Source organism: Ectopseudomonas composti (assembly GCF_900115475.1).
GTDB classification, from domain to species: domain Bacteria; phylum Pseudomonadota; class Gammaproteobacteria; order Pseudomonadales; family Pseudomonadaceae; genus Aquipseudomonas; species Aquipseudomonas composti.
In genome coordinates, this window is record NZ_FOWP01000001.1 from 399,616 (window position 1) to 457,286 (window position 57,671).

A 57,671-nucleotide genomic window follows, 5' to 3' on the forward strand; every position below is an offset into this window, starting at 1 on the left:
ACGGAGCCACCGAGAATGCCGACCTCGAAGTCGAGATCGGCGGCGATGCGGGCGGACATGGGATCGAAGACCGAAGCCGTGTGATAGCAGCGGTCGGAAGCCAGCAGGGCACGAAAGGCACTGCGTAGCTCATGGTGGGATGCACGTTGCAGGATGGGCATGGGGCGTATTCCAAAGTCGGTTGAATCGCTTCTTTCTCTTTTTAGTAATGGCGTAGACGTGACGAATGCTAGCGCAAGGCACTTGCTGCCAGCTTTCAAACGGATCGCCGTGCTCGATAACCAGCAATTTATCGGCCAGCCAGCTCCGCCGGCAGCGCCGGGAAGAATCCGCCGCCCGTCAGCAGGCCGTATGCCATCCAGCCGGCGACCGCCAGATAGAACAGACGCGGCGCCCAACTCGCCAGCATCTGTTGGCTCGCGGCCAGCTGCTGCGCTTGCAGCCGGGCGAAACGCAGCAGTGCTTCGCCTGGGCGGCCGGTCGCTTCACCGGTATTGAGTACGCCGATGAGCATGGCCTTGCCATGAAAGCTCAGCCCATCGAACGCCCGCACAAGTGATTGTCCGGCGGCGACGCGCGGCGCCAGGTTGGCGAAATCCCGCCGCAACCGCGCATTACTCACGGCATTGCAGGCGCGCGGCAAGGCGTCGAGCACCGGCATCCCGGCCTCCAGCAACAGCCCGAGGCTGTCGCAGAAATTACGTATATCCGCCCGCCGCTGCAGGCTGCCCAGTACCGGCAGCGCCAGCAGCAGATCGTCGAGTGGCCCTGGCTGGTCGGTCCGACGCTGCTGCCAACGCCGCCACAGCGCCCGGACGCCGAACAGCAGTAGCGACAGCCAGAACACCGGCAGCAGCACGGCGGCCAGGTAACCTGCGCCACTCAGGCTGCCAGCGACTAGGGCAGGCAAGGGTTTGACCGCCAGCGCCAGCAGCAACACACCGGCCGGCAGCAATAGCCGTGACCTCAGCTCTGCCGCGTGACGCGCCTGTTCCTCGTAACGCTGCGCCAGTTGCTGGTAAATGTGCACCAGTGCACCGGCCTCCTGCGCGGCGCGCACCAAGCCACTTTCCAGTGGCGTGAACACGCCACTCAACTGGCCGGAACTCGCCAGATCGCGCCCGCCATCGACCATCTGCCGCAAGCGCTTAACAGCGGCCTGATGGCGCGTGCCGAGGTCGAGACTGGCCAGTGCCCGGTCGATGGGCACACCGGTCCGCTCCATCGCACCAAGGTGAGCGAACAAGCCGGCACGACTGCGCAGATCGAGGGTGAGGTTACGACGCGACATGATCGGACTCGGTGGATTGCAGCACTCAGGTTAACCAGTCGCCACGCGAGGCGCTACGGCTCCACCGGTGGCATCGGCGCATGCGGCAACCAGCGCCTGAGAATGGCCGCGAGGCTGCCGTCCTCGTGCATCTGCTGCAACGCGCGCTGCCAGCGCACCACACGCACCACCGAAGTCTGTGGGGAGAAGGCGATGTAGTAGGCCGAACGCATGAATGGAACGTGCGCCCTGACATCCTGCGGCTTGAGGTCGACTGCGGCCAACTCACCGGCCAGGGTCAGGTCTTCGGTGGCGATCAGATTGACCCGACCGTGCTTGAGCATGGTCATCATCTGCTTGGAGCTGGGTACGCCATAGAGGTTGCTGAAGCCCTTCGCGCTGAGGGTCTCGTAGGTGTACCACTGCTTGGGCAATGCCAGAGGCCCGCTGGCCGCGGCCTGCTCCAACGTGTCGATGACGAGCTCACGGGACTTGAGCGAGTAGAAGCTGGTGGTGCCGACCACGATGGGCCCGACCCACTGGAATCGGTTCTCACGCTCGGGGGTACGCACAGTGAAAAACAGTGCGATATCTTCCTCCTGCTGAGCCAGGTGCAGCGCTCGTGTCCAGGGCATCAGCTCGATCTGTCCACTATCGCCGGTGCGCGCCTGCAGGGCCCTGACCACCTCGACGGAAAGGCCGCGGGGCTCGCCATCGCGCATGAAACTCATCGGTGGCGCATCCTCGGTGAGCAGACGCAGCTGTGCCTGCGCCGGCACACACAGCGCCACCAGCAAGAAACAGAACCATCGAATAACGCGCTTACCCATCACCGCCCCTCCCGCTTGCAGCCTAGCAAGCCGAGGAGCACCGTGCAGCCGCTTCACTCGCTGCGCAGCAAATCGGCCAACGCCCGCTCATCGGCCGACGGAAACCAATGGCGGTAGATCCGCTCCAGGCCACCATCGTCACGCATCTGCTGCAGCGCCTGCTGCCAACGTGCGACCAGCGCTGTATCGGTCGTCAGGGAAAAGGCGATGTAGGAATCATTGGGCATCAAGTCGAACTGTTCCTGCAGCTGCCCGGCGTTCATACCCTGTTCGGCGAGCATACCGTCGAGGGTCAGGTTGTTGGCCAGCAGCAGCTTGACCCGGCCATGGCGAAACATGCGCAGCATGTCCTGCGGCGTCGGCACGCCATACAGATTATCCAGGCCCTGCTCGGTCAGCAGCTCATAGCTATACCACTGCTTGGGAATCGCCAGGGTGCCAAGACGCCGCACGTCGTCGAGGCTGGCGACGCGCAGACCTGCATCCTTGAAGGTGTAGAAACGCGTATAGCCGCGAGCGATCGGACCAACCCACTGGAACTCGGCTTCGCGCTGCGCCGTGCGCACGGTGGAAAACAGTGCCGTGTTGGCCTCGTGCCGAACCTGATGATAGCCGCGCGTCCAGGGCACCAGCTCGATACGCGCCGACTCTCCGGTGCGACGGATCAGCTCTTCGACCACCGCCACGGCCATGCCACTCGGCTTGCCGTTCTCGAGATAGCTGAACGGCCGATAATGCTCGGTATACAGCCGCAAATCGGCCGCCATCCCGTCGACACAGAAACAGCAGAACAGCATCAGCGCTGCAACCAGGGACTTCAAGTTCATTGCACGCCACCATCTAGAACGCGCCCTACAGCGAATTCAGGGCGGCCAGGCCGGGAATCATAAACGCCTGCGCCACCCATCACCAAGGCTGCTGCGGCACGGTCGTGTCGGCCAACTCCTTGGCAGTCAGCACCCGTGGTTCGAGCAACAGTTGCAAACGAGAAATGGCACGTTCGCCACTCAAGGCCCGATGTACCAGGCGCACCGCATGATCGCCCATGGCCTGTGGCTGCTGAAGCAACAAGGCATGAATCTGCCCGTCGCGCACGGCGTCGAACAGCAGCTCGCCGCCATCGAAGCCGACGAAGTCCAACGTCCCGGCCTTGCCCAGTTGGCGCAACGCGGCCAGCGTGGCTCGGGTACTGCTGCCATTGGGGCTGAACAGACCATCGAGCCTGGGCAACTGCTGCTTCAAAGCCTCAACGATGCGCTGGCGGTCATCGCCCAGGTAGGTATCGAACACCACCTGCAGGCCCAAAGCCTGCACCGCCAGCAGAAAGCCACGCTCACGCTCCTCGGTCGATTGCAGCCCCGGCCGCAAGCGCAATACCCCGACTCGACCACCCCGCCCCAGACGCTCGGCCAGTTGCTGCCCGGCCAACTGGCCGGCGAGAAAGTTGTCGGTCGCCACCAACGCATAAGCCCCCTCGCCCGCAACCGCGCGGTCAACGTAGACGGTGGGAATACCTTCGGCGCGCAACGCGGCGATTCGCACATCGATGGCATCGCCAGCCGGGGCGACGATCAACGCCTTGCAGCCGTGGGCAACCGCCCGGTCGATCAGCTGCAGCTGCACCTCGACGCTGCCTTCCTGGGCCGGACCACGGGTATAGAGCTCCACCTGCAGATCCTTGGCCGTGCGCCTCGCCCCGGCCTCCAGTTCAGTCCAGAAGGACGACGTACCGGCCGGCACCAGGCCAATGCAGTCACGCGCCCAGGCCGTGCCTGACGAAAGCGCGACGACACTCAGCAACAGGCAAACGCCAGGGATTATTCTTGACATATTCGACTCCCAGCCCCTGCCATCACTTTAGCATCGCCCTCCGCTACCGCGACTCCTGTCGGCAAGCTGTCGCCTCATACTTTTTCACATTCAAAACCGACAGTCGGGCTAGCTCTGACGCGCCGGGCAGGCGATCATCGGGTTTCCTACGCAGACTCCAGCTACCATGACCGCCACTACTGACAGCCGTAACCCGACGCACAAGCCCCGCCCGCTGATCGACCTGGCCATCAGCATCCTGATTCCCTCGTTCATCCTGATGAAGCTCAGTGGCGAGCACCGCCTCGGTGCCGATGGCGCGCTGATCCTGGCCCTGGCGTTCCCGCTGGGCTGGGGCGCGTTCGAACTGATCAAGTACCGCAAATTCAACTTCATCGCCCTGCTTGGCCTGATCAGCGTCGCGCTGACCGGCGGCATCGGCCTGCTCAAGCTCGATACCCAGTGGCTGGCGGTCAAGGAAGCGCTGATCCCCGGCCTGATCGGCATTGCCGTGCTGGTGTCAACGCGCACCCGCTACCCGTTGATCCGCACGCTGCTGTTCAACAAGACGGTGCTCAACGTCGACAAGATCCATGATCGTCTGCAGCAAGGCGGCCACGTCGAACACTTCGAAACGCGACTGATGCGCGCGACCTACTGGCTCAGCGGCACCTTCTTCTTTTCCTCGTTCATGAACTACGTGCTGGCCAAGTGGATCGTGGTCAGCCCGGCGGGCACCGAGGCCTTCAATGACGAACTCGGCCGCATGACTCTGCTCAGCTACCCGATGATCGCCATTCCCTCGATGATCATGCTGATGACCATTTTCTACTACCTGTGGAAAACCATTCACGGCCTGACCGGGCTGAGCCTGGAAGAGATCATGGCCAACACCGGCCAGGAATCGCAGCCCTGATCAGCGCCGACCTTCGGGTCGGCCGTGCTCAACATGCTTGGTCTTTCCGCCTATCCGGCCCTGTTTCTCTCCGCCTTCGGCGCGGCGACGCTGTTGCCGCTGCAGTCCGAAGCGGTGCTGGTCGCCCTGCTGCTGACAGGCCAGTATCCACTCTGGGCCTTGCTGCTGGTGGCCACGCTGGGCAATGTGCTGGGTTCGTGGGTCAACTGGTTGCTGGGGCGCTCCATTGAGCACTACCGAGAACGCCGCTGGTTTCCCGTCACGCCGGTTCGGCTGCAGCAGGCGCAAGCCTGGTATGCGCGCTACGGACGCTGGTCGTTGCTGCTGAGCTGGATGCCGGTGATTGGCGACCCACTGACTCTGATTGCCGGCGTGATGCGCGAGCGTCTGTGGATATTCCTGCTCATCGTCACCCTGGCCAAGGCCGGCCGCTACGCGGTGCTGGCAGCGCTGACCCTGGCGTGGATATGAACGTCACAGGACAATCGCTGACACAACTACGAGAAGGTGCCGATGTGCTTGGCAGTTGAGTACAGACTGCGCCTCCCTGATACTTCGCAGCGCGCCGCGCGGGCACGATCCGCCACCGGCCGCTGCACGATGGCCGGATGGCCGATGAACAGCTGCCTCCAAGAGAGGCATGCGGTCCCGTTACCTCGGGGCCTAGCGAGCGAGGAATAGCGGTGTCTGTCGTAGAAGCCAAACCAAAACTGAAGCGCAGCGACCTGATCTGGACGCTGATCGGACTCAGTGCCGTGGTGCTGTCTGGCTTCCTGCTGTACCGCGAGCTGCGCAACATCTCCTTCGAAGAGATCAAGGGCAGCCTCGAAGCCATCACCCACATGAACTGGATGCTCGCCGCAACAGCCACGCTCGGCGCCTATTGGGCACTGGCCTGGTATGACCGCATTGCTGTCGCCCACCTGGGCAAACGGATCCCCTGGCGCTTCATCACCCTGTGCTCGTTCACCACCTACGCCCTGGCCCACAACATCGGCGCATCAGTGTTCTCAGGTGCTGTGGTGCGTTACCGGGCCTATCGCAGCAAGGGCCTGACGCCCCAGGAAATTGGCGTTCTCATCGTTTTCTGCTCTTTTACCTTCGCCCTTGGCACCCTGCTTGCCAGCGGCTGCGTGCTGATCGCCCAACCCGACCTGATCCATCGCGTCGCCAATGTCACTCCTCTGGTCTCGGTAGTCATCGGTAGCGTCCTGCTGTGCCTGGTCGGCCTCTACGTGTTGGGCTCCTGGCGCCAGTTCAAACCCTGGACGCTGGGCAAGCTGCACGTGGAATATCCACGCCTGCCCATCGTCAGCCGCCAACTACTGGCTGGCCCACTGGAACTGCTCTGCGCCGCGGCGATCATCTATTTCGCCCTACCGGCCGACAATCATCCCGGCTACCTGGTGGTGCTCGGCGTATTCCTCGCGTCCTTCTCCCTGGCCTTGCTGTCCCACGCGCCAGGTGGCCTGGGCGTGCTGGAAGTGACCTTCCTCGCCGCACTACCGGAGATCCCGGCTGCCGATGTGCTGGCGGCGCTTATCGTGTTCCGGGCGTTCTATCTGCTGCTGCCGTTCGCGCTGTCGCTGCTGGTGGTGCTGGGCTTCGAATGGACGCAGTGGAAGCACAAACGCGACGAGAACCTCGACTTGCCGTCCTGACGGCTCGCCGCCACCGCAACACTGGCATAGAATACGCGGCCATTTTTTCCGGCCCTGCGTTCCATGTCCTTCTCTACGCCTGCCCGCGCCTGCGGCATCGACTTCGGCACCTCGAACTCCACCGTCGGCTGGCTTCGCCCCGGCCAGGACAGCCTGCTGCCCCTGGAGGACGGCAAGATCACCCTGCCCTCGGTGATTTTCTTCAATACCGAGGAACGCCGTCCGGTCTACGGCCGTCTGGCCCTGCACGAGTACCTGGAAGGCTATGAAGGCCGCCTGATGCGCTCGCTGAAAAGCCTGCTCGGCTCCAAGCTGCTGAAGAGCGAAACCGCCGTGCTGGGAAGTGCCCTGCCATTCAAGGACCTGCTCGGTTTCTTCATCGGCGAATTGAAGAAGCGTGCCGAAGCCCAGGCCGAGCGCCCTTTCGAGGAAGTGGTACTGGGCCGCCCGGTGTTCTTCGTCGACGACGACCCGGTTGCCGATCAGGAGGCGCAGAACACCCTGGTCGCCGTGGCGCACAAGCTCGGGTTCAAGGACGTGTCGTTCCAGTACGAACCCATCGCCGCCGCCTTCGACTACGAGTCGAGCCTGGGCCGTGAGGAACTGGTGCTGATCGTCGACATCGGCGGTGGTACCTCGGACTTCTCCCTGGTACGCCTGGCACCCGAGCGTCACCACCTGGCCGAACGCCAGGGCGATATTCTCGCTACCGGCGGCGTGCACATCGGCGGCACCGACTTCGACAAACAGCTGTCGCTGGCCGGGGTGATGCCGCTGTTCGGCTACGGCTGCCGGATGAAGAGCGACGCCTTCATGCCCACCAGCTACCACCTCAACCTGGCCACCTGGCACACCATCAACGCGCTGTATGCGCAGAAGACCCAGCTGGCCCTGCAGAACATGCGCTACGACATCGTCGACGCCACTGGCATCGACCGCCTGTTCGGCCTGATCGAACAACGCGCCGGACACTGGCTGGCGATGCAGGTGGAAGAAAGCAAGATCGCCCTGAGTGATCAGGATGCGCGCCCCATCGACCTGTCACGCGTCGAACCGGGCCTGGTCGCTGAGCTGACCCGCACCTTGCTCGAAAATGCCATCGAGCCGCTGCTCGAACGCATTCGCGCCAGCCTCACACAATTGCTCGCCGATGCCGGCGTCGCTGCAGATCAGGTCGATACGCTGTTCTTCACCGGTGGTTCCAGTGGCGTACCGGCGCTGCGCCAGAGCGTGGCGGCCATGCTGCCCAACGCCCGCAGTGTGGAAGGCAACACCTTCGGCAGCATCGGTAGCGGCCTGGCCATCGAAGCCAAGAAGCGTTACGGCTAACGGTCTGCTGCGCGTCGGCCCTGCTGCGTTAAAAACAGGCTCGAAATGCTCATGTACAAAAGTACACTCCGCTTTCTCGCCTGTTTTTTCCTTGCAGGACTCTAGCTCGCAAGACCTCTACATACGCAGGCTTTGCTTACAGCTCACTTTTTAACTTTGAGGAACCGCACGATGAAAGCCCAGCTGGAAGAACTGATCGCCAAGATAAGCTCCGGCTGCCTGGCCGAGGACGAGATCGCCCGTATCGCTGACGAAGCCGCACAGGCCTATGCCGATCCGGCCGCTTTCCTCGCCGCCAACCCGGACGTCAACTACGACGACGAATTCCCCATTCCCCTCGGCGAGTGGGTGGTGGTCGGCAGCCTGCCGGACACCGTGCTGTTCCAGGCCGACAGCTTTGAGGAGCTGTTCCAGCGCATCACCGAATCCTTCGGCCCGCAGGTGCAGTTCGTGCTCAAGCCCAAGCAACTGGCCAAGACCGAACCGCTCAAGGCGCTCAACCGCATCCAGGTTCAGCTCTCGGCGCTGTCAGCGGAAACCGGCGGCTACGTGCTGCTGGACTTCAGCGAACCGCTGGACGACGAACTGCAGGCAGTGCTGGTGTACGCCAGCGATTTGCCGCGGGTGATGGAGCTGGCGGTGGAAGTCGGCATCTATGCCGCGCCAGCGCTGGAGGCCTTGCAGGCGGAGCAGGATCAGGCATGAGTGGCACGCGCCTGCCGCCCCTGACGCCCGAGCTGCAGGTCAGTGATCTGCTGGCCAGTCTGGCGTTCTACCAGCAGGTGCTGGGTTTCAGCCTGCTCTATCAGCGCCCCGAAGATGGCTTTGTCGCCATCGCGCTAGGCGAAGCAGCGTTGATGCTGGAGCAGATAGAGCAGAACCAGCAACCCGACGATCCCTGGACTGTCCTGCCACTGGACCGTCCGCTGGGACGCGGTATCAATCTGCAGATCGACGTGGCCGATCTGCAGCCGCTGTATCAGGCACTGCTCGCACATGACGTGCCGCTGCGACTGCCGCCGGAGACCGTGGACTATCGCACTGGCGACAGCGCAGTCAGGGTGCGCCAGCTGATGGTTCAGGACCCGGATGGTTACCTGCTGCGTTTCAGCCAGATCCTTGAACGCTGACGCACGCCATGGCTCAGCCCCGTAGCCCGGATGAAATCCGAGGCAACGTAGGCCAACCACTCCCGGATTACATCCGGGCTACAAGGCCCCACTCAGTGCTTTCTCGAACAACGCGCTGTACTGCGCAGCCGTGTAAGCAATGGGGTTGGTGCCGGCCGATGGGTCGACCTCGGCCATACGCCCGACCTGCTCGATACGTGCATCGTCGATACCGATCTCGCTCAGGCTGTGGGCGATGCCTACCTCGCTGCGTAGCGCCAACACCCACTCCAGCACCGCATCGAAACCTCCGCCCGGCAAGGCTAGATAGCGCGCCATCTTCTCCATCTGCGGCTCGATCACGGCGCGATTGGCAACCAGTACATAAGGCATCAACACCGCGTTGAGCAGGCCGTGATGGGCGTCGTAAAGCGCGCCCAGCGGATGTGCCAGCGCATGCATCGCACCGAGGCCACGCTGGAAGGCGGTGGCGCCCATGCTCGAAGCCACCAGCATCTGTAGCCGCGCCTCGACGTCATTGCCTTGCGCCACAGCACGCGGCAGATACTGCTGCACCATCCGCATGCCCTCCAGGGCGATGCCTTCGGCCATGGGGTGGAACAGCGGCGAGCAGTAGGCTTCGAGGCTGTGCGACAGGGCGTCCATGCCAGTAGCAGCAGTGATTTTCGCCGGCAGGCCGACAGTCAGTTCAGGGTCGAGAATCACCAGCGCAGGCAGCATGCGCGCATGGAAGATGATGCGTTTGATATGCGCCGCATCATCAGTGATAACCGACGCGCGCCCCACTTCCGAGCCGGTGCCGGCGGTGGTCGGCACCGCCACCACCGGCGCCATGCCGGCGACATTGACCCGGCTGGCGTTATCACCAACGTCCTCGAAATCCCACAGTGGCCGATCCTGACCGACCATCAGGGCGATGGCCTTGCCGGCATCCAGCGCCGAGCCGCCGCCGAAGGCAATCACGCCGTCATGGTCACCGGCCTTGAACGCGGCAACCCCGTCCATCACGTTGCTGCCGGTGGGGTTGCCCTTGATCGCCGAGAACAACCCGGCTTTCAGGCCGGCATCACGGCACTGGCGCAGCGCAGCGTCGATCATTGGCAACGCCGCCAGGCCGGGGTCGGTGCACAGCAGCGGTGCGCGCATGCCGAGCTGACGACAGGCCTCGGCCAGCTCGGCAATACGGCCGACACCGACGCGCATCGAGGTCGGGTAGTTCCAGTTCATGCGGTACTGATCGAGAATCATGGCGCGCCTCACAGCTGAGTCTTGAAGTGGAAGGATTTCGGCCGGGTCAATTGCTCGTAGCCAACCCGCGACAGGGTGCAGCCGCGCCCGGAGTGCTTGACCCCGGTCCAGGCCAGGCCGGGGTCGAGATAGTCGCAGCGGTTGAGAAACACCGTGCCGGCCTCGACCCGGTCGGCCAGGGCCATAGCGGCGTCGACGTCGCAACTGAAGATCGCCGCGGTCAGGCCGAACTCGCTGTCGTTCATCAGCGCCAGCGCTTCCTCGTCGCTGGCGACCTTCTGAATGCCCACCACCGGGCCGAAGGATTCTTCGGTCATCACGCGCATTTCATGGCTGACGTTGGTCAACACCTGTGGCGCCAGGTAGGGCGTACCCGGCGCATCGAGGGGGAACTCGGCCGGGTCGATATGCGCCTTGGCGCCCTGCGCAACCGCCTCGGCGACCTGGGCGCGGACGAAGTCGGCGGCGTCGCTGCGCACCAGCGGCCCCAGGGTAGTCTGCGGATCATCCGAACGCCCCAGCTTGTACTGGCGCACCAGCGCCACCGCGCGCTCGACGAACTCATCGAACAATGACGCGTGCACGTAGATGCGCTCGATACCGCAGCACGATTGCCCGGAGTTGAAAAAGGCGCCGTCGATGGCAGTTTCCACCGCGTGCTGCAGATCGGCGTCGGCGCGGACGTAGGCCGGGTCCTTGCCACCCAGTTCGAGCCCAACACTGATGAAGCGCCCGGCAGCAGCGCGCTCGACCATGGCTCCGCCCGGCACCGAACCGGTGAAGGCCACATGGTCGATGCTCGGCGAACGAATCAATGCTTCAGTCTCGCCATGGTTCAGGTGCAGGTACTGGAACACACCTTCGGGCAGGCCTGCCTCGACGAAGGCCTCGACCATGCGTTCGGCGCACAGCGGCGTCTGCGCCGAGTGCTTGAGCAGCACCACGTTGCCTGCCAGCAGCGCCGGCATCACCGCGTTGACGGCGGTCAGGTAGGGGTAGTTCCAGGGCGCGATGATCAACGCCAGTCCCAGCGGTTCGCGACGAATGAAACGGGTGAAGCCGGCCTTGTCCGGCAGACGGATATCGGCCAGCGAGCCCTCGGCGATATCCGCCATGTAGCTGGCGCGCTCGACGAAGCCACGAATTTCGCCAGCGGCGTAACGAATCGGCCTGCCCATCATCCAGCACAGCTCTTCGGCCAGCTGCGCCTCACGCGCGGCGAAGATTTCGATGGCACGCCGGCCGATGGCGATACGCTCGCGCAGCGGCGTCTGCTTCCAGGCCTGCTGCGCCAGCTCGGCCTTGGCCAGCGCCACCAGAACCTCGGGATTTGACGCCAGATGACGCTCGACGTAGACCGAGCCGTCGATGGGGGAAATGCATTGCAGCTTGCTCATAAGGTGCTCCGTAAGAGGAATCGCGACCCACTCGGTGGATCGCGTACCGCGCTCGGCCCCCTCTCCCCTCCGGGGAGTGGGTTGGGGAGAGGGGAGCGCTCAGATGATTTCGAAGTAGCGGTCCAGCTCCCAGTCGCTGACATGGCGCCGGTACTCACGCTCTTCCCATTCACGACTGGCGGCGAAGTGCTCGACGAAGGCATCGCCGAACAGCTCGCGGGCGGCCTGCGAGCCCTTCAGGCGCTGCGCGGCGTCCCACAGCGTACGCGGCAGGGCCAGTTCCTCGGGATGCTTGACCGCATAGGCGTTGCCGCTGACCGGCGCGGTTGGCTCCCACTCCTGCATCACGCCGTACAAGCCCGAACCGATGGCTACCGAGAGCGCCAGGAACGGGTTGCCGTCGGCAGCGCCAAGGCGATACTCCTGGCGCTGCGACTTGTCGCTGCCAGGAATCACCCGCAGCGCTGCGGTGCGGTTCTCCACGCCCCAGGTGGCGTCGGTCGGCGCCCAGAAGCCGGGAATAAGGCGGCGATAACTGTTCAGGGTCGGTGCCACCATGCACAGAAATTCCGGCATCAGGCGCTGCTGCCCGGCGAGAAAATGCCGCTGCAGCTTGCTCATGTTGTGTGCCTGACTGGAGTCGTAGAACGCGGACTTGTCCGTCTTGCGATCACGCAGCGACACGTGGATGTGGCCGCTCTGCCCCGGATACTTGCCGGACCACTTGGCCATGAAAGTGGCCATCAGGCCGTTGCGCTGGGCCAGTACTTTCATGAAAGTCTTGAACAGCGCGCCTTTGTCCGCCGCGGCTTCGGCATGGTCGTAGGCGATGGCCGCTTCGAGTACGCCGGGGCCGGTCTCGGTGTGCAGGCCCTCGATGGGAAAGTCCATCGCCTCGCCCATTTCGAGAATCTTGTGATAGAGCTCGGCATGCACCGAGTTGCGGATCATCGAATAGCCGAACCAGTCAGGGGTGAACGGCTTGAGGTCGCGAAAGCCCTTGGCCCGCGCCGATTCCGGCGTCTCGTCAAACATGAAGAATTCGTACTCCAGCGCCGCATAAGGCTCGAAGCCCATGTCCTGACAACGCTGGATCACCCTGCGCAGCGTGCCGCGCGGGCACACTGCCTCGGCCTGCAGGTCGAATTCAGCGAGAAACAGCAGCATGCCATTCTCGAAGGGAATCTCGCGGCAGGTGTGCGGCAGGATGCGCACCGGCGCGTCCGGGTAGCCGCTGTGCCAGCCGGTGTACTGGGCGTTGTCGTAGAGCTGGTCCTTGACGTCCCAGCCGAGTACCACATCGCAGAAGGCGAAGCCGTGCTCGAGGGCGGAGAAGAACTTGCTGCGGCTCATGTACTTGCCGCGCATCACTCCGTCGTTATCGAACAGGCCGACCTTCACGTGGCTCAGGCCACGCTCCTCGACGATGCGCCGTGCGTCGCCCAGGGTCTTTACATCCCGTGGTTTGAACATGCTAACCCCTGTGTCTTGTTGTTATGGCCAACGGGTTCAGCGAAGGGCTGGGCATCCATGACCGGCCAGGCAAGGCCGACGACGCACGAGCGCAGCACGACGCTTGTGACAGCGTCCGTTTCAGGCTCATAGAGTGTGGTACAGGATTGCCGGGATGGCAGGGCGGCGCAGGGAAAAATCTGGATGGCGCAATATCGCGCGGGATAAAGCCGCGCCCGTACCGCTCGATACGGGCGCCTTGGCTCAACTGGCCTCAACCGCGATAAGGCGCCCCGGCCTTGGCCATCAGTGCGTTGTACTTCTTGAAGATGTCCACCACCTTGGCGCAGCGCGGGCTGGTCTTGGCGATCTCGTCCCAGAATTTCTGCGCCTCGGCTTCTACCGTGGCCCATTCTTCAGCGGGGATGGAGGTCAGCTCCAGCTTGCCGCCTTCGACGCGAAGTTGCGCCTCACCGCCCCAGTACCAGTGCTGGCGGTAGTAGTTGGAGCTGTCCATGCACAGTTTGAACAGGGTCTTCAGGTGCTCCGGCACCTCCGCCCATTTGTCCGAGTTGGCGAAGTAGGAGCCGCACCAGGCGCCGGAGATGTTGTTGGTCAGGAAGTACTTGGTGACGTTGGCCCAACCAACGGTGTAGTCCTCGGTGATGCCGGACCAGGCGATGCCGTCCAGCTCGCCGGTCTGGATCGCCACTTCGACGTCCTCCCAGGGCAGGGTTACCGGAATCACGCCAAAGCGCGAGAGGAACTTGCCGGCCGTGGGGAAGGTGAAGATGCGCTTGCCCTTGAGATCATCGAGTTTCCGAATCGGCTGCACGGTGGCGAAGTGGCAAGGGTCCCAGGCGCCTGCACCGAGCCAGGTCACGCCTTTGACCTCGCCGTAGGCCTCGGCCCAGATCTCGTTGAGCCCGTACTGCTCGAACAGCACCGGCACATCCAGGCTGTAGCGAGTGGCAAAGGGGAAGTAACCGCCGAATACCGAGACATCCACCGGCGCAGCGATGGAGTCATCATCGCTCTGCACCGCATCGATGGTACCGCGCTGCATCGCACGAAACAGCTCGCCAGTGGGCACAAGCTGGTCGGCGAAGTACAGCTGAATCTCCATCTGGCCGTTAGCCGCCTTGTTGAAGGCATCGATCGAGGGTTTGATCACATGTTCGGCCAGCGCCGCGCCGGCGTAGGTCTGCAATCGCCAGGTGATCTTTTTCGGCTCGGCGGCGTAGATATGCGCCGAGCCAAGGGCTGCGGTGCCGACCGCGGCGGTTTTCAGGAAATCGCGTCTCGTACTCATGCTGGTCTCTCCATAATATCGATGCAGATGCAATACAACCGCTCAATGCCGTCTCAACCGACGGCCTTACCAGTGACCGGACGAACCGGCTCGACTGCTGGCGCGCATACGCGCCGATTTCCGTTGATCAGCCGCCGTAATGCAGTTGCGGCAACCACAGCGCCAGCTGCGGGAAGACCATGACCAGGGTCAGCGCCAGGACCATGATAAAGACGAAAGGTATGACCGAGACGTAGATGTCACGAAGGGTCACTTCGGGCGGCGCCATCGCGCGCATGAGGAACAGGTTGTAGCCGAACGGCGGAGTCATGTAGGCGATCTGGCAGGTGATGGTGTAGAGCACGCCGTACCAGATGAGGTCGAAGCCCAGGGCGCCGACCAGCGGGATGTAGAGCGGCGCGACGATCACCAGCATGGCGGTGTCGTCGAGGAACATGCCCATCACGATGAACGAGATCTGCATCAGGATGAGGATCTGCCAAGGCCCCAGGTGCAGGCTGTCGACGAAGAAGCCTTCGATGGCCCTGACCGCACCGAGCCCGTCGAACACCGCACCGAAGCACAACGCGGCGAGAATGATCCACATGAACATGCAGCTGATGGCGAGCGTCTTGCGCAGCGTCTCTTCCATCACCTTGCCGCTCAGGCGCCGCTTGAACAGCGCTGCCAGGGTTGCTGCCGCCGCGCCGACCGCCGAGCTTTCCACCAGGCTGGTGTAACCCATCAGAAACAGTCCGGTCATCGACAGGAAGATGAACACCGGCACCAGCCCGGCGCTGAGCAGGCGCAGCTTCTCCTGCCGGCTGATCTGCTCGCGCTCGGCCTGTGGCAGGGCCGGGCCGAGCTGCGGTTGCAGGCGGCAGCGAATGGCGATGTAGAGCATGAACATACCGGCCATCATCAAGCCCGGAACCGCCCCGGCCAGCCACAACTGGCCCACCGGTTGGCGCGCGATCATGCCGTAGAGCACCAGCACCACGCTGGGCGGAATCAGAATGCCCAGCGAGCTGCCGGCCTGGATCACTCCGGTGATCATGATCTTGTCATAGCCTCGCCGCAGCAACTCGGGCAAGGCAATACTGGCGCCAATGGCCATGCCGGCGACGCTCAGGCCGTTCATCGCCGAGATCGCCACCATGAGGAAGATGGTGCCGATGGCCAGGCCACCCGGCAGCGGTCCCATCCAGACATGGAACATCTTGTAGAGGTCTTCGGCGATGCCCGACTCGGAGAGCATGTAACCCATGAACACGAACATCGGCAGGGTCAGCAGCGGGTACCACTTCATCAGTTTCATGGCCGCGCTGAAGGCCATTTCCGAACCGCCATCGCCCCACAGCAACAGGGCAGCCGCCGCGGCGACGAAGCCGATGGCGCCGAACACCCGTTTCCCGGTCAACAGCAGCAACATCATCGAGGAGAACATCAGCAACGCGATCAGCTCGTAGCTCATCAGAGCGTCTCCCCACGGGCGGCGTACAGGTCCCTGAAGAACGCGGCAACCGCCTGCAGCAACATCATGACGATGCCCAGGCACATGACGATCTTGATTGGCGCCATGTAGGGCGACCAGGCCGAGTAGCTGGTCTCCTTGTATTCGATGGCGTACTGGGTGGAGGAAATGCCGCCCACCAACAGCATCACCAGATAGAAGATCAGCATGAACACAGTGATCGCATCGACCACCGCTCGGGTGCGTGGCGACCAGTTGCTGTAGGCCAGGTCCATGCGCACATGGGCGTCGAGCTGCATGGAGTAGGCGCCGCCGAGCAGGAAGTAGGCGACCATCAGGAACTGGGCGCTTTCCAGGGTCCATAGCGAGGGTGTGAAGAAGGTCTTGCTGATGGAGGAGTACAGCAAGACCGCCAGCATGGCGAAGATCAGGTACATGGCGAAACGCCCAACCCTCAGGTTGAATGCATCCACGACCCGCACGAAAGCTCTAATGCCGTTGCGCATGCAGTTTCCTGCTGTTTTGTTTGTTATCCCGTCAGCCTAGACGAAGATTCGCCAAAGCCAACTGCCCCGCCGAGCCACGGCAGGAGGCGCGCCAGCCGCTAACGGCAAGCGCTTTCATCGAACAAAATCAAAGGTTTGAAAAGTGCCGGGCTAGAGCCTCAGCGCGCCAGGAAACCAGCAAGCACCGCAACGGTGCGCTGCGGGTCCTCTTCCTGAGGCACATGACCAAGGTCATCGAATAGCACCAACTGGCTGCCCTCGATATCACGGGCGAAGCGCTCGGCATTGTCTGGAGGAATCAGCCGATCCCGCCCGCCCCAGATGATCAGCGTGGGTAATTCGAGCTCGCCGATGCGCTGGTGCAGCTCGCCACTGGGCGCCTGAACGAAGCGCTGGCGCAAGGCCTGACGATTGCCGGCACGCAAGGTCAGTTGGTAGTAGCGCTCGACCAATTCGTCGTCGACCTTGTCTGGATTGCCATAAACGTTGCGCACACTCGACTCGATCATGCTTCGTGGCAATAGCCGGCTCATCAATGGTGCCAGGGCCGGAATGCCCGCCAGACGAAAGCCTATGGGTACCGACTCGGCATTGCGCGGATAGCCGGCAGCATCCACCAGCACCAACCGTGCACAGCGCTCGGGATATGCCAAGGCAAAGCGCCAGGCCAACTGGCCGCCAAAACTGTTGCCAACCAGCACCACTCGGTTGACCTGCAGATGATCGAGTAGAGCCAGGAGGAAATGCGTGTAGTGCTCGACACGGTAATCGTTATCGGGAAACGGCCCGGTCAGGCCGAAGCCAGGCAGGTCCAGGCTGATCACACGACGCTGCTTGGCCAGCTCTTCCACCCAACCTTCCCAGGTATGCAGGCTGGCGGAGGTGCCGTGCAGCAGCAGAATGGGTTCGGGGTCATCGCGCCGACCCTGGTCACGCAGATGTATCGACAGGCCATCGATGTCAATGAACTCGGAAGGCGACGGCGCCCAGCGCGCCTTGAGATCATCGAGGGAACGATCCGGTGCCCAACTGAGTATGACGAAGACAGTGATGGCGAAAGCGAGGACCAGCAACACACCGGACAACACACGGGCGAGTCGTTTCATCAATGCAGTCCTGAACTGAGCGCAAAGGTGAATGCTAGTCAGGTTCAGTGAAGGTGCCTATCGCACGGAAGAAGGAATCACCCAAAGCGCGCTCAGAATCCCACCAGTAACATCCACAGCGGCAGGGAAAAGGCAGCCAGCAGCGTGGACAGGGAAATCGCCGCACTGACGCTACGGCTGTCTTCGGCACTACGCGCGAAGGCCATCACGTTGACTCCGCTAGGGCAGGCCGCGAGCAGCACCAACACACTGCGCGCGGTCTCGTTGAGACCAGGTAGCTGGCCGCTGAGCCACCACACCAGCGCAGGGAAAAGCACCAGCTTGGCCAATGCCACGCCCCAGGCCTCGCCAGTAGGACGCAGGCGATAGCGCGACAGGCTGGCGCCGAGCACGATCAGCGCGCAAGGCAGTGCAGCCTGACCCAGCCAGGTGATTGCCCGCCACAGGCTTTCCGGCACCGGCAGCCCAGACAGGTTGAGCAAGGCGCCCAGCCCCAGTCCGATGATCATCGGGTTGGCCAGGTTCTTCAGCAGCGCGCGACCGTCGACACGTTCCTGGCTACCGAAGGCAGCATAGAAACTGTGCAGGGAAAACAACGTAAGGCTGTGGAAAACCAGGATGGCGAACACGTAGAGCAGGCCATCATTGCCCATCAGGCTGGCGATCAGCGGAATGCCGACCAGCACGTTGTTGGAGAACGCCGCCACCAACCCCAGCGGCGTCGCCGTACCACGCCGCCAATGCGCCAGCGCGTTGACCACGACGAACACCAGCAGCACCGGCAGGTAATAGGCCAATAGCAGCATCGGCGACAGGCCCTCAGCCAGCGATGCCTTGGCGATGCCGGCGAACAACAGCGTCGGCATGAACAGCTTGAAGGTGATATTGGCCAGACCGGCTGCCGACTCATTGGTGAGCCACTGGCGCCAGCCGAGCAGATAGCCGAGAACGATCAGAGCGAAGATCGGCAAAATTGCCTGTGCCGCGAGCATTGCTGAGCCTGCCTCCGGGGAACTGCTGAAGAGCACGGATCGAGCTCGACCCGTGAGGGTCGCCAAGCATACGCGTGCTCGACAGCCCACGCGATGCCTCGCGGAACATTCGCCGCCGCGCTGAACACCCCGCCAGAAGCACCGAGATAGAGCATGCCGTTCAAGTATTGAGGGAATCGATGTTCACTATCAGGCCAGTCAAGTTCTTATCTGCGCTCATGTCCTCAAGAATTCATCCCGTAGCCACTTATTACTCCCTACGGAGACATCGACATGAAAACCCAACTGACCCTCGCCGCCCTGACCCTTAGTCTGATCACCACCAGCGTACTCGCCGCTTCGAGCAGCGCCCCTTTCCCTCTGGTGGGTGAAGCTAAGGACAACCAAACACAACAGCAAGCTATCGCACCGCTGGCCGAGAACGGCTCCGAACGCACCCCAGGTGCTCGTCGCATCCAACTGGTAGAAGGCGGATACGAACGCACTCCGGGCAGCCAGCGCATTCAACTGGCTGAAGACGGTTCCGACCGTACTCCAGGCGCCCAGCGCATTCAACTGGCCGAAGACGGTTCCGACCGCACTCCGGGCAGCCAGCGTATCCAACTGGTAGAAGGCGGATACGAGCGCACTCCGGGTGCTCAGCGCGTACAGCTTGCTGAAGGCGGTTCCGATCGTCTGATCGAGCAACGTGGACGCACTGCCTAAGCGTGATTGCAACCCCCCAAAGCCCGGCGCACGCCGGGCTTTTTCATGCCCGCGAGGTGCTCAATCGAGCGCATTCCTGCAGGTCTCGACTCATACCCTCCCAACAACCGGCAAACGGTAGATCCAGATACGCCGCAACACAGTGGAGAACTGCCCCCACAGGCTGCCGCAGTTGTAGTGCTGGCCGTACCGCCGGGCGATCAGGCGCACCTCGCGTGCCAGCTCCGCATAGCGCCGTGCTGGTAGATCCGGGAACAGGTGATGTTCGATCTGATGGCTGAGGTTACCGGTGAGGATGTGCAGCACCGGTCCACCGGACAGGTTGCTCGAACCGCGCAGCTGACGCAGGTACCAGTGCCCGCGCGTTTCTCCCTCCAGTACCTCGGGCGCAAAAACCGCCGCCTTTTCGGTGAAATGACCGCAGAAGATCACCAGAAAGGTCCACAGATTACGCAGCAGGTTGGCCACCACATTGCCGGTCAACACGGCCAACGCGTTGGCTCCGAGCAACAACGCCAGCACAGGGAACACCAGATAATCCTTGCCCCATTGCTGCACCAGCTTGGCGCCGAACTGCCGTGCCAGTGGTCGTACTTCCTCCTTGCTGATGCGGCCTTTCACCAGCTTGTCCAGACGCAAATGCTGGATGGCCACGGCGTACTGGAACAGCAGCGCCTGGATCGTCACCCACAGCGGCTGCCAACGATAGAAGGGTTTCCAACGCTGCTCCGGGAACAGGCGCACCACACCGTAGCCAACATCATCATCCATGCCCAGCACGTTGGTGTAGGTGTGATGCACATGGTTATGCGTATGCCGCCAGAAATCGGCAGGGCCGGCGATATCCCACTCATATTGCCGACCGGCAAATTCCGGATCGTTCATCCAGTCATACTGGCCGTGCATCACGTTGTGGCCCAGCTCCATGTTCTCGAGGATCTTGCCCAGGCCCAACAGCAAGGTGCCCAGCAGCCAGGTCGGCGGGAACCAGCCAAGCATCAACAGCGCACGACCACTCCAGCAGCACAGGCGCACAACAGCGCGCACACGACGGATATAACGCGCGTCGGCCTCACCCAGGTCGGCCAGGGTTCGCTGACGCAGGGCATCCAGCTCCTGGCCGAAGGCCTCCAGCTCGGTGGGGTCCAGTTCTCGATCAAGGCGCGCAGTCACAGGTCGATCTCCACATCCCCATGCGGAGCGCTGACGCATAAACGAATCGGCTGCCCAGGTTCGGCAAATAACGCTCCGCTGCGCAGATCACGCACCGTGCCAGCCAGCAGCAGGCAGGTACAGCTGGTGCAGATGCCCTGACGACAACCATGAGCCGGGCGCAAACCACTGGCTTCGGCCTGTTCCAGCAGGCTGGCGTTGCCGTTGCCCATCACCTGCTGGTGGCTGCGGACGAAGCTCAGACGCACCTGCGTTGCCTGCTCCTGTGTCAGTACCGGTAGTGGGCTGAAGCTTTCCGCTTGCAGACTGGCCCCACGCCCGGCGTCGCGCCACCAGCCGCACGCCTTGTCGACGAAGCCGCGCGGGCCGCATACCAGCAGGTGATCGCCCGGCAGCGCCGCCAGGTGGTTGGCAGAAAGGCGGCCGCTGGGCTCGCCACTGAAGGCCCAATGAACCTGGAAGTTGGCGTAGCACGCTGCCAATGCCTGCAGCTCTTCGGCAAAAGCCTGCTGCCCCTGGCGACGTACCTGATGCAGCAGCGTCACCGGCGCAGCGAAGCCACGCGCCAGTGCATCACGCAGCAGACCGAGCAAGGGCGTGATGCCGCTGCCAGCCGCCAGCAACAGCACGGCGTCGTGCCTTTTCGGCCAGACGAACTCGCCATATGCCTGGCCCAGCTCGATCACCTGACCGACCTCAAGATGATCGAGCAGCAGGTTGGAGAGACGCCCTCCCGGCTGGCGCTTTATCGCAACTTCGATGTGCCCATCGGCCGTCACGGACGTGAGGCTGTAGCTGCGTCCATGGCGCACACCGTCCTGCTCTAGATACAGCTGAACATGCTGTCCGGCCCGCCAGGCACGCGCATTGCCATTGCAGCGCAGCTGCAGCGCCAGCATGTCTTCGGCGACCCAGCGGCGCGCCTCGACCTGAGCGAACACGCGATTTAGGCGTAGTGTCGGATGCAGCAAGCGCAGGCACAGATCGACATCCGACTCGCGCAGCCAGCCAGACGCACAGAGCCGGCGCAGCGGCTGCAGGCATCCGGCGGTCTGCCGCGCCAGTGATAGGGAAAACACAGCCATCGGAACATTCCAGTGAACAGTTGTTCACAAGGCTGACAGAAGCCCTGCATTCCAGTCAACAGTCGTTCACTGAGATAAGCCAGTGCGGTTCGACGCTGACGCCGTGCATTTGCTAGAGTGCGGCATCACTCGATGACCCGACCTCGCATGACGCCACGCGCCGAACAGAAGCAGCAGACCCGCCAATCCCTGATGGACGCCGCCCTCACGCTGATGGAAAGCGGACGCGGCTTTGGCAGCCTGAGCCTGCGAGAAGTGACGCGCGTCGCCGGTATCGTGCCCACCGGGTTCTATCGCCACTTCGCCGACATGGACGAACTGGGCCTGGCACTGGTGGCGGAAGTCGGCGAAACCTTCCGTGCGGCGATTCGTCAGGTACGCCGCCACGAGTTCGAAATGCGCGGCATGATCGACGCCTCGGTGCGCATCTTTCTCGCCGAAGTGGCCGCCAACCACGCTCAGTTTCTGTTCCTCGCCCGCGAGCAGTACGGTGGTTCACGGCCGGTACGCCAGGCCATCGCCGCGCTGCGCGAGCGCATCACCAGCGACCTGGCAGCCGACCTCAAGCTGATGAACCGCATGCCGCACCTCGACGATGCAGCGCTGGATGTGGTGTCGGATCTGGTGGTCAAAACGGTATTCGCCACCCTACCCGAACTGATCGACCCTCCCGCGGAGACGCTGCCTGCACACCTCACGGCAGAGGCCAAGATCATTCAGCAGTTGCGTTTCATCATGGTCGGCGGCAAGCACTGGCAGGGCCTGGGCAAGCCCGCCGAGTAGCGCGCACCACAATTGTGCCAAGCCATCAAAAACGCACCAAATAAATCCTGACTGTCTCGCCAAGTTATCCACAGAGCGCAGAAATGCGCTGCGCTGCGGCACTCTTCTGCCTTGGCAAGCCACTTGCACTATTTCCGGGCACATTGCCCCGGAATAGACACACATGCTGGTTATCCACTCCCGAATCGCGCCGCAGAGCGCTTTCGATGCCGAACTGGAACTGACCTTTGAGGCGCGCAGTAAAAGCCGCCTGCGCTGCTTCACCACCACCGGTGAAGAAGTCGGCCTGTTCCTCGAGCGCGGCCAACCGGCCCTGGCTGATGGCGAATGCCTGCAAGCCAAGGACAGCCGCGTCGTGCGCGTGCGCGCCAAACCCGAGCCGCTACTGCACGTCACCTGCGCCAGCCCCTTCGAGCTGATGCGCGCTGCCTACCACCTGGGCAACCGCCACGTGGCCCTGCAACTGGGCGAAGGCTGGCTGCGCCTGCCTGACGACTACGTGCTCAAGGCCATGCTCGAACAGCTCGGCGCCACGGTCGAATCCGTCGAAGCGCCCTATCAGCCGGAGCAAGGCGCCTACGGCGGTGGTCATCACCACTCCCACCACGGCGACGAAGAGTTCAACTACGGCCCGCGCCTGCACCAGTTCGGTGTGCGCAAGTGAGCCGCGCCCTGTCGGCTGCGCGCACCGAGGGCTTGGCATGAAACCGGCCTGGGCGCTGCTGCGCCTGGCCAGCCCACAGCTGCCCATTGGCGGCTACAGCTACTCGCAAGGCCTGGAATGGGCCATCGACAGCGGCCTGATCAAGGATGCCGAAAACGCCGAACGCTGGCTGGCCGATCAACTCGCGCTCAACCTCGCTCGCTTCGAAGCGCCGCTGCTGCTCGCGCATTGCCGTGCGGCGGACGAATGCGACTGGCCGCGTCTGCAGCAACTGGCCGAACAGCACCGCGCCAGCCGTGAAACCAGCGAACTGGCCCTGGAAAGTCGGCAGATGGGCTATTCACTGCGGCAACTGCTCGAAGGCCTGCCCGAGCTGGACGATGCCGCGCGTGAAGCACTTGCAGCCCAGGACGAACCGGGCCTGGCACTGGCCTGGGCGCTGGCCGCCCGCGCCTGGCAGATCACCCCGGACGACGCCCTCGCAGCCTGGCTCTGGGGCTGGCTGGAAAACCAGCTCGCCGTACTGATGAAGGTCCTGCCGCTGGGCCAGCAGGCCGCCCAACGCCTGACCAGTCGCCTGTTGCCGCAGCTCGACGCGGCCCAGCGCCAGGCCGCCGCCCTCTCCCCCGAACACTGGGGCAGCGCCGCTTTCGGCCTGGCCCTAACGAGCATGGCGCACGAGCGCCAGTACTCACGTCTCTTCCGCTCCTGACGAGGATTCCAGAAATGAACAGCCAACCTCTGCGTGTCGGCATCGGCGGCCCGGTCGGTTCCGGCAAGACCGCCCTGACCCTGGCCCTGTGCCGCGCCCTGCGCGAGCGCTACAACATCGCCGTGGTCACCAACGACATCTACACCCAGGAAGACGCCCAGTTCCTGGTGCGCAACGAGGCGCTGGAGCCCGAGCGCATCATCGGCGTGGAAACCGGCGGCTGCCCGCACACCGCCATCCGCGAAGACGCCTCGATCAACCTGGAGGCGGTGGAGCAGCTCAATCGCCGCTTCCCCGGCCTGGACCTGATCATCGTCGAGTCCGGTGGCGACAACCTGTCCGCCACCTTCAGCCCCGAACTGTCCGACCTGACCCTCTACGTGATCGACGTCTCGGCCGGCGACAAGCTGCCACGCAAGGGCGGCCCCGGCATCTGCAAATCCGACCTGCTGGTGATCAACAAGGTCGACCTGGCACCCATGGTCGGCGCCTCACTGGAAGTCATGCAGCGCGACACCCTGAAGATGCGTGGCGACAAGCCCTTCGTCTTCAGCAACCAGAAAGTCGGCCAGGGTCTCGACGAGATCATCGCCTTCATCGAACGCCAGGGCATGCTCACCGCGGCCTGATTCCACTCAAGGAGAACCTCATGAATCTGCGTAAAACCCTCTACGCCATCGCCCTGTTCTGCACCCCGGCGCTGGCCTTTGCTCACCCCGGCCACGGCGACTCCGGGCTCATGGCCGGCCTGGCTCACCCGGTGTTCGGCCTGGATCACCTGCTGGCGATGTTCGCTGTCGGTCTGTGGGCGGCGCAGCAAAGCGGCGCGGCACGCTGGGCGCTGCCGCTGACCTTCGTCGGCACCATGCTGATCGGCGGCCTGCTGGGTTTTGCCGGTGTGGAAATTCCTTTGATGGAAACCGGCATCGCCGGCTCGGTTCTGGCCTTCGGCCTGCTGGTGGCCGTGGCTGCGCGTCTGCCGATGGCTTTATCCATGGCATTGACCGCCGTTTTCGCCCTGACCCATGGCGTCGCCCACGGCCTGGAGCTGCCGGATCTGGCCAGCCCCTTCGGTTATGCCTTCGGCTTCATCGTCGCCACCGCTGCGCTGCACGCCATCGGCTTCGCCCTGGTGCGCTTCCTGCCACAAGCAGCGGCGCCGCTGGTGCGTATCGCCGGCGCAGCCTCGGCAGCGACTGGTGTCTGGCTGCTGGCCAGCTGAAGATTCGCAGCCCATCGCTGCCACCGTGGTACGCGCAGCGCACCCTACCCCCCGTAGGGTGCGCCATGCGCACCGGTGCAGATTCGTCCATCGCGGCTCCCGCGGTGCACACGGTGCACACGGTGCACCCTACCGGTTCCACTGCGGTACTTGCCAAGGCCGCCGTGCTGGGGCACAAAGTCCCGAACCGGTTTCGAGACCCTGCCCATGCTGCGCCTCACTCGATTTCTGATCGCCCCACTGCTGCTGATCGGCGTCGTCGTGCTGGTACTGGCGCTGATCAGTCAGCCGGCAAGCCCACCTGCGGTGCTCGCCGATCTTGGCCAACGCCCGCTGGTCATCGCTCATCGCGGCGGTATGGGTCTGTGGCCGGAAAATACCCTGTTCGCCTTCGAGCGCGCTGCCGCACTCGGTGTCGACATGCTGGAGATGGATCTGCATCTGAGCCAGGACGCCAAACTGGTGCTGATCCACGATGAAACCCTGGAGCGCACCAGCAATGGCCAAGGGCCTGTCGCGCACTACAACCTCGCCGAGTTGCAGGCACTGGATGCCGGCTACAAGTGGACGGCCGATGGCGGCCAGAGCTATCCCTATCGCGGTCAGGGCACGCGTATCGCTGCGCTGGAAGAGGTGTTCGAGCGCTTTCCGCTGATCCCCAAGGCGCTCGAAATCAAGGTGCCCGATGTCGGCATGGAGGCCGTGCTCTGCGAGATGCTGGCGACCTACGACCAACTCGACCGCGTCATAGTCGCCAGCTTTCATGAACGCAGCCTGCAGCGTTTTCGCCAACTCTGCCCGGAGGTCGCGACTGCGGGCGGGCCTGTCTCGGTGCGCCTGCTGTTGGCCCTGAACTGGCTGGGGCTGAGCGACCTGCTGTCGCCCTCCTACCCCGTGCTGCAGATTCCGCAGCAACACGGCGGCCTGAACCTGGCGACACCTCGGCTGGTTCGCAATGCCCAGGCACGCGGCCTGCAGGTGCATCTGTGGACGATCAACGAACAACCGAACATGCGTCTGCTGCTGGAGATGGGCGTCAACGGCCTGATCACCGACTACCCGGATCGCGCCCTGCAGTTGCTGGGACGCTCCACGCAACTGAGCGCGCTGCCCAGCGAATAGGCCGACACCGCAGGCTGGTAGCCCTGCTGCCATTGGCAGAGACGAGATCTACCACCAGCTTATCCACAATATGATCAACAGCTTCCGGGGATAATTAACCCTGCTGCGCTCCTGAGCCTAAAAAACACTGGACAAACCCGCCACTGCTTCACCCCAAAATTGTATCGAACAGCCTTGATCAAAAATCCAGCAAAGCGCTGGAGCCCTCTCTATTCATGGCCTACAGCAATAGGTACATAAGTTACCCACAACATCACCCACAGCTGCCGTGGACAAATGCACGATGCCTCCGCAGTTTCGCCAAAAGCTGTCAACCCTCTGTGTACAAAGGAAAAAACCCACTGCTCAAATCTTCACCAGGACACTGAAAACGGCGTATCTAAAGCGCCGCAGCCAGCCACCACCAGCTTATCCACAACTATTCCCACAAGCTGCGTGGAAAACTTTATTTTCGCTGCCTGGCATGCCACCTGCTTGGGCGAGTAACCTTCGTTTCCCTGCCCAGTAAGGACGCTTCATGTTCAGCTTCTTCCTCGCCGCCATGCTGCTCGGCTTCGTGTTCAACGCCGCCCCGGGGGCCGTGTTCAGCGAGACCCTGCGCCGCGGCCTGCGTGACGGCTACAAACCTGCTCTACTGGTACAGATCGGCTCGCTGGTGGGCGATGCCACCTGGGCCGCACTCGGCCTCACCGGTCTGGCCCTGTTGCTCGACAGCGCGCAGATTCGCTATCCGCTGACGCTAGCCAGCGCCCTCTATCTGGCCTGGCTCGGCTATCAGTCGCTGCGCGACGCGCATCGCCCACCACAACCCAGCGACGATACCCAGGTGGCCGCTGGCGGAGCCTTTGCAGCCGGAGCCGCTCTATCGCTGACCAACCCGCAGAACATCGTCTACTGGGCCGCCATGGGTGGCGCGATGGCCGCCATTGGTGTCGCTCAACCGACACCCATGCACCTGGCGGTGTTCTTCGCCGGCTTCATGGTCTCGTCGATCCTCTGGTGCTTCATCTGCGCCGGCCTGGTGGACTGGTTTCGCCGCGCCGCTTCGCTGCTCTGGCACCGCCTGACCTACGCCGCTTGCGGCGTGGTGCTGCTAGGCCTGGCCGGCATGAGCGCGATGGAACTGGTCTGATCGCACCGCGACTATCGCCATCATCGAAACAATCTAACGGCGCGGCGCCAGCAACGGGACTAGCCTGAACCACATGTCCCTGCGTCAGGAAGCCGCGCCATGTACCTCAATGACCTGCTCAAGCAACTGCTCGCCAGCTACGCCTGTGCCACCTGCGGCATTGATACGCGGCACTGACACTTGGTGGCAGCGCAGCGGCTGGTTACCCTTGGCACATTCAGCCAAGGAATCCGTCCATGTCCCTGCGTAGCGTCTGTGTCTTCTGTGGTGCCAGCCCTGGTGCCAGTCCCATTTACCGTGAAGCCGCCGAAGCGCTTGGCCAGCACCTGGCCGAGCGCGGTATTCGTCTGATCTACGGTGGTGGCGCCGTCGGCCTGATGGGCGTGGTCGCCGATGCGGCGCTCAATGCCGGTGGCGAGGTGATCGGCATCATTCCGCAAAGCCTGGAGCGCGCCGAGATCGGCCACCGCGGCCTGACCTGCCTGGAAGTGGTGGACGGCATGCACGCGCGCAAGGCGCGCATGGCCGAACTGGCCGACGCCTTCATCGCCCTGCCCGGTGGCCTCGGGACTCTGGAAGAGCTGTTCGAGGTATGGACCTGGGGCCAACTCGGCTACCACGCCAAACCGCTGGGCCTGCTGGAAGTGAACGGGTTCTACAGCAAGCTTGGCGGTTTTCTCGATCACCTGGTCGCCGAACGCTTCGTCCGCCCGCAACACCGCGAGATGCTGCAGATCGCAGGCAGTCCCCGGAAACTGCTCGACGCCCTGAGCGAATGGCGCCCCAGCGCAGCGCCGAAGTGGGTGGATCGCTCACCCGTCTGAGCCTATACGCAGGCATGTAAGAACCTGTTCACGATCTCGCGAGCTAGAGCCATACAAGGCAAAAACAGGCGAGGACCGGTCGGAGTCGCGCTCGACTTTACGGGTTGTAAATGAGCATTCCGAGCCTGTTTTTAACGCAGTAGGGCCAACGCGCAGCAGATCGTGAACAGGTTCTAACACAATGCTACGCTCTGCGGCCTCTCCCCCACGGAAGCCGCAACATGGCCGCAAGCAATCTACTCGCCCTGATCGACGACATCAGCACCGTACTCGACGACGTCGCCACCATGACCAAGATCGCCGCGCGCAAGACCGCAGGCGTGCTGGGTGACGACCTCGCGCTCAACGCCCAGCAGGTCACTGGCGTGCGCGCCGACCGCGAGCTGCCAGTGGTCTGGGCGGTGGCCAAGGGTTCGCTGCTCAACAAGGCGATTCTGGTACCCGCCGCCCTGCTGATCAGCGCCGTGGCACCCTGGCTGGTGGTGCCGCTGCTGATGCTCGGTGGCCTGTTCCTCTGCTATGAAGGCGCCGAGAAACTCATCCACAAGCTGCTGCACCGCCACGCGGAAGACGACAAGCAGGCTCGCCTGGAGGCCATCGCCGACCCCGAGATCGACCTGGTGGCGTTCGAACGCGACAAAATTCGTGGCGCGGTGCGCACCGACTTCATTCTTTCGGCGGAAATCATCGCCATCACTTTGGGTACCGTCGCCGCTGCCAGCTTTCTCAATCAGGTGCTGGTACTCAGCGGCATCGCCCTGGTGATGACAGCCGGCGTTTACGGGCTGGTCGCCGGCATCGTCAAGCTGGACGACGCCGGCCTCTACCTCAGTCAGCGCGCCAGTGCGTTCGCCCAGGCCTGTGGTCGCGGCATCCTGCGCCTGGCGCCCTGGTTGATGAAGACCCTGTCAGTGGTCGGTACCGCGGCGATGTTCATGGTCGGTGGCGGCATTCTCAGCCACGGCCTACCGCCGGTGGAATCGGCCGTGCATCACGCCGCCGAGTGGGTAGCGCGCGATGCAGGGCACCTGCTGTCATTGCTTATTCCTACGCTGCTCAATGCGCTGTTCGGCATTCTTGCCGGCCTGCTGACGCTGCCACTGGTCAGCCTGTTCGGGCGCCTCTGGCAGGCCGTTCGCCCCGCCAAAACCGAGTAGACGATCAAAACGCATACAAGCCTCCAAGGCCCTTGCTCCACGCTGCCTGCAAGGGTTTCCCCAAAGCTTATCCACAGCTTGCTCCACGCTTTTCGTGGATAAGCGCGCAACCACCGGTGCGCGCGCCGGAGCCGCCAGGAGAAACCAAGCAAGCCACTGGTTTTATTGATTTTTCTCGAGCTGACCAGGCGTATTTCAGCTACTTGGCGAAAAGCTGAACAATCCCCTGGAGAGCCCGAAAAGAAAGGATTACAGCAGTCAGTCCAGAATTTGTGTACAGAGTTACCCACAGATTCCGTGTACAACTGCTGCAGCCATTCAACCCGCCAACGGCAGCACTGTGACCTCAACTTCCGGGTCGTGGCTGCCGCCACCCAGAATCACCCCGCGCAGCGGCGACACGTCGGAGAAATCCCGCCCCCAGGCCAGGGTGATGTGCTCCAACGCCGGGCGCACGTTATTGGTCGGGTCGAAGTCCACCCAGCCATGACGCGGGCAATACAGCGATACCCAGGCGTGCGAAGCATCCGCGCCGATCAATCGTGGCTGGCCGGGCGGTGGCTGGGTCAACAGGTAGCCGCTGACGTAACGCGCCGCCAGGCCACGCGAACGCAGGCAGGCGAGCATCAGATGGGCGAAGTCCTGGCAGACCCCACGTTTTTCCTCCAGCACCTGCAGCAGCGGCGTCGCCACCTGGGTGGCAGCAGCATCGAAGCTGAATTCGTCGAAGATCTTCTGCATCAGCGCCTGGCCCGCCTGCAGCAGCGGGCGGCCCGGCGTGAAGCAGCCGTCAGCGTAATCGGCGAACACCTGCTTGAGGCGTACGTAAGGCGACTCGAAACGGTAGCGCGCCGCTTCCAGCAACGCCGGTTCCATGAGCTTTCCGCTGTAACTGAGCGCCAAGCAGGCCGCTTCCCAGTTCGGCGACTCGTCCAGGTCCAGCGGCGGTCGCGCCAGCACCTCTACCCGCAGCCGCGCACTGACACTCAGCACCTCGTGTGGACGCTCGAACACCAGGCGCGTTAGCGGATTGCCGAACACGTCGAGGCCGTCGCGGCGCTGACAGGGTTGCGGGTCGATACGCAGTTCGTGCTCGTGACAGCGTTGCCAGGGGCACTCGCGCGGCCACAGATGCGCCAGTTGCTGGGCCAGGGAAACCGGCGCCGAGTAGCGGTAATGGGTGTCGTGAAGCACCTGATAAAGCGCACTGCTCATGAGGATTGCGTCCGCTGGCTGACATCGACATGAGCGAAGAAGCGCAGCCCAAGGTGATCGGATACCGCCCCGGCGGCTTCGCTGATGGCCACCAGCAGGTCGGCCAGGCCTTCGAGCACCGCACGGGTGCTGCCGGGGCCGAACAGCGGGTTTTCCAGGGTGGCCAGGTTGAAGGCCGCGAGTTGCTCCTCCAGATAAGCCAGGTAGCGCTCGGCAGGCAGCTCGAAGCGCTCGTGAACACCTTGTAGCGAATGCAGCAGGGTGCGCATCTGGAAGATCACGGCATGCGGGTTCTGTTCGTCCAGCAACAGCAGGTCGAGCACCGGTATCAACTGCGCCGAAGCCAGGTAGCGGGTGCGGTAGGTGATGCTGCTGTTGCCCAGCTCCAGCAGCCACTCCAGCGCCGACTGGTCGGTGGCCGACCCGCTGCGCAGGAACCCGGCGAAACTGTCGCAGAGAAACTGCAGGCGCTCGATGTAGCGGCCGAACATGAGAAAACGCCAGCCGTCGTCGCGGGTCATGTCGTCGAGGGCGAAACCGGACAGCGCCGCCAGCGACATCAGCAGGCGATTGAGAAAATCCAGCAGCTCGCCGAAATCGGCCGGCTGGCCTTCGAGCAACTGAGCCTCGCGCTGCAACTCGACCAACGCCTGCCAGTTGGCCTGGGACAGCTTGCCGCGCACGCTGCCAGCGGCCCACTGCAAGCGCTGCAGATTGGAGCGCAGGCTAGCCGGCCAGTCGCTGCCAAGCAGCGCCTGCAACAGACGCTCTGCCAGCTCACCCTCTTCGGGATCTGCCAGCAGGCCCAATTCCTGCGCCAGTGCCAGCGCGCTCTGCAGTGCCTGCGGGTCGTCATCGTCATCGACGTAGCGCGCCAGCATGATGCGCAGCAGGCGCGCATTGCCTTCGCAACGCTCGGCGTAACGACCGAACCAGTACAGGTTCTCCACCACCCGTGACGGCAGGAAGGGATCGCTGCGCACCAGATCGGCGGTGCCGAGGGTGCGTTGCGTCTGCCAGGGCTCACCGCCGCTCTGCCGCGTGCCGAGTACCCAGGTGTCCTTGCTCGCCCCGCCACGTTGCATCGACACCACCTCGGCATCGGCCTCGGCAGCCACACGGGTCAGGCCGCCGGGCATCACCCGGTAGCCGTCGGCACTGGCTACAGCGAACACACGCATGCCGATGGCGCGTGGCTGCAAACCGCTGCCGTCCCACACCGGCGCCTGCGACAGCTTGGCCCGCGCCTGCGCCACATAGGCATAGGGGCGCAGCTTGAGACGTGCAGCCAGCTTGGCGCGCTGCGCTTCGTCCAGATCACGGCCGAATACCGGGGTGAAACTCTGCGAAGGGAAGGCCGGGCGCACCAGCAGTTGGTCGAGCTTCTCCAGCGCCTCATCCAGCACCGGTGGCTCGCCACACCACCAACTGGCAATGGACGGCAGCAGCAATTCTTCACCGAGCAGATGCTCGCTGATCGCGGGCAGAAAACCGGGCAGGCCGGGCGACTCCAGCACGCCGCTACCCAGGGCATTGGCCACCAGCACACGACCACGGCGCACCGCTTCGAGCAGACCGGGCACACCGAGGGCCGAATCAGTGCGCAGCTCCAGCGGGTCGCAGTAATCGTCGTCGAGGCGACGCAACACCGCATGCACGCGGCGCAGGCCGGCCAGAGTCTTGAGATAGAGGGTGGCGTCGCGCACGGTCAGGTCGCTGCCCTCGACCAGTGGATAACCGAGCTGACGTGCCAGGTACAGGTGCTCGAAATAACTCTCGTTGAAGCGCCCAGGCGTCAGCAGCACCACCAGCGGCGTCTCGCCGCCACTGGGTGCCTGGCGCGCCAGGGTGTCCTGCAGGGTACGGAAGAAGCCAGCCAGGTACTGCACGCGCAGGTCGCGGTACAGCTCGGGGAAGGCGCGCGAGACGATCTGCCGGTTCTCCAGCGCGTAGCCGGCGCCAGAGGGCGCCTGGGTGCGGTCGGCGGTGACCCACCAGCGACCGTCTGGGGCGCGAGCCAGATCCACCGCATACAGGTGCAGCCAGGTGCCGCCCGGCGCCTGCATGCCCTGGCACGGCCAGAGGAAATTGTTGTGACCGAACACCAGCTCGGTCGGCAGCAGGCCGTCGGCGATCAGCTTCTGCGGGCCATACAGATCGGCCAGCACGCGGTTGAGCAGGGTCGCGCGCTGCGCCACGCCCGCGGCGATCTGCTGCCACTCGTCAGCCGCAATCAGATTGGGCAGCAGGTCGAGCTCCCAGGGCCGGTCGGCGCCGTCCGGGTCGGCATAGACGTTGTAAGTGACGCCGTTTTCCTGGATCTGCCGGGCCAGCATGGCCTCACGCTGCGCCAGGTGCTCCGGGCGGCTGCGCGCCAGTTGCTCGTACAGCCGGCGCCAGTGCGGGCGCACGTTGCCCTTGGCGTCGAGCAGTTCGTGATAAGCCCCGGCAGGGGGCGGGTAATCGGCTAGCAGGTCGTGCATGGCAGGCTCGGCAGTGGCAAGGCGGTACGGCTTTACGCTCCCCTCTCCCATTTATGGGAGAGGGGCCGGGGGAAAGGGCTGAAACACCGCGAAGGCGCCAGTTTCCCCTCTCCCTAACCCTCTCCCCAAAGGGGCGAGGGGACTGGTCGCGGCAGCCGACACTCAAGTGAGCAACATGTCGTCAAACCCGACGCAGATCCAGGGTCATCGGCAGTTCATTATTGTCTATCGGTTGCACGGCTGGGCGCTTGCCTGGGCTGTGGCCCAGTCGGAAGAAGCGCGCCAGGCGCCGGCTCTCCGCCTCGTAGGCATTGACCGGCAGGCTGTCGTAGTTGCGACCGCCCGGATGCGCGACATGGTACTGGCAACCACCCAGCGAGCGCTGCATCCAGGTGTCGATCAGGTCGAACACCAACGGTGCGTGCACGCCGATGGTCGGCTGCAGGCAACTGGCCGGCTGCCAGGCGCGGAAACGCACACCACCGACGAACTCACCGACCTTGCCCGTCGGCCGCAAGGGCACTGGCACGCCGTTGCAAGTCAGCACGTAGCGATCCGGTGCCATACCGCATACTTTCACTTGCATGCGCTCCAGCGACGAGTCGACATAACGTACCGTGCCGCCTGTGGCCCCCTCCTCGCCCAGCACGTGCCAGGGCTCCAGCGCCTGGCGCACCTCCAGATCGATGCCCTTGACCGTGAAATCGCCGGCCTTGGGAAAGCGAAACTCGAAGTGCGGGGCGAACCACTCGCTGCGCAGGCGATAGCCGAAGCTGCCCAGCTCCTGCAGTACGTCGGCGAAATCCTGTTCGACGAAATGCGGCAGCAGATAGCGGTCATGCAGCTCGGTGCCCCAGCGCACCAGCTTCGCCGGGCGATAGGGCTCCTGCCAGAAGCGCGCGATCAGCGCACGCAGTAGCAGTTGCTGGGCCAGGCTCATCTGCGCGTGCGGCGGCATCTCGAAGGCGCGCAGTTCAAGCAGGCCGAGGCGCCCGCTGGCCGAATCCGGCGAATACAGCTTGTCGATGCAGAACTCGGCGCGGTGGGTGTTGCCGGTGACGTCTACCAGCAGGTTGCGCAGCAAACGGTCGACCAGCCACGGCGGACAGTCGCGGCCCGGCTCGGGCATCTGCGCAAAGGCGATCTCCAGCTCGTACAGCGCATCGTTGCGGGCCTCGTCGACACGCGGCGCCTGCGACGTCGGGCCGATGAACAAGCCACTGAACAGGTAGGACAGCGACGGGTGGTTATGCCAGTAACTGATCAGGCTCCGCAGCAGATCGGGGCGGCGCAGGAACGGCGAATCGCTCGGCGTGGCGCCGCCGAGGACGAAGTGGTTGCCGCCACCGGTGCCGGTGTGGCGCCCATCGATCATGAACTTCTCGCTGGACAGGCGCGATTGGCGCGCCGCCTCGTAAAGAAATTCGCAGCGCTCAACCAGTTCGTCCCAGCTGGCAGCCGGGTGGATGTTCACCTCGATCACGCCCGGATCAGGGGTGACGCGGAAATACTGCAGACGCGGGTCAAGCGGCGGTTCGTAGCCTTCCAGCAGCACTGGGCATTTGAGCTCGGCAGCCACTGCCTCGATGGCCGCGACCAGCTCCAGGTAATCCTCGAGGTGGCTCAGGGGCGGCATGAACAGGTACAGGCGGCCCTCGCGCGGCTCGGCACACAGCGCGGTGCGCACGATGCCGGCAGCCGATTGCCCGCTGGCCGGGCGTGCGCTCTGCGGGCCGGCGGCGGGGGCCGCGCTTGCACCGCGCCAGACGCCGCGCAACTGGCGCTGGACCTGCGCCGGGCTGGGCAGTGGTGGCAGCGCCTGGCTGGGATCGACCGGGTTGATGTAGGGATAATCGGCTTGGCTGACCCAGGGCAGCGAATCCAGCGGCAGGCGATAACCCAGCGCCGAGTCGCCCGGAAGCAGGCGGCAGTGCTCGTCACGCAGGAACCAGCGCCCGCTCTGCCAGCCCTCGCCGACCACCTGGCGCGCCAGCGGCAGCACATGGCCAACCACGTTGTCGAGGCCTTGCTCGAACACCTTGCGCAAGCGCTCGCGGTCCAGTGGATCGCTCAGACGCGGGTCGTCCGGAGTGACGTTGTCCGGCAGCTTGCGCTCACGCCACAGGTAATAGAACCAGTCTTCATAGGCTGGAAAGACGTTACCGGCATCCACCTGCAGATGCGCCGCCAGCGTGGCGAGAAAGCGTGCGGCGGTCTCGGCGGTGGCACCATAGCCGCGCTTTTCGTCGGCCAGCAGCTTCGGGTCTTGCCACAGCGGCTCGCCATCACGGCGCCAGAAGCAGTTCAGCGACCAGCGCGGCAACTGCTCGCCTGGGTACCACTTGCCCTGGCCGAAATGCACCAGCGCCTTGGGCGCATAGTGGTTGCGCAGACGGTAGAACAGGTCGGCCGCCAGGCGGCGCTTGTTTGGCCCCAGAGCCGCGGTGTTCCACTCGTCGTCATCGGGATAGTCGAGGGCAACGAAGGTGGGCTCGCCGCCCATGGTCAGGCGCACGTCATGCTGCTGCAGGTCAGCATCGATCTGCCGGCCCAGCGCCTGGATCGCCTGCCACTGGCCGTCGCTATAGGGTTTGGTGACGCGCGGCGCCTCCCACACGCGCTCGACGCTCATCAGGTGCTCGAATTCCACCTCGCACTCGTCCAGCCCACCGGTGATCGGCGCCGCCGAGGATGGCTCCGGGCTGCAGGCCAGCGGGATATGGCCTTCGCCGGCGAACAGGCCTGAAGTCGGATCGAGCCCGATCCAGCCAGCGCCAGGCAGATACACCTCGCACCAGGCGTGCAGGTCGGTGAAGTCCTTGTCCGTGCCGGAGGGCCCGTCGAGGGATTTGACGTCCGCCGTGAGCTGGATCAGGTAGCCGGAGACAAAACGCGCCGCCAGGCCCATGTGGCGCATCAGCTGCACCAGCAGCCAGGCAGAATCGCGGCAGGAGCCGGAAGCGTTCTTCAGGCTTTCCTCGGGCGTCTGCACGCCGGGCTCCATGCGAATCAGGTAGCGGATGTCGGTCGACAGGCGCTGATTCAGCGCCACCAGGAAATCGATACTGGGCACCGGCTCGCGAGAAATGCTGGCCAGGTACTTGGCAAACAGCGGCGTGGCCGGCAGCTTGACCAGGTAGGGCGCCAGCTCGCGTTGCTCGCCTTCGGTGTAGGTGAAGGGAATGCGCTCGGCATAGGGCTCGAGAAAGAAGTCGAAGGGGTTGAACACCGCCATCTCGGCGACCAGATCCACCTCGACTTTCAACTCGCGAGTCTTCTCCGGGAACACCAGGCGCGCCAGGTAGTTGCCCTGCGGATCCTGCTGCCAATTGATGAAATGCTCGCCGGGCTCGACCTTCAGCGAGTAGGACAGGATACGTGTGCGGCTATGGGGAGCCGGGCGCAGACGAACGACCTGTGGCCCGATGTTGACCGCACGGTCGTAGCGGTAGTGGGTGACATGGTGCAGCGCGACATGAATCGACACGGCGGCCTCCTGCTAGCCTGGACGATACCCAGTGCAGCGCAAGACTTATGCCAGAGCCCAGGCCACGCGCCAGCTAGGCTGACCAGGGACCCGGCGCACCAGAAGCAAGCCGCGCACGCACCAGAGTCGACATCATGCACCATATGGATGCGCCGTTACGGCCAATTTGCCATGATCGACTTCTACCGTAGACTGCGCTGACTCCATGCAAGGACGTATGCCATGCCGCGCCAAAGCCCTCTCCCCTGTCTCTTCGGCTTGCTGATCTTTGCATTCAGCCCCCTCCTCTGGGCCGACGACCCATTACTCGATTCACTGACGCCGGTCGCCACACCATCCGGCGAGCGCCAGGTACGCGGCGTGCTGCGCGCGCAAAACCAGGCCGTGCTTTCCAGCGAACTGCCTGGCCGCATCATCGAAATGCCGTTCAGCGATGGCCAGAGCTTCAACAAGGGCGACGTTCTGGTGCGCTTCGACTGCAGCGCCTACCAGGCTCAGTTGAATGCGGCCCAGGCCGCTACTCGCGCCACCCGTGAAGAGCTGAACCACAAGAAACAGCTGGCCGCCCTCAACTCAGTGGGCCGCTTCGAAGTGGCCCTGGCCGAGGCACGACAGGCCCAGGCCCAGGCGGAAACGCAGGTGTATCAGGTACAGGTGAAGCGCTGCAGCGTTGCCGCTCCGTTCAATGGCCGCGTGGTGCTGCGCCGCGCCCAACCCCATGAGAGCGTGGCCAGCGGCACCCCGCTGCTGGATGTGGTGGATAACGGCACGTTGGAGATTTACCTGCTGGTGCCCTCCAGCTGGCTCAGCCGCCTGCAGCCGGGGCAGGCCTTCGATTTCACCCCCGACGAAACCGGCAAGCCGCTCAAAGCCACGGTTAAGCGCCTCGGCGCGCGTATTGATGAGGGCAGCCAGACGCTGTTGCTGATCGGCAGCCTGCCGGACGAGAGCAAAGGACTGCTCGCAGGCATGAGCGGTACCGCACAGTTTCAGGTGACGGAATGAACGCACCACTGCCCGGTATGGCCGAACGGGTATTCGCCCTGTTCCTCGGGCTGGAACAGCAGGCACGCAAAGCTGCCAACACCGAGCAACTGGCCTTCTCCATGGTCAATGACGGCCAGGCGCTGTTCGGTTTTCGCCATGCGGCGCTGTTGATCGCCGGCAAGGTGCAGGCACTGACCAGTATCAGCGTGGTGGAAGCGCACTCACCATTCGTCGCCTTCGTCGAGCGCGCCACCTCAACCCTGCTCAAGCACGAGCGCCTGGACGAAGGGCACAACGTCGATCCCACGCATCTGGATGAACAGGCACGTGCCGATATGGCCGATCTGTCTGCCCCGCATGCTTACTGGCTACCACTGAAAAACCGCAGCGGCGAAACCTTCGGCGGCCTATGGCTGGCGCGCGACACGCCCTTCAGTGAAGCCGAACAATCGCTGCTCAGGCAACTGGCCGACACCTACGCCCACGCCTGGCTGGCGCTGCAACCGCGTAAGCCCTGGCGCATGCGCTGGCCGCGCAAGAAACTGGTGGCCGTCGCGGCAGCGCTTTCGCTGCTGTTGCTGATTCCGGTGCGTCAGTCGGTACTGGCGCCTGCCGAAGTCGTGCCGCTGGGCGGCCGTGTCGTCGCCGCGCCGCTGGATGGCGTGATCGCCGAGTTTCTGGTCAAACCCAACCAAAGCGTCGCGGCTGGTGACCTGCTGGTGCGCTTCGAGGCCACCAGCCTCAAGGCCCAGGCCGATGTAGCCGAGCGCGCCCTGGGCGTAGCCGAGGCCGAACTCAAGGCCAACAGCCAACGCGCCTTTGCCGATGCCGAATCCAGCGCCCGCCTCGACCTGCTGGCTGCACGCGTCGAGCAGAAACGCGCCGAACGCGACTATGCCCGGCAACTGCTGGCCCGCAGCGAAGTGCGCGCCGAGCGGGAGGGCATCGCCGTATTCGCCGACGCCGAGCGCCTGACCGGCAAGCCGGTGCAAACTGGTGAGCGGCTGATGCAGATCGCCGACCCGAGCCAGGCCGAATTACGTATCGAGCTGCCCGTGGGTGACGCCATCGCCCTGCAGCCGGGCGCCGAAGTGGCGCTGTTTCTCGACAGCGACCCGCTCAATCGTCATGAGGCCCAGCTGGAGCGCTCCGCCTACGAAGCACAGACCACCGCCGCCGGACAATTGGCCTACCGCCTGGATGCGCGCTTCGTCGAGGCGCCGCCACGCGTGGGCCTGCGTGGCACCGCCAAGCTGTTCGGTGATCGAGCACCGCTGGCTTATTACCTATTACGTCGGCCACTGGCCGCCGCACGCCAGAACCTGGGTTTCTAATGCTGCCTGCCCTGCGCCCCGACCTGCAGCTATCGCCGGCAGCACCCGGCCTTGACGGCGCCCCGCAATGGACGCTGGCCGACCCGCTACGCGGGCGCTACTTCAAGCTCGGCGCCGCCGCCGTGCGCCTGTTGCGTCACTGGACACTGGGCGAGCCGCAGCGCGTTCTAGCCGCTGCCAATGCCGAGCCCGGCCTGCCATTGGGCCAGGGCGAGCTCGAGGACATGCTGCAATTTCTCAGCAGCCATGACCTGATCGCCGCCCTGGACGATAAGCAGCGCGCCAGCTACGCGATGAAAGCTGCCGCCCAGCGCCAAAGCCCGTGGAAGCGGGCACTGCATCAATACCTGTTCTTCCGCATCCCACTGTGGCGGCCCGATCCATTCCTCAATCGCGCCTGGCCCGTGCTCGAACGCCACGGCCCCTGGCTGCTGCGCTGGGCCCTGCCGCTGGTGTTCGTACTGGGGGTATTCCTGGTGATGCGCGATTGGCAGCGCTTTCTCGCCACCTTTCCTCACCTGTTCAGCCTCGGTGGCGCATTGGCTTTCGGTATCGCGCTGACCTTCGCCAAGCTCTGCCATGAGTTCGGCCACGCCTTCATGGCCAAGCGCGCCGGCTGTCGGGTACAGAGCATGGGATTGGCCTTCATGGTGATGCTGCCGATGTTCTACACCGATGTCAGCGATGCCTGGCGCGTGCGCGACCGGCGCTCGCGACTGCTGATCGGTGCGGGCGGTGTGTTCGCCGAGCTGTTGTTGGCAGTGCTGGCACTGCTGGCCTGGTCATTGCTGCCAGACGGCCCCTTGCGCACCTCGGCCTTCATGCTGGCCAGCGCAACCTGGATCACCACCCTGGTGATCAACCTCAATCCCTTCATGCGCTTCGATGGCTACTTCCTGATCAGCGACCTATGGGGCGTAGATAACCTGCAGAACCGCGCCTTCGCCCTGTGTCGCTGGCGCCTGCGCGAAGCCCTATTCGGCTATGGCGAACCGGCACCGGAACCCTGGTCACCCAGCATGACCCGGCGCCTGCTGATCTGGGGCTACGGTTCCTGGATATGGCGCGCAATCCTGTTCCTCGGCATCGCGCTGGCGGTCTATCACCTGTTCTTCAAGGTGCTTGGCATCTTTCTGATGGTGGTTGAGCTGCTGTGGTTCATCGGCCTGCCCATCTGGCGCGAGCTGGGCGAATGGTGGCAACGCCGCGAACAAGCCGACTCGCGCAAGGTGCTGATCACCGGCCTGAGCCTTGCTGCGGTGCTGCTGGTGCTGATCGTGCCCTGGCGCAGCTCGGTGGAAATACCTGCGGTGCTCGAAGCCTCGCGCACCAGCGCCTTGTATGCACCGGTAGCTGCGCGCTTGAAGGCCGTACACGTGCAAGACGGCCAGACCGTGGCGGCCGGCGACTTGCTGCTGGAACTGGACTCACCCGACCTGGACTCACGCCAGGCCATCGTCCGCCGCGAGACCGAAATTCTTCAGCTGCAACTGCGCCGCCAGTCCGCCCGTAGCGAGACAGTGGCCGATGCCAGTATCCTCGAACAACGCCTGGCCGAAGCGGTGGCCGAATACCGCGGTCTAGCCGCCCAGCGTGAGCGCCTGCAACTGCGCGCAACGCAGGCCGGCGTGGTACGTGACTTGCAACGCGACCTGAGCACGGGGCGCTGGCTGCACCCCGCCGAATCACTCGCACGCATCGTCGAGCTGGGGCTGCGTTTGCGCGGCTACCTGGCCGAAGAAAACCTCTGGCGAATCGAAACGGGCAGCGAAGGACGCTTCATCACCGACGACCCGGCACGCCCGTCAATGAAAGTGCGCCTGGACGAAGTTGATGCCACTGGCGCCGCTTATCTGGAACTTGAAGCACTCAGCTCCGACCATGGCGGCCCCATCGCCATACGCCGCGACGCCCAACACCGCGCGGAACCAGTGCAAGCACAGTACGGCGTACGTCTGACGCTATTGGATAACGACATCCATCCCGATCACCCCTTGCGCGGCGTGGTGATACTGGACGGAGAGCGGCAGTCGCTACTCGGCGCTGCCTGGCGGCGGATCGCGGCGCTTGGCGTGCGCGAAAGTGGTTTTTAACACAAGGATGCAACATGAGCCTGGACGCTTTACCACGATGCTCCCGATTGCCACTGGCGCCTCGATTACCCGCACTGCAGGAGGCGCTCGGGCGGATTCCTGACCACGCCTGGCAGCATCACTTCAATACGGGTTATTACCAGGGTGAGTGGAGCGGCGTCGCACTGATCACCCCGGAAGATGCCCTCCTGCCTCTCGCCCCCGGGCAAGGAGCGCCGGTGCCTACCGACTGGTGGCAGGAGGAACAGGCCTGGCACCAGATGCTCGCGCTGTTCCAGACCAGCATCCGCAGCGCGCGGCTCCTGCGCCTAGGTGCCGGCGCTCGCATTCACGAACACTGCGACCCCGACCTCGGCCGGCCTGGCGGCGACCTGCGCCTGCACATTCCACTGCTCAGCCCGCCTGACGTGGAGTTTCTCGTCGACGGCCTGCAGGTGCCCATGAAGGCAGGCGAATGCTGGTTTATCGACCTGTCCAGGCCGCACCGGGTAGATAACCCGGGGCCAGGCGCGCGCGTGCACCTGGTGCTCGATTGCCAGCCCAACGGCTGGTTGCTGCAGCAAGTAGCAGCCGGGCTGCCAGATACTCCCGAACTACGGCCAGGGAGATCGGAATTGGCCTTTGCCGTTTTCCGCAATCATGTGGCGCAGGACATAACCCTCGCCACACGCCTACGCGCCCTGAGCGATACACGTGACTTCCAAGCAGAAGTCGTACGCCTTGCTGCGACGCTGGGGCTGACCTTTTCCGAAGCAGAGGTGAAAGCGGCCATGCGCCAGGGCAGACAGGCGTGGAGCGACCAATGGCGAGTGTGAATACCGAACAAGACTTCAGCGGCTGGTTGCCGATCCGCGCCTGGTTCCAGAACGGTGAATGGCGACTGGACTGGTGCTGGTTCGGCGAACAACGACTGGCCCGGCCGTTCTTCCGTGACGACGTCGATCAGGCGTTGCGCCTGCCCTTCAACCAGGCTTTCCGCCGGGAGACCGGTATCCAGGCGCTGCTAGACTGGCAGGCGACAAACCCTGGCCTGACACCCACAGCGCTGATCTTCCACGCCTCACGTTGCGGTTCGACACTGATGGCGCAGATGCTGGCGGCGCTGGATGACAACATCGTGCTCTCCGAACCACCGCCGCTGGACAATCTGCTGCGAGCCCATCGACTGGACCCACAGGTAGCGCCTCGGCAACCCGCCTGGCTCGCGGCGCTGCTCTCCGCCTACGGACAACGACGTCAAGGCAGTGAGCAACGACTATTCATCAAGCTCGATGCCTGGAACGTGTTCGAGGCTCCCTTGCTACTGTCGCTTTACCCCGAAGTACCGCGCGTTTTCCTTTACCGCGACCCATTGGAGATCGTCGTCTCCCAGCTGCGCCAGCCGGGCATGCACCGCGTGCCCGGGTTGCTGGGATCATCTGCACTGGATTTACCTGCAGAAGAAGCGCTGCGCATGACACCCGCCGAATACACCAGCCGCACGGTCGGCTCCATCCTCCAGAAAGGTCTGGAGCTTTGCCAGCGGCATGGCGCGATAGCAGTGAACTATCAGGAGCTGCCAGAAGCCTGCTGGGGTCGGCTGGCCTCGATGCTCGCCGTGAGAGACGCACACCTACCACAGCTGCGCGAGAGCGCCGGCTTCGATGCCAAGCAGCCGTCACAGTCATTCCATCCCGACAGCCAAAGCAAGCGCGAAGCGGCCGATCAGAACCTTCGCGAAGCAGTGGAGTACTGGGCGGGCGAAGCCTATAGAGCGCTTGAAAAATGGCGCCAGACAAAAGACAAAAAAGAAAGTTCCAGCAGGGGTTAAATAATTCGTCTACTGTTGATCTGGAAGGTAGCGATTGACCACGGACTTCCGCTAACCTCCGACCTATCAGTCGAGTGGTGGCAAAATAACATTTATCGGTATCGGCACACACTGCGGTAGCACGGAAGCAAAGGACACCCACGCCATGCGTTCCCCCGAGCTGCATCTTCGGCCTGCCGAGGAAGCCGATCTGAGCTTCCTGCACAGGCTTTATGCGAGTACCCGCGCCCAGGAAATGGCGCTCAGCGGCTGGGATCAACCGGCCATCGATGCCTTTCTCGCACAGCAGTTCGATGCCCAGCACCATTATTACCAGGAGCATTATCAGGGCTCCGACTTCTCCCTGATCTGCCACGGAGACCTGCCTATCGGCCGTCTCTACGTGTTCCGCGGTCCGACCACGATCAATCTAATCGACATTTCGTTGCTCCCCGAATGGCGGGGCAAGGGAATCGGCACCCGCTACCTGGCCGCACTGGTCGATGATGCGGATGCTGCTGAAAAGTCGATGCGCCTGTTCGTCGAACCCACTAATCCGGCCAAACGCCTGTACGAGCGCTTTGCCTTCAGCGTGATCGGCGCCAACCATATCTACCTGCAGATGCACCGCGAAGCCGTGCCCGCTCTGGCGGTGCCGGCATGAGCCAGGTGCCTAGCCTCGAAGACTTCGAGCGCTATCTCCAGCAACCCTGGCAACTATGCTGGGATGAAGGTGAAGGTGTGACCATCACCCTGGTGGAGGCCTATGCAGGCGTGGCGATGACGGCCCGCTACCACTGCTACAGCGCAATTTTTGCCCAGCCTGAGGGGGTCCAGTTGCCCCAACACAATTATCGGCTGCGCAGCCCGGAAGGCAGTGAATGGGAGGCGATGCTCACCCCCATCGGGCCGGATGAAGAAGGCGACCGGCATTTGTTGCAGGCGCTGTTCCATGTAAAGCGGCCGAAATCGGCCGAGGCTCCGCTCTAGAACAACACACAACAGTGCCGCGTGCGCGGCTGCATCAAGGAGAGATAAGCAATGAGCGATCCATTCCTGGGCGAGATCCGTATGGTGGGCTTCAACTTTGCCCCCAGGGGCTGGGCGACCTGCCAGGGCCAGATCATGGCCATCACGCAGAACTCGGCACTGTTCGCGCTGCTGGGCACCATATACGGCGGCAACGGCCAGAGCACCTTCGGGCTGCCGAACTTCTCCGGGCGTAGCCCGGTGGGGCAAGGTAACGGGCCAGGCCTGACGCCGATCACGATCGGAGAAGTCGCAGGCATCGAGAGCGTCACGTTGAATGTTACACAGATGCCGATCCATCAGCCCGTTGCTCAATTCACCGGCCAGGCTAGTGCCGTGAGCCTGACGGGTTCCAGCGTTGACGTTGCGACTGGTACGCCAGGTGCCATGGTGGTACCCACCGCAGGAGCCACGGTGTACCTGTCGAATACCACAGCCAAGTCCGGCCCAAGCACCGTGGCCATCAGTGGCCTGTTCACCTCAACCGCCCCGGATGCTACCAAGGCCAACCTGGGCGGCGTCCACGGGCAGGGCTCAGTCGTTCCCCAGGGAACCGTAACCGTCTCGCCTGTCGGTGGCAGCCAGCCGATCAGTATCCGCAATCCCTATCTGGGCACCAACTTCATCATTGCGCTGGAAGGCATCTTCCCGTCGCGTAACTGAGTGATCGAGCCGACTCGTGCATTCGGGTCGGTAAGCAATTATGAGGGGAAGGCCGATGGAGCCTTCCTCTTCTTGAAAGTGGTAGGAGGTGCTCCATGTTTTGGAAGAAGACTGCTCCCGTACGAACTGCGGCCAAACCCGCAATATCCGCTCTGGCGATGGCTCTGGAACCACGGATGATGTTCGACGGCGCGGTCGCCGCCACGGCGGCTGAAGTCGCGGACACGCAAGCCGCGAACGCCCAGCCAACGGCGGATGCTTCTTCCAGCCATGACAATCTGGCAGCGACGCCGACTGGCACCGCTGATAACCGTCAGGAAATCGTCTTCGTCGACGGCCAAGTCCAGGACTACCAACAACTGTTGGCGGGCCTCAATCCGGGCACCGAGGTCGTGGTGCTCGACCCCAAGGGCGATGGTCTGAAGCAAATCAGTGACTACCTGGCGGGACGCTCCGGCATCGATGCCATCCATATCGTCAGTCACGGGCTGCCCGGGCAGGTGACGCTTGGCAGCCTTGCCCTGGATAAAGCTGGCCTGGACGCACATGCAGCCGAACTGGCACAAATCGGCCAGAGCCTCGATGTCGATGGCGACATTCTCTTCTACGGCTGCGATGTCGGTAGCGGTGCAGCCGGACAGACGTTCGTCAGCCAGATAGCCCAACTTACCGGTGCAGATGTAGCCGCCTCCAACGATGCGACCGGCTCCACCTCCCAAGGCGGCGACTGGGCACTGGAAGTCACCAGTGGCTCGATCGAGGCAGTCACGCCATTCTCGGCATCGGCCCAACAAGCCTTCAGTGGGCGGTTGTTCGCGGGGACGCTCAATTTCAGCGGCCCGGATGCAGTGCTTGGTACGACAGTGACCGATGGGCAGGCCAACTCCACCGATATACCCGGCGTGGTAATCGAGATCTACTCGGCAAACTCAGGCAATACCAACAGTAACTCTCAGTGGGAGTACTACAGCAATTTGTTCGGTGACGGGACGCCGAACGCTGAGGGGATCGTCGACGCCTCAGGTGACGGAACACCGATCATCATCATCCGCAGCCAGAACGGAGCTGATTTCTCCTTCACCGGTATCAAGGTCGTCGACTACTTGGGAGTTCATCCACAGATCACCTTCGAAGCCTTCCGTGATGGCGTCTCGCTGGGCAGCGTGACTCTGACGACCGATACAGGCGACTACATATCCGATTTCACCCAGGCCAATGGGCTGACCGCGTCGATCTTCCAGAATGTGGACGAGATCCGTATCTCGGATCCCTCTTCCGGCGATGGCAATCTGTACGTTGGGATCGACAACATCGGCTTCGCCGAAGTGCCCCGCCCCGCCCTGGTGTCGGCAACGTTCTCCGATAACAACCTGAAGATCGGCGAGACCTCCATTGTCACGTTCACATTCAACATAGCGGTGAGTGGCTTCACCACTGCCGACCTGACCGTGCCCAACGGCAACATAAGTGGCTTGAGCAGCTCCGATGGCGGCCTGACCTGGACTGGCCTGTTCACGCCCAACGCGAGTGTCACCGACGGCACCAACGTCATCACCGTCGACCTGAGCGGGGTCTCCGCCGTCAGCGGTGGCCTTGCAGGGGTCGGTACCGCCGACTCAAGCAACTACGTCATCGACACCCTCGCACCCAGCGTCACGTCGGTGACTTCCAGCACTGCCAACGGCACCTACAAGGCAGGGGATGTGATCTCCGTACAGGTGAACTTCGGTGAGGTCGTCACCGTCGCTGGGACACCGCAGTTGACAATGGAGACCGGCAGCACTGATCGAACCATCAACTACGCGAGCGGTTCCGGCACCAGCACCCTGTCCTTCAATTACACGGTGCAGGCGGGCGACAGCGCCGCCGACCTCGACTACATCAGCAGCGGTGCCCTGGCGCTCAATGGCGGCACCATCCGCGATGCTGCCGGCAACAACGCCATCCTGACCTTGGCCGCCCCAGGCGCTGCAGGCTCCCTGGGGGCCAACAAGGACATCGTGATCAACTCGGCACCGGCCATTGCCAATCTCAATGGCGACAGCGTGGCCTGGGCCGGAGCCGGCAATACGGTGACACTCGACGCCAGCATGAACGCCACGTTCAGCGACACCGAATTCGGCGCACTCAATGGCGGCAATGGCAACTGGTTCGGCGCCACCCTGACGATTCAGCAGGCGAACGGCGCAGTCCCTTCCGACGTCTTCGGCCTCAGTACCTTGGGTGCCAGCTTCACCGTCAGTGGCAACACCCTGCAATCCGGCGGGCTAACCTTCGCCACCTTTACCAGCAGTGGCGGCGTACTGACCATCGCATTCACCAGCACCGGCACTGCTGCCACGACTGCCCTCGTCAACGATGTGGCGCGACACGTCACATACCGCAGCGACACCCCGGCCGGCGATGCCACCATCAGTTTCAGCATGACCGATGGCACCTCGACCGCAACGGCGAACACCACGGTCACCAGCGACACCATTTACGTCACCAATGCCACCGACACCGCCACCATCGACCGCACCGATGGTGTGAGTTTCAGCGAAGCCATCGCCATCGCCGCTGCCGATGCCACCGGCAGCCAGACCATCGTCTTCGCCAGCAACCTGGCCGGCCAGACACTGAACCTCAACACCGTCTCTCTGAACGAAAGCCTGACCTTCGACATGACTCAGGCCAGCGGCCTGACGCTGACCGGCGGCACCATCACCCTGGCTGGCGGAACCACACAGGCCTTCAACGTCGGCTTCGGTTACAGCGCGACGATTTCCAGCCTGGTCGCAGGATCCGGCGCACTGACCAAGACCGGGGCAGGTGAACTGACCCTCTCCAACAGCAACACCAATACCGGGACCACCGCTGTCTCTGCGGGCACCCTGGTGGTCGACGGCAGCACCAGCAGCAGCACCACTGTGGCCGGTGGCGCCACCTTGGCCGGCAGCGGCACCCTGGGTGGCGACGTCACCGTGCAGAACGGCGGCACCCTGTCTCCGGGCGGCGCTGGCGTCGGCACCCTGACAGTCAATGGCAACCTGACTCTTAACTCGGGCAGCACGCTGGCGCTGGATATCAACGGCATCACCGCCGGCACCGGCTACGACCGGGTGGTGGTCAATGGCACCGTCGACGTCTCCGCTGCCAACCTCTCGGTGACCCATGGCTATGCGGCCGGCAGCGGCGACAGCTACACGGTGATCGTCAACGATGCCGCCGACGCCGTCACCGGCACCTTTAGCGGCGTCAGCGAGGGCGGCAAGTTCAACGCCGCCGGCAACGGCACCGAGCTGACCACCAGCTACACCGGTGGCACCGGCAACGACCTAACCCTGACCACCCCCATCGCCCCGACCATCACCAACGTATCGTCCAGTACTGCCAACGGCACCTACAAGATCGGCGATGTCATCACCGTCAACGTGCAGTTCGACTCGGCAGTGAACGTGACCGGCATCCCGACGCTGACCCTGGAGACAGGAGCTACTGACCGGGTGCTCAACTACCTGTCCGGCTCGGGCACCAACACCCTGAGCTTCAGTTACACCGTGCAGGCGGGCGACAGCTCTGCCGACCTCGACTATGCCTCCACCACAGCCCTGAGCCTCAATGGCGGCTCCATCCAGGACGGCGCCAACCAGAACGCCATTCTCACCCTGGCCACCCCCGGTGCGGCGGGCTCTCTGGGCGCCAACAATGCTCTGGTGGTCGACGGTGTGCGACCGGCCGCCACCAGCATCACCCTCAGCGATACCAACCTACGGATCGGCGAGACCGCCACCGTCACCATCACCTTCAACGAAGCGGTGCTCGGCCTGGACGTCGGCGACTTCAACGTAGCCAACGGCAGCCTCAGCAACCCTAGCAGCAGTGACGGCGGCCTGACCTGGACGGCCACCTTCACGCCGAGCGCCAATATCACCGATGCCAGCAACATCATCACCCTCAACAACACCGGCGTGATGGATTCGGCCGGTAACATCGGCAGCGGCACCACCGATTCGGTCAACTACGCCATCGACACCCAGCGTCCCACCGCCACCATCGTGGTCACCGACACCACGCTGAAGGCCGGGCAGACCACCACCGTCACCATCACCTTCAACGAGGCGGTGAGTGGGCTGGGCATCGGCGACTTCACCGTCGACAACGGCACCCTCAGCGGGCTCAGTTCCAACGATGGGGGAATCACCTGGACCGCCACCCTGACCCCGGGCGCCAACGTCACCGACACCAGCAACCTGGTCTCCCTGGATAACACCGGCTACATCGACCAGGCGGGTAACGCCGGCACCGGCAGCACCGACTCCAACAACTACGCCATCGACACCCAGCGCCCAACGGCCACATCCGTGCAGGTTGCCGATACGGCGCTGAAGGCCGGCCAGACCACCACCGTCACCATCACCTTCAGCGAGGCGGTGACTGGGCTGACCACGACCGACTTCAGCGTGGCCAATGGTGCACTCAGCAACCTTAGCTCCAGCGATGGCGGCCTGACCTGGACTGCGACCCTGACGCCTGACGCCGACGTCACCGACGCGACCAACCTGATCACCCTGGACAACACCGGTTACACCGATGCCGCCGGCAATACCGGCACCGGCACCACCGACTCCAACAATTACGCCATCGACAGCAAGGCACCAGCCGTCACCTCGGTCAGCGTGCCAGCCAACGGCACCTATGTGGCGGGCGACACCCTCGACTTCACGGTGAACTTCGACGAAACCGTGACTATCGACACCACCGGTGGCACGCCGCGCCTGGCAATCACCCTGGACACCGGCGGCACCGTCTACGCCAACTACCTGAGCGGCTCTGGCAGCAACGCACTGGTGTTCCGCCTGACCGTCGCTAACGGCCAGCAGGACAGCAGCGGCATTACCATCGGCGCCAACCTCCAAGCCAACGGGGCAACACTGCGCGATGCCGCCGGTAACGATACGGCTACGAGTCTCAATAACGTCGGCACCACAACCGCCGTACTGGTTGATGCAGCCCCACCACAGGTGACAGGCATCGCCCTCGACAGTACATCGCCCACCACCAGCAACACCCTCGGTTTCACCGTCACCTTCAGCGAAGACGTCAACGGCGTCGATCTGACCGACTTCGCCCTGGCTACCACGGGCAGCGCCAACGGCACCCTGCTATCGCTGGTACAGGTCGACGCCCGCACCTACCGCGTCACCGTCAGCGGTGTGACCGGTCAGGGCACGCTTGGTCTATCGCTCACAGCCGCCGGTAGCGGCATTGTTGATGGCGTCGGCAATGCCATGCTGAGCAACTTCTCCAGCGCCAGCTACACACTGGGCAGTCTCGATAACGGCGACCCGGAATTCCGCGCCAACCCGACACCGAACATCTCCACTACACCGACCTCTCCGATTGAGCCCAACCTGCCCAGTGCACCGCCACCTTCGGTCACCACCTCACCACTACTGCCGCCACCGCTATTCGAGGTGCCGACTCTTGGCAGTGGTATTCCGACCCTGGGCAACATCTTCATCAACAACGGTGCGCTAGCGCCCAGCTATATCGCCCAGGTCTTCGCCAGCAGCGACAGCGGTGCCGGCAATGGCAGCGGCATTGGCTTCCTCGGCTTTGGCGGTGGCGATGGCGGTGTGTTCGGCAGCAGCAGTTTCTCTGGAATCTTCGGCAAAGACACACCGCAAGATAACGAAAAGCTGGAAGTTTTCGACGGTAATAAATGGGGTACCAGCGGCGGGATTTTCGGTGCACCAACGCTGGGCCAGCAATTGCACGATCTGCATGAAGGCGAACAGCGCCAGCACCGGGAACTGGCGCTGGCCTTGCAACAAATCGCGGCGGCACAACCGCCAATCTGAGCCAACACAACACATAACAACGAAGAAGCTGTGAGTCGGTGCCGTGACAAGGGGGCGGCCCAAGGATGAAAAAGAGCCAAACACTATTTGTGGTCAGTCTTCTGACCCTGGCTATCAGCGGCTGCGCGGTAACCAGTCAACCCATCGACCGTAGCGCCAGCGAGCAACGCGCTCAGCAGGACTTGGCGACCATGTTCAAGGATCAGGAGCCACTCAGCGCTCCGCTGACCTTGCACGAAGCCATGGCCCGCGCGGTGAAGTACAACCTCGAAGCCCGCCTGAAGGTCATGGAAGAAGCCATGGCCCAGCGTCAGGTCGACCTGGCCACCTTCGACATGTTGCCGCGTATGGCGTTGTCCGCCGGCTATGCCGGACGTAACAACGTCAGCGCCTCCAGCAGTCAGAGTGTCAACACCGGCACCCAGTCGCTGGAGCCCTCCACCTCGCAGGATCGTGACCGCGGCGTGGCCGACCTGACCATGGTGTGGAACGTACTGGACTTCGGCGTGGCCTACGTCAGCGCCAAGCAACAGGGCGATCAGCGTCTGATCGTGCAGGAGCGCCGGCGCAAGGTCGTGCACACCATCATCCAGGACGTGCGCTCCGCTTACTGGCGTGCCGTGGCGGCGGATCGTCTGCTGACTCAGATCGACAGCCTGATGGCGCGCGTCGCCCAGGCCCGCGACAACAGCCAGCGTCTGAGTGAGCAACGCATCGGCGATCCAATCCAGGCGCTGAGCTATCAGCGCGCCCTGATCGAAGCCACTCGCCAGTTGGAAGAGCAACGCCGCGCCCTGTCGCTGGCCAAGACCGAGCTGGCCACCCTGATCAACCTGCCACTGGGCACTCAGGTCGAGCTCGCGCCTGATGCCGGTTATCAGATGCCGGAGCTCAAGGTGGAGCTGGACACACTGGAGCAGGAAGCCCTGGCCAGCCGTCCCGAACTGCGCGAGCAGGATTACCAGGCGCGTATCAGCGCCGCAGAAACACGTAAAGCCATGCTCCGTCTGCTGCCAGGTCTGGAGTTTTCCGCCGGTGGCCACTACGACAGCAACTCGTTCCTGGTCAACCAGAGCTGGGCCGACTACGGTGTGAAGGTCACCTGGAACCTGTTCAACGTACTTTCCGCCCCCGCTGCCATCGATGTCGCCAAGGCCGGCCAGGAAGTCGCCGACGCACGTCGCCAGGCCATGTCGATGGCCATCCTCGCCCAGCTTCATGTGGCTAACGCCAACTTCCGCGAGGCCCAACGCCAGTTCCAGACCAGCCAGCAACTGGCGGGGTTGGACGGGCAGATCGTCGAGCAACTGCGCAATCGCTACCAGGCCCAGGGCATTGGCGAACTGGAACTGATCCAGGGCGAGCTGAACACGCTGCAGGCCGATCTACGCCGCGACCTGGCCTATGCCGAGTTGCGCAACAGCTATGGCCAGCTGTTCGCCAGTGTCGGCCTCGATCCACTGCCGGAGAGCATCGCCTCCGACAGCGTCGCGGATATCGCTGCTGCGCTGTCCAGCCGAGAGGCGCAGTGGCAAGCGGGCCAACTCTAGTCTGTCAGCAGTCGCCAGCAAGACTGGCGATCCAGCGGTCGATCACTTCCAACCCTTCGCGGTGGGAGGCTGAACGACCCAGCTCGGGCATCATGATGCTGGGATCGGTGCTGTGCAGGCGAAAGCTCAGCACCGATTTCTCCGGCGCGCCGGGGTGGATGTCCACCAATCGGTCGCCGGAGCCCTTGCCCGCAGCGACCGGCTGTTTGCATAGTCCATAGGCGATGCTCAGCGGCGTATCCGGATCGAGATAGAGACCCGACGTACGCCCTGGCCCTTCACGGTTATGGCAGTGCGCGCAATTGGCGTCCAGATAACTGCGTGCCTGATGCTCCAGACTCTCCCCTTCACGCGGCGCGCTCCACAGAGCATTTCGTGGAACGCTAGACAGGTCAGCCGGCACACCTTGCAGGAAACCGATGCTCTGCCAGTGCTGCAACTGGTTGGCAGTGCCATCGGCGTAGGCAAAATCCTTGTTCAGATGACGCTCCTTCGGTCCCAGCGGCTGCACGCCTTTGCCGGCCTGTTCTTCGTGGCATCCCGCGCACTGGTTGGCATCGGGCACCTGATAATCGACCGCCAGCACCTCACCGGCCTCATCATGAAGCGCCAGATCGAAACTGGCACCCGCCCAGTCCAGCGTCGCCTCGCGCTGTGCTTCATCCCAGACGTAGGGCAACGCAACCCAGCCCTGCTCCTGGCGCAACAGGATGCGTGTCTCGAGTAATCTCACCCGTTTCAACTGCACCGCTTCAGCGTCCTGCTGCTCACTGCGCAGCAGGCGCCCCTGAGCATCCAGCGGGTAATAAAACGTCTTGCTGAGCACGCTGCCAACGGGATAGTCGAAGCGCTCCTCGGCGTAGCGGGCGTGGCTTCCCTCCGGCATCCAAATCGTCCGCAACTTGTGCGCATAGTCGGTGAACAACGGCGTGTTCAGGTCATAGGGCAATACACCGCGGGCGGGCTGCAACTGACCATCACGCTGCTGCAACACGCCCCAGGCGCTGAGCGTCTCCGGGTAATCCTCGCCACTGGGCAGATACAGCGGCGCGCTCAGCTGCTCGCAGGCGGCGAGCAGTAAGGTGGCGCACAACAACCAGCAGGTCCTCATGCGCCCTCACCAGCTTCGGCCAGAGGTGCGCGCAGTTCTACGGCAGGAAGATGCGGCAGCGCGCAGCGATGCGGCTCGATGTCAGTGCTGATGCTCTTGTAGCCGCCTGGCCCATCGACGTTGACGATACCCGCCTCGCCATTGTCGATGCAGATGGCCAGTTCAGCCGGCAGTTTACCGTCGACCAGCTTTTCAGGGTTCACGTAACCATCCCAGAGGATGTCCGGCAGGCGGCCATTGAGTCCGAACTTGGCCAGCCTCAGAGCCTTGAGTTCGAGGTTGTCAGGGCTGTCGCCACCCGGCCCGAAGCGATTGCCGTGGATATGAATGGTTTCCGGGTAGGGATCGAAATCCTCGGCCGTGGAAAGATCGGTATAACCGGTGCTGAAGTAACTGCTGACGATGACGTTGGCGGTGCGGTGGTCGCCAATATCGTTGCCGAAGATTTCCACCTTGTCATTGGAGTTGATCAGCACTCCAGAGCCCGCCGGTACACTGGCGACCGGCGTGCCCTTGTGGCCAAAGTTCTTGTGGTTGTTGCTCTCGACCTTGTTGCGGTAGACCCGCGTGGTATGCCCAGGCTGCGGCAGGTTGGGCATGTTGAACACCAGGATGCCGCCGGTGTTACCGGTGGCGACGTTGTCGTAGACGTCTGCACCGATGGTGTTCTCGATTTCGATACCGGCGACGTTGCGCTCGGCACGGCTGTTGCGCACCACCACATTGCGCGACTGACCGACGTAGATACCGGCATCCGAGGCAGCGATGGCCACCACACCGTCAATCAGCACGTTCTCGGTCTGTACCGGATAGATGCCATAAGCACCATTCTCGGTCGCTGGGCCATTGGTCCACTCGGTGCGCACACGGCGGATGATGATGTTCTGGCCGCCCACGACCTTGAGCGCATCGCCCTTGGTGTCCTCCAGCGCCAGATCCTCGATGGTGAAGTCGGAAGCGTCTACCAGTAGACCCTCGGCACCTGACTTCTGGCCCTTGAAGTTGAGGATGGTCTTGTCCATCCCCTCACCACGTATCGTCACCCCGCTGACCTTGAGGCTCAGGCTGCGGTCGAGCTGCCAGGTGCCTGCCGGGATCTCGATCACCGCACCCGGCTTGGCCTTGATCAACTGCGTTTGCAGTTGCTTCTGAAAGTCGAGGTTTGCTGCAGGCGGCACCTCATTCTCCCCGCATGCAGTCAGCAGCAAGGACAAGGCGAGAAGAGAGGGAACGGCAAGGCGCATGATGAAACTCCGCTATTGTTTTTATATTATGGAACTATAGTACCAATATAAAAACACACAAGCCCTCGCAGCTCACCAGCGAGGCGCTTGCAGCCCTGATCAGGAAGCAACAGACTACCCCCGCCACTCTTCCCTCGCCGCCCAAGGACAGGTCGCCATGCACACCCTCGAACGCATCTATCCCTTGAAGATGGATGAGCGCCTGGCAGCCGACCAGGCCACTCTCGACCTGCACATGCAGCGCTATGAGTTCGCCAGCGACTCGCTGACAGGCTCACGCGTGCTGGATATGGCGTGTGGCTGCGGCTATGGCAGCGCGCTGCTGGCCGAGCGGCACCCGGACAAGCAGATCGTCGGTATCGACATCGACCCCGACGCCATCGCCTACGCCCAGGCGAACTATCAGCGGCCGAACCTGCGCTATCAATGCGCCAACGCCGAAACGTTCGCCGATCACGAAGGCTTTGACAGCATCGTCAGCCTGGAGACCATCGAACACCTGCCAGACCCCGTGCGCCTGGTGGAAAACCTCGCGAGCCTGCTGGCCAAAGGTGGCGGCATCATTGCCTCGGTGCCGACGACCCCCACGCTCGACGGTAACCCCCACCACCTCCATGACTTCAGCCCAGCCAGCTTCGCGCGCCTGTTCCGTCGCCATGGCCTGCGTGCGCATGAGCGTTTCGAACAAATCCAGCGCTGGGAATTTTCCGGCCTGTTCAAGAAACCCGCGAAAAAAGAGGCTCGTCAGCACCGCTCGGAAGGTGTCGGCAATGCCGTGCTGGCGTACTACCGTAGCCACCCGCTGTACCTGTTCAGGCGCTTGTGGTCGATCCTGCGCTACGGCCCGAGCAATCGCTACCTGACCTGCCGTTTCAGCGCTGACTGAACCTGTCGCACCTCACGATGACAATGGTGGGCTGAAGCCCACCCTACCGAGTGCCAGCCAGGGCTTCTGAAACGAAAACGCCAGCGTGGTGCTGGCGTTTTCGTGAGTGCTGCCGATGATTCAGCGCGGTACTGCTGGCTTCTTCGACGGTTTCTTGCCCTTGCCTTTACCCGCGCCGGCACGCTCGCGCGCAGCCTGCTGGTTACGCGCCTCGGCCGCGGCCTTGGCCTGCTCGCGCTTGTCCCAGGGTTTGCTGCCATCACTGGCGCGAGGCGGTAAACCCGTGTGCTGGGTCAGGATCTTGCCTGCATTACCCACCTTCTTGCTGCCGGCGGGCGTCGAGTTCTTACGCCGGGCGCTCTGGTACTCATCGGTCTGCGGCTGATAGGTGGGAATCAGGTGATGCTTGCCGTTACCGATCAGATCGCCGCGTCCCATACGTTCCAGCGCTTCACGCAGCAGCGGCCAACCTTTCGGATCGTGATAACGCAGGAAGGCCTTGTGCAAGCGACGCTGCTGATCGCTCTTGACGATCTCGACGCCGTCGCTCTTGTAGGTCACCTTGCGCAGCGGGTTCTTGCCCGAATGGTACATGGCCGTAGCGGTGGCCATCGGCGACGGATAGAAGGCCTGCACCTGATCCGCGCGGAAGCCGTTGCGCTTGAGCCACAGGGCGAGGTTCATCATGTCCTCGTCGGTGGTACCCGGATGCGCGGCGATGAAGTACGGGATCAGGTACTGCTCCTTGCCCGCCTCTTTCGAGAACTTCTCGAACATCTGCTTGAAGCGGTCGTAGCTGCCGATGCCCGGCTTCATCATCTTGTCCAGCGGGCCGCGCTCGGTGTGCTCGGGAGCAATCTTCAGGTAGCCGCCAACGTGGTGGGTGACCAGCTCCTTGACGTACTCCGGCGATTCCACAGCCAGGTCGTAGCGCAGCCCCGAAGCGATCAGGATTTTCTTCACCCCCGGCAGCGCACGCGCCTTGCGGTACAGCTCGATCAAGGATGAGTGGTCGGTATTGAGGTTCTCGCAGATGCCGGGGAACACGCACGACGGCTTGCGGCAGTGCTTCTCGATCTCCGGGTCCTTGCAGGCGATGCGGTACATGTTGGCGGTCGGCCCGCCGAGGTCGGAGACCACGCCGGTGAAGCCCGGCACCTTGTCGCGCATCTCCTCGATCTCACGAATGATCGACTCGTGCGAACGGTTCTGGATGATGCGGCCTTCATGCTCGGTGATCGAGCAGAAGGTGCAGCCACCGAAACAGCCACGCATGATGTTCACCGAAAAACGGATCATGTCGTAGGCCGGGATTTTCTCCTTGCCATACGCCGGATGCGGCACGCGCGCGTAGGGCATGCCGAACACGTAATCCATTTCTTCGGTGGTCATCGGAATGGGTGGTGGGTTGAACCACACATCCACCTCGCCGTGCCTCTGCACCAGCGCACGGGCGTTACCCGGATTGGTTTCCAGGTGTAGCACGCGGTTGGCGTGGGCATAGAGCACCGGGTCGTTACGCACCTTCTCGAACGACGGCAGGCGAATCACCGTCTTGTCGCGGGTCATGCGCGGGCTTTCGAGAATCTGCACGACCTTGGCTTCGTTCGGGTCTTCGACCGGCCCCTTGTCTTGCTCGATGGCGCAAGCCTCGGTGTCCTGCGTATTGACGTAGGGGTTGATGATCTTGTCGATACGGCCCGGGCGGTCGATACGAGTCGAGTCGACTTCGTACCAGCCTTGTGGCGTGTCCCGGCGGATGAAGGCAGTGCCGCGCACATCGCTGATGGCTTCGACCTGCTCGCCCCGCGACAGGCGCTGGGCGATCTCCACCACGGCACGCTCGGCGTTGCCGTAGAGCAGGATATCGGCGGTGGCGTCCATCAGGATCGAGCGACGCACCTTGTCCTGCCAGTAGTCGTAATGCGCGATGCGGCGCAGCGACGCCTCGATGCCACCGAGCACCACCGGTACGTGGCTGTAGGCTTCCTTGCAGCGCTGGCTGTACACCAGGCTGGCGCGATCCGGGCGCTTGCCGGCCAGGCCGCCGGGGGTGTAGGCGTCGTCGGAGCGGATCTTCTTGTCCGCGGTGTAGCGGTTGATCATCGAGTCCATGTTGCCCGCCGCCACGCCGAAGAACAGGTTCGGCTCGCCGAGCTTCATGAAATCGTCTTTGCTGCGCCAATCCGGCTGGGCAATGATGCCGACGCGAAAGCCCTGGGCTTCGAGCAGACGGCCGATGATGGCCATACCGAACGAAGGATGATCGACGTAGGCATCACCGGTAACGATGATGATGTCGCAGCTGTCCCAGCCGAGCAGATCCATCTCTTCCCGGCTCATCGGCAGGAAGGGAGCGGGCCCGAAACACTCGGCCCAGTACTTGGGATAGTCGAACAGCGGCTTGGCGGCTTGCATATTTTTTGATCAGCGGGCTATCACGGGGGGCGCGGATCATAGCACAAATTTTGACCAAACCAGACTAATGCGCTGGGTTTAATAGCGCCTGCACGCGCACTGACGAATGCTCAACCCTGCCCCATTCAGGGCTTGGCGCACTGCTATCGAGAATCGCCTCGAAAACGAAAGAACGGAAAAAATCGGGCATTTCACGGCAGTAGCCATACGCCATATTTGTTTTCGTCCGATAACAAACCTGTGCATATACTCAAGTACTCGGTCAGCCGTCTCCAGGACATCTATGCTGCAGCGTTTCGCCTTCATCCTTGTTCTCGCGCTGGGACTGTCAATCACGGGCCCGGCGACGGCATCCGTGGTGCTTACCGACGCCAGTAGCGGCATGCCGCTCAACGCATATATCGAGCTACTGGAAGATATTCAGGGCGACCTGAGCATCGACGAACTGACCTCCCCCGAGCTCCAGTCCCGCTTTCAACCCGCCAATGGCCGCGCCAGCGTCGGCCAGAGCCAGAATCCCTGGTGGATCAAGCTCACCCTGCAGCGAGA

At 63.4% G+C, this 57,671-nt stretch carries 49 protein-coding genes (2 of these 49 only partly in view); 28 read left to right on the top strand and 21 right to left on the bottom strand.

Going from position 1 to position 57,671, the window contains the following annotated elements; genetic code table 11:
• The 5 genes from BM059_RS01795 to BM059_RS01815 form a co-directional block, all read right to left on the bottom strand.
• A protein-coding gene (locus tag BM059_RS01795) for an isocitrate lyase/PEP mutase family protein (protein ID WP_037005858.1) crosses the window boundary here: on the bottom strand, nt 1-152 show its 5' portion. The gene continues 712 nt to the left of window position 1, outside the view; only the first 152 of its 864 coding nucleotides appear in the window; the start codon lies at nt 150-152; its stop codon lies beyond the left edge, outside the window.
• Between the two features lie 137 nt (nt 153-289).
• Complete coding sequence (locus BM059_RS01800; RefSeq protein ID WP_074936316.1) at nt 290-1,291, bottom strand: type II secretion system F family protein; 1,002 nt, start codon at nt 1,289-1,291, stop codon at nt 290-292.
• Between the two features lie 53 nt (nt 1,292-1,344).
• Nucleotides 1,345-2,100 carry a substrate-binding periplasmic protein gene (locus BM059_RS01805; RefSeq protein ID WP_074936317.1) on the bottom strand — a complete coding sequence of 252 codons (756 nt, stop codon included), beginning with the start codon at nt 2,098-2,100 and terminating at the stop codon, nt 1,345-1,347.
• Between the two features lie 53 nt (nt 2,101-2,153).
• A complete protein-coding gene (locus BM059_RS01810) occupies nt 2,154-2,927 on the bottom strand; it encodes a substrate-binding periplasmic protein (protein WP_074936319.1) in 774 nt (257 codons plus the stop codon).
• Nucleotides 2,928-3,006: 79 nt separating this feature from the next.
• On the bottom strand, nt 3,007-3,930 hold the full coding sequence (locus BM059_RS01815; protein WP_037005778.1) for a substrate-binding domain-containing protein: 924 nt from the start codon (nt 3,928-3,930) through the stop codon (nt 3,007-3,009).
• 166 nt (nt 3,931-4,096) lie between these two features.
• On the opposite strand from BM059_RS01815, the gene BM059_RS01820 reads away from it, so the two are divergent.
• From BM059_RS01820 to BM059_RS01845, 6 genes are all read left to right on the top strand, one after another.
• A complete protein-coding gene (locus BM059_RS01820) occupies nt 4,097-4,825 on the top strand; it encodes a VC0807 family protein (RefSeq protein WP_074936320.1) in 729 nt (242 codons plus the stop codon).
• Between the two features lie 33 nt (nt 4,826-4,858).
• The gene (locus BM059_RS01825; RefSeq protein WP_074936322.1) at nt 4,859-5,296 is read left to right on the top strand and encodes a YqaA family protein; all 438 of its coding nucleotides are present in this window, start codon (nt 4,859-4,861) and stop codon (nt 5,294-5,296) included.
• A gap of 212 nt (nt 5,297-5,508) precedes the next feature.
• Nucleotides 5,509-6,486: a lysylphosphatidylglycerol synthase transmembrane domain-containing protein gene (locus tag BM059_RS01830; RefSeq protein ID WP_037005781.1), complete on the top strand. Its 978-nt coding sequence runs from the start codon at nt 5,509-5,511 to the stop codon at nt 6,484-6,486.
• 63 nt (nt 6,487-6,549) lie between these two features.
• A complete protein-coding gene (locus BM059_RS01835; RefSeq protein ID WP_074936323.1) occupies nt 6,550-7,815 on the top strand; it encodes an Hsp70 family protein in 1,266 nt (421 codons plus the stop codon).
• Nucleotides 7,816-7,986: 171 nt separating this feature from the next.
• Entirely contained in the window at nt 7,987-8,520 is a 534-nt protein-coding gene (locus tag BM059_RS01840) for a hypothetical protein (protein WP_037005784.1), read from the top strand.
• Nucleotides 8,517-8,945: a bleomycin resistance protein gene (locus BM059_RS01845; protein WP_074936325.1), complete on the top strand. Its 429-nt coding sequence runs from the start codon at nt 8,517-8,519 to the stop codon at nt 8,943-8,945. The genes BM059_RS01840 and BM059_RS01845 overlap by 4 nt, the downstream gene beginning before the upstream one ends.
• A 78-nt stretch (nt 8,946-9,023) precedes the next feature.
• Here BM059_RS01845 and BM059_RS01850 read toward each other — a convergent pair whose 3' ends face one another.
• The 8 genes from BM059_RS01850 to BM059_RS01885 form a co-directional block, all read right to left on the bottom strand.
• On the bottom strand, nt 9,024-10,193 hold the full coding sequence (locus BM059_RS01850) for an iron-containing alcohol dehydrogenase (protein ID WP_074936327.1): 1,170 nt from the start codon (nt 10,191-10,193) through the stop codon (nt 9,024-9,026).
• Nucleotides 10,194-10,201: 8 nt separating this feature from the next.
• The gene (locus tag BM059_RS01855) at nt 10,202-11,590 is read right to left on the bottom strand and encodes an aldehyde dehydrogenase family protein (RefSeq protein ID WP_074936329.1); all 1,389 of its coding nucleotides are present in this window, start codon (nt 11,588-11,590) and stop codon (nt 10,202-10,204) included.
• A gap of 99 nt (nt 11,591-11,689) precedes the next feature.
• Nucleotides 11,690-13,063, bottom strand: coding sequence for a glutamine synthetase family protein (locus BM059_RS01860; protein WP_037005788.1), 1,374 nt, complete (start codon nt 13,061-13,063; stop codon nt 11,690-11,692).
• Nucleotides 13,064-13,316: 253 nt separating this feature from the next.
• On the bottom strand, nt 13,317-14,354 hold the full coding sequence (locus BM059_RS01865; RefSeq protein WP_037005790.1) for a TRAP transporter substrate-binding protein: 1,038 nt from the start codon (nt 14,352-14,354) through the stop codon (nt 13,317-13,319).
• A 127-nt stretch (nt 14,355-14,481) separates the two neighbouring features.
• A complete protein-coding gene (locus BM059_RS01870; RefSeq protein WP_074936331.1) occupies nt 14,482-15,807 on the bottom strand; it encodes a TRAP transporter large permease in 1,326 nt (441 codons plus the stop codon).
• Nucleotides 15,807-16,313 carry a TRAP transporter small permease subunit gene (locus BM059_RS01875; protein WP_037005793.1) on the bottom strand — a complete coding sequence of 169 codons (507 nt, stop codon included), beginning with the start codon at nt 16,311-16,313 and terminating at the stop codon, nt 15,807-15,809. Before BM059_RS01875 ends, BM059_RS01870 begins: the two co-directional genes overlap by 1 nt.
• 158 nt (nt 16,314-16,471) lie before the next feature.
• Entirely contained in the window at nt 16,472-17,419 is a 948-nt protein-coding gene (locus BM059_RS01880) for an alpha/beta fold hydrolase (RefSeq protein ID WP_074936333.1), read from the bottom strand.
• Between the two features lie 92 nt (nt 17,420-17,511).
• Nucleotides 17,512-18,411: an AEC family transporter gene (locus BM059_RS01885; protein WP_037005797.1), complete on the bottom strand. Its 900-nt coding sequence runs from the start codon at nt 18,409-18,411 to the stop codon at nt 17,512-17,514.
• 273 nt (nt 18,412-18,684) lie between these two features.
• Here BM059_RS01885 and BM059_RS01890 point away from each other — a divergent pair, with 273 nt between their 5' ends.
• Nucleotides 18,685-19,116: a hypothetical protein gene (locus BM059_RS01890; protein WP_074936335.1), complete on the top strand. Its 432-nt coding sequence runs from the start codon at nt 18,685-18,687 to the stop codon at nt 19,114-19,116.
• A 90-nt stretch (nt 19,117-19,206) separates the two neighbouring features.
• Here the strand turns inward: BM059_RS01890 and BM059_RS01895 are convergent, their stop codons facing one another.
• The gene (locus BM059_RS01895; protein WP_074936336.1) at nt 19,207-20,289 is read right to left on the bottom strand and encodes a fatty acid desaturase family protein; all 1,083 of its coding nucleotides are present in this window, start codon (nt 20,287-20,289) and stop codon (nt 19,207-19,209) included.
• On the bottom strand, nt 20,286-21,374 hold the full coding sequence (locus BM059_RS01900) for a ferredoxin reductase (protein WP_074936338.1): 1,089 nt from the start codon (nt 21,372-21,374) through the stop codon (nt 20,286-20,288). Before BM059_RS01900 ends, BM059_RS01895 begins: the two co-directional genes overlap by 4 nt.
• A gap of 147 nt (nt 21,375-21,521) precedes the next feature.
• Between BM059_RS01900 and fabR the strand changes: the two genes are divergently transcribed.
• The 9 genes from fabR (at nt 21,522) to BM059_RS01945 (ending at nt 28,990) form a co-directional block, all read left to right on the top strand.
• Nucleotides 21,522-22,157 (top strand): HTH-type transcriptional repressor FabR, encoded by a 636-nt coding sequence (gene fabR / locus BM059_RS01905; protein WP_037005805.1) that lies wholly within the window; start codon nt 21,522-21,524, stop codon nt 22,155-22,157.
• Between the two features lie 163 nt (nt 22,158-22,320).
• Nucleotides 22,321-22,821 carry an urease accessory protein UreE gene (gene ureE, locus BM059_RS01910; protein ID WP_074936340.1) on the top strand — a complete coding sequence of 167 codons (501 nt, stop codon included), beginning with the start codon at nt 22,321-22,323 and terminating at the stop codon, nt 22,819-22,821.
• Nucleotides 22,822-22,858: 37 nt separating this feature from the next.
• Complete coding sequence (locus BM059_RS01915) at nt 22,859-23,533, top strand: urease accessory protein UreF (protein WP_037005807.1); 675 nt, start codon at nt 22,859-22,861, stop codon at nt 23,531-23,533.
• A gap of 14 nt (nt 23,534-23,547) precedes the next feature.
• Nucleotides 23,548-24,162 (top strand): urease accessory protein UreG, encoded by a 615-nt coding sequence (gene ureG, locus BM059_RS01920; RefSeq protein ID WP_037005809.1) that lies wholly within the window; start codon nt 23,548-23,550, stop codon nt 24,160-24,162.
• Between the two features lie 20 nt (nt 24,163-24,182).
• Complete coding sequence (locus BM059_RS01925; RefSeq protein WP_037005811.1) at nt 24,183-24,755, top strand: HupE/UreJ family protein; 573 nt, start codon at nt 24,183-24,185, stop codon at nt 24,753-24,755.
• Between the two features lie 207 nt (nt 24,756-24,962).
• Nucleotides 24,963-25,877, top strand: a complete 915-nt coding sequence (locus BM059_RS01930) for a glycerophosphodiester phosphodiesterase family protein (protein ID WP_074936341.1) — start codon at nt 24,963-24,965, stop codon at nt 25,875-25,877.
• A gap of 517 nt (nt 25,878-26,394) precedes the next feature.
• The gene (locus tag BM059_RS01935; protein ID WP_037005813.1) at nt 26,395-27,009 is read left to right on the top strand and encodes a LysE family transporter; all 615 of its coding nucleotides are present in this window, start codon (nt 26,395-26,397) and stop codon (nt 27,007-27,009) included.
• A gap of 236 nt (nt 27,010-27,245) precedes the next feature.
• A complete protein-coding gene (locus BM059_RS01940) occupies nt 27,246-27,833 on the top strand; it encodes an LOG family protein (protein ID WP_074936343.1) in 588 nt (195 codons plus the stop codon).
• A 221-nt stretch (nt 27,834-28,054) separates the two neighbouring features.
• Nucleotides 28,055-28,990, top strand: a complete 936-nt coding sequence (locus tag BM059_RS01945) for a DUF808 domain-containing protein (protein WP_074936345.1) — start codon at nt 28,055-28,057, stop codon at nt 28,988-28,990.
• Nucleotides 28,991-29,308: 318 nt separating this feature from the next.
• On the opposite strand, the gene BM059_RS01950 is transcribed toward BM059_RS01945, so the two are convergent.
• The 3 genes from BM059_RS01950 to BM059_RS01960 form a co-directional block, all read right to left on the bottom strand.
• On the bottom strand, nt 29,309-30,205 hold the full coding sequence (locus tag BM059_RS01950) for a transglutaminase family protein (protein ID WP_037005817.1): 897 nt from the start codon (nt 30,203-30,205) through the stop codon (nt 29,309-29,311).
• Entirely contained in the window at nt 30,202-32,688 is a 2,487-nt protein-coding gene (locus BM059_RS01955) for a circularly permuted type 2 ATP-grasp protein (protein WP_074936346.1), read from the bottom strand. The genes BM059_RS01950 and BM059_RS01955 overlap by 4 nt, the downstream gene beginning before the upstream one ends.
• 181 nt (nt 32,689-32,869) lie before the next feature.
• Complete coding sequence (locus BM059_RS01960) at nt 32,870-36,175, bottom strand: transglutaminase family protein (protein ID WP_074936348.1); 3,306 nt, start codon at nt 36,173-36,175, stop codon at nt 32,870-32,872.
• 222 nt (nt 36,176-36,397) lie between these two features.
• Between BM059_RS01960 and BM059_RS01965 the strand changes: the two genes are divergently transcribed.
• The 10 genes from BM059_RS01965 (at nt 36,398) to BM059_RS02010 (ending at nt 51,463) form a co-directional block, all read left to right on the top strand.
• Nucleotides 36,398-37,180, top strand: a complete 783-nt coding sequence (locus BM059_RS01965) for an efflux RND transporter periplasmic adaptor subunit (RefSeq protein WP_074936349.1) — start codon at nt 36,398-36,400, stop codon at nt 37,178-37,180.
• A complete protein-coding gene (locus tag BM059_RS01970; RefSeq protein WP_074936351.1) occupies nt 37,177-38,496 on the top strand; it encodes an efflux RND transporter periplasmic adaptor subunit in 1,320 nt (439 codons plus the stop codon). The genes BM059_RS01965 and BM059_RS01970 overlap by 4 nt, the downstream gene beginning before the upstream one ends.
• Entirely contained in the window at nt 38,496-40,589 is a 2,094-nt protein-coding gene (locus tag BM059_RS01975) for an efflux RND transporter periplasmic adaptor subunit (protein ID WP_074936353.1), read from the top strand. Before BM059_RS01970 ends, BM059_RS01975 begins: the two co-directional genes overlap by 1 nt.
• A 14-nt stretch (nt 40,590-40,603) precedes the next feature.
• Nucleotides 40,604-41,404 (top strand): aspartyl/asparaginyl beta-hydroxylase domain-containing protein, encoded by an 801-nt coding sequence (locus BM059_RS01980; RefSeq protein ID WP_037005827.1) that lies wholly within the window; start codon nt 40,604-40,606, stop codon nt 41,402-41,404.
• Nucleotides 41,392-42,399: a sulfotransferase family protein gene (locus BM059_RS01985; RefSeq protein ID WP_037005829.1), complete on the top strand. Its 1,008-nt coding sequence runs from the start codon at nt 41,392-41,394 to the stop codon at nt 42,397-42,399. The genes BM059_RS01980 and BM059_RS01985 overlap by 13 nt, the downstream gene beginning before the upstream one ends.
• A 145-nt stretch (nt 42,400-42,544) precedes the next feature.
• Nucleotides 42,545-43,042, top strand: coding sequence for a GNAT family N-acetyltransferase (locus tag BM059_RS01990; protein WP_074936355.1), 498 nt, complete (start codon nt 42,545-42,547; stop codon nt 43,040-43,042).
• Nucleotides 43,039-43,368: a DUF6916 family protein gene (locus tag BM059_RS01995; protein WP_074936357.1), complete on the top strand. Its 330-nt coding sequence runs from the start codon at nt 43,039-43,041 to the stop codon at nt 43,366-43,368. The genes BM059_RS01990 and BM059_RS01995 overlap by 4 nt, the downstream gene beginning before the upstream one ends.
• A 51-nt stretch (nt 43,369-43,419) precedes the next feature.
• Nucleotides 43,420-44,070, top strand: coding sequence for a phage tail protein (locus tag BM059_RS02000; RefSeq protein ID WP_074936358.1), 651 nt, complete (start codon nt 43,420-43,422; stop codon nt 44,068-44,070).
• Nucleotides 44,071-44,246: 176 nt separating this feature from the next.
• Nucleotides 44,247-49,913 carry an Ig-like domain-containing protein gene (locus tag BM059_RS02005; RefSeq protein WP_074936360.1) on the top strand — a complete coding sequence of 1,889 codons (5,667 nt, stop codon included), beginning with the start codon at nt 44,247-44,249 and terminating at the stop codon, nt 49,911-49,913.
• 65 nt (nt 49,914-49,978) lie between these two features.
• Nucleotides 49,979-51,463, top strand: coding sequence for a TolC family protein (locus BM059_RS02010; protein ID WP_074936362.1), 1,485 nt, complete (start codon nt 49,979-49,981; stop codon nt 51,461-51,463).
• Nucleotides 51,464-51,467: 4 nt separating this feature from the next.
• On the opposite strand, the gene BM059_RS02015 is transcribed toward BM059_RS02010, so the two are convergent.
• Complete coding sequence (locus BM059_RS02015) at nt 51,468-52,574, bottom strand: SO2930 family diheme c-type cytochrome (protein WP_074936364.1); 1,107 nt, start codon at nt 52,572-52,574, stop codon at nt 51,468-51,470.
• Nucleotides 52,571-53,818 (bottom strand): parallel beta-helix domain-containing protein, encoded by a 1,248-nt coding sequence (locus BM059_RS02020; protein WP_074936366.1) that lies wholly within the window; start codon nt 53,816-53,818, stop codon nt 52,571-52,573. Before BM059_RS02020 ends, BM059_RS02015 begins: the two co-directional genes overlap by 4 nt.
• Before the next feature lie 157 nt (nt 53,819-53,975).
• Between BM059_RS02020 and BM059_RS02025 the strand changes: the two genes are divergently transcribed.
• Complete coding sequence (locus BM059_RS02025; protein WP_074936368.1) at nt 53,976-54,704, top strand: class I SAM-dependent methyltransferase; 729 nt, start codon at nt 53,976-53,978, stop codon at nt 54,702-54,704.
• Nucleotides 54,705-54,824: 120 nt separating this feature from the next.
• Here BM059_RS02025 and BM059_RS02030 read toward each other — a convergent pair whose 3' ends face one another.
• Nucleotides 54,825-57,122, bottom strand: a complete 2,298-nt coding sequence (locus BM059_RS02030; RefSeq protein ID WP_074936370.1) for a YgiQ family radical SAM protein — start codon at nt 57,120-57,122, stop codon at nt 54,825-54,827.
• Between the two features lie 283 nt (nt 57,123-57,405).
• Here BM059_RS02030 and BM059_RS02035 point away from each other — a divergent pair, with 283 nt between their 5' ends.
• On the top strand, nt 57,406-57,671 hold the 5' portion of the coding sequence (locus tag BM059_RS02035; RefSeq protein WP_074936372.1) for a diguanylate cyclase. Its footprint extends 1,642 nt past the window's final position; only the first 266 of its 1,908 coding nucleotides appear in the window; the start codon lies at nt 57,406-57,408; its stop codon lies off the right edge, out of view.

Coding starts and splice junctions, on each gene's coding strand:
- BM059_RS01800 (WP_074936316.1), bottom strand. CDS start 1,291: ATGTCGCGTCGTAACCTCACCCTCGATCTGCGCAGTCGTGCCGGCTTG.
- BM059_RS01805 (WP_074936317.1), bottom strand. CDS start 2,100: ATGGGTAAGCGCGTTATTCGATGGTTCTGTTTCTTGCTGGTGGCGCTG.
- BM059_RS01810 (WP_074936319.1), bottom strand. CDS start 2,927: ATGAACTTGAAGTCCCTGGTTGCAGCGCTGATGCTGTTCTGCTGTTTC.
- BM059_RS01815 (WP_037005778.1), bottom strand. CDS start 3,930: ATGTCAAGAATAATCCCTGGCGTTTGCCTGTTGCTGAGTGTCGTCGCG.
- BM059_RS01820 (WP_074936320.1), top strand. CDS start 4,097: ATGACCGCCACTACTGACAGCCGTAACCCGACGCACAAGCCCCGCCCG.
- BM059_RS01825 (WP_074936322.1), top strand. CDS start 4,859: ATGCTTGGTCTTTCCGCCTATCCGGCCCTGTTTCTCTCCGCCTTCGGC.
- BM059_RS01835 (WP_074936323.1), top strand. CDS start 6,550: ATGTCCTTCTCTACGCCTGCCCGCGCCTGCGGCATCGACTTCGGCACC.
- BM059_RS01840 (WP_037005784.1), top strand. CDS start 7,987: ATGAAAGCCCAGCTGGAAGAACTGATCGCCAAGATAAGCTCCGGCTGC.
- BM059_RS01845 (WP_074936325.1), top strand. CDS start 8,517: ATGAGTGGCACGCGCCTGCCGCCCCTGACGCCCGAGCTGCAGGTCAGT.
- BM059_RS01850 (WP_074936327.1), bottom strand. CDS start 10,193: ATGATTCTCGATCAGTACCGCATGAACTGGAACTACCCGACCTCGATG.
- BM059_RS01855 (WP_074936329.1), bottom strand. CDS start 11,590: ATGAGCAAGCTGCAATGCATTTCCCCCATCGACGGCTCGGTCTACGTC.
- BM059_RS01860 (WP_037005788.1), bottom strand. CDS start 13,063: ATGTTCAAACCACGGGATGTAAAGACCCTGGGCGACGCACGGCGCATC.
- BM059_RS01865 (WP_037005790.1), bottom strand. CDS start 14,354: ATGAGTACGAGACGCGATTTCCTGAAAACCGCCGCGGTCGGCACCGCA.
- BM059_RS01870 (WP_074936331.1), bottom strand. CDS start 15,807: ATGAGCTACGAGCTGATCGCGTTGCTGATGTTCTCCTCGATGATGTTG.
- BM059_RS01875 (WP_037005793.1), bottom strand. CDS start 16,313: ATGCGCAACGGCATTAGAGCTTTCGTGCGGGTCGTGGATGCATTCAAC.
- BM059_RS01880 (WP_074936333.1), bottom strand. CDS start 17,419: ATGAAACGACTCGCCCGTGTGTTGTCCGGTGTGTTGCTGGTCCTCGCT.
- BM059_RS01885 (WP_037005797.1), bottom strand. CDS start 18,411: ATGCTCGCGGCACAGGCAATTTTGCCGATCTTCGCTCTGATCGTTCTC.
- BM059_RS01890 (WP_074936335.1), top strand. CDS start 18,685: ATGAAAACCCAACTGACCCTCGCCGCCCTGACCCTTAGTCTGATCACC.
- BM059_RS01900 (WP_074936338.1), bottom strand. CDS start 21,374: ATGGCTGTGTTTTCCCTATCACTGGCGCGGCAGACCGCCGGATGCCTG.
- fabR (WP_037005805.1), top strand. CDS start 21,522: ATGACGCCACGCGCCGAACAGAAGCAGCAGACCCGCCAATCCCTGATG.
- ureE (WP_074936340.1), top strand. CDS start 22,321: ATGCTGGTTATCCACTCCCGAATCGCGCCGCAGAGCGCTTTCGATGCC.
- BM059_RS01915 (WP_037005807.1), top strand. CDS start 22,859: ATGAAACCGGCCTGGGCGCTGCTGCGCCTGGCCAGCCCACAGCTGCCC.
- ureG (WP_037005809.1), top strand. CDS start 23,548: ATGAACAGCCAACCTCTGCGTGTCGGCATCGGCGGCCCGGTCGGTTCC.
- BM059_RS01925 (WP_037005811.1), top strand. CDS start 24,183: ATGAATCTGCGTAAAACCCTCTACGCCATCGCCCTGTTCTGCACCCCG.
- BM059_RS01930 (WP_074936341.1), top strand. CDS start 24,963: ATGCTGCGCCTCACTCGATTTCTGATCGCCCCACTGCTGCTGATCGGC.
- BM059_RS01935 (WP_037005813.1), top strand. CDS start 26,395: ATGTTCAGCTTCTTCCTCGCCGCCATGCTGCTCGGCTTCGTGTTCAAC.
- BM059_RS01940 (WP_074936343.1), top strand. CDS start 27,246: ATGTCCCTGCGTAGCGTCTGTGTCTTCTGTGGTGCCAGCCCTGGTGCC.
- BM059_RS01945 (WP_074936345.1), top strand. CDS start 28,055: ATGGCCGCAAGCAATCTACTCGCCCTGATCGACGACATCAGCACCGTA.
- BM059_RS01950 (WP_037005817.1), bottom strand. CDS start 30,205: ATGAGCAGTGCGCTTTATCAGGTGCTTCACGACACCCATTACCGCTAC.
- BM059_RS01955 (WP_074936346.1), bottom strand. CDS start 32,688: ATGCACGACCTGCTAGCCGATTACCCGCCCCCTGCCGGGGCTTATCAC.
- BM059_RS01965 (WP_074936349.1), top strand. CDS start 36,398: ATGCCGCGCCAAAGCCCTCTCCCCTGTCTCTTCGGCTTGCTGATCTTT.
- BM059_RS01970 (WP_074936351.1), top strand. CDS start 37,177: ATGAACGCACCACTGCCCGGTATGGCCGAACGGGTATTCGCCCTGTTC.
- BM059_RS01975 (WP_074936353.1), top strand. CDS start 38,496: ATGCTGCCTGCCCTGCGCCCCGACCTGCAGCTATCGCCGGCAGCACCC.
- BM059_RS01980 (WP_037005827.1), top strand. CDS start 40,604: ATGAGCCTGGACGCTTTACCACGATGCTCCCGATTGCCACTGGCGCCT.
- BM059_RS01985 (WP_037005829.1), top strand. CDS start 41,392: ATGGCGAGTGTGAATACCGAACAAGACTTCAGCGGCTGGTTGCCGATC.
- BM059_RS01990 (WP_074936355.1), top strand. CDS start 42,545: ATGCGTTCCCCCGAGCTGCATCTTCGGCCTGCCGAGGAAGCCGATCTG.
- BM059_RS01995 (WP_074936357.1), top strand. CDS start 43,039: ATGAGCCAGGTGCCTAGCCTCGAAGACTTCGAGCGCTATCTCCAGCAA.
- BM059_RS02000 (WP_074936358.1), top strand. CDS start 43,420: ATGAGCGATCCATTCCTGGGCGAGATCCGTATGGTGGGCTTCAACTTT.
- BM059_RS02005 (WP_074936360.1), top strand. CDS start 44,247: ATGATGTTCGACGGCGCGGTCGCCGCCACGGCGGCTGAAGTCGCGGAC.
- BM059_RS02010 (WP_074936362.1), top strand. CDS start 49,979: ATGAAAAAGAGCCAAACACTATTTGTGGTCAGTCTTCTGACCCTGGCT.
- BM059_RS02015 (WP_074936364.1), bottom strand. CDS start 52,574: ATGAGGACCTGCTGGTTGTTGTGCGCCACCTTACTGCTCGCCGCCTGC.
- BM059_RS02020 (WP_074936366.1), bottom strand. CDS start 53,818: ATGCGCCTTGCCGTTCCCTCTCTTCTCGCCTTGTCCTTGCTGCTGACT.
- BM059_RS02025 (WP_074936368.1), top strand. CDS start 53,976: ATGCACACCCTCGAACGCATCTATCCCTTGAAGATGGATGAGCGCCTG.
- BM059_RS02030 (WP_074936370.1), bottom strand. CDS start 57,122: ATGCAAGCCGCCAAGCCGCTGTTCGACTATCCCAAGTACTGGGCCGAG.